The sequence below is a fragment of the Ilumatobacter coccineus YM16-304 genome (assembly GCF_000348785.1).
Taxonomy (GTDB): Bacteria; Actinomycetota; Acidimicrobiia; order Acidimicrobiales; family Ilumatobacteraceae; genus Ilumatobacter_A; species Ilumatobacter_A coccineus.
In genome coordinates this window covers 57,672-115,342 of sequence record NC_020520.1, presented here as the reverse complement: position 1 = coordinate 115,342, position 57,671 = coordinate 57,672, and the positions used below count along the sequence as shown (strand labels likewise).

The 57,671-nt window shown below is 67.4% G+C and carries 46 protein-coding genes (1 of these 46 only partly in view); 15 read left to right on the top strand and 31 right to left on the bottom strand.

Annotation, left to right across the window (positions count from 1 at the left end; all coding sequences use genetic code 11):
- Window positions 1-948: the 5' portion of an aromatic ring-hydroxylating oxygenase subunit alpha gene (locus YM304_RS00475; protein WP_015439659.1), read on the bottom strand. 3 nt of this gene lie to the left of the window's left edge; the window shows 948 of its 951 coding nt (coding positions 1-948); the start codon lies at window positions 946-948; its stop codon lies beyond the left edge, outside the window.
- Between the two features lie 117 nt (window positions 949-1,065).
- On the opposite strand from YM304_RS00475, the gene YM304_RS00470 reads away from it, so the two are divergent.
- Together YM304_RS00470 and YM304_RS00465 are read left to right on the top strand one after the other, a co-directional pair.
- On the top strand, window positions 1,066-1,914 hold the full coding sequence (locus YM304_RS00470; protein ID WP_015439658.1) for a crotonase/enoyl-CoA hydratase family protein: 849 nt from the start codon (window positions 1,066-1,068) through the stop codon (window positions 1,912-1,914).
- Between the two features lie 77 nt (window positions 1,915-1,991).
- A complete protein-coding gene (locus tag YM304_RS00465; protein WP_015439657.1) occupies window positions 1,992-3,686 on the top strand; it encodes an N-acyl-D-amino-acid deacylase family protein in 1,695 nt (564 codons plus the stop codon).
- 40 nt (window positions 3,687-3,726) lie between these two features.
- Here YM304_RS00465 and YM304_RS00460 read toward each other — a convergent pair whose 3' ends face one another.
- The 4 genes from YM304_RS00460 to YM304_RS00445 all read right to left on the bottom strand — a co-directional run bounded on the left by YM304_RS00460 (window position 3,727) and on the right by YM304_RS00445 (window position 7,495).
- Window positions 3,727-4,497 (bottom strand): ABC transporter permease, encoded by a 771-nt coding sequence (locus YM304_RS00460; RefSeq protein WP_015439656.1) that lies wholly within the window; start codon window positions 4,495-4,497, stop codon window positions 3,727-3,729.
- Window positions 4,494-5,210 (bottom strand): ABC transporter ATP-binding protein, encoded by a 717-nt coding sequence (locus YM304_RS00455; RefSeq protein ID WP_051071242.1) that lies wholly within the window; start codon window positions 5,208-5,210, stop codon window positions 4,494-4,496. The genes YM304_RS00460 and YM304_RS00455 overlap by 4 nt, the downstream gene beginning before the upstream one ends.
- An 83-nt stretch (window positions 5,211-5,293) precedes the next feature.
- Window positions 5,294-6,688, bottom strand: coding sequence for a sensor histidine kinase (locus YM304_RS00450; RefSeq protein ID WP_154723241.1), 1,395 nt, complete (start codon window positions 6,686-6,688; stop codon window positions 5,294-5,296).
- Between the two features lie 96 nt (window positions 6,689-6,784).
- Window positions 6,785-7,495, bottom strand: coding sequence for a response regulator transcription factor (locus YM304_RS00445; protein ID WP_015439653.1), 711 nt, complete (start codon window positions 7,493-7,495; stop codon window positions 6,785-6,787).
- Window positions 7,496-7,606: 111 nt separating this feature from the next.
- Between YM304_RS00445 and YM304_RS00440 the strand changes: the two genes are divergently transcribed.
- On the top strand, window positions 7,607-8,146 hold the full coding sequence (locus YM304_RS00440) for a copper resistance CopC family protein (protein ID WP_051071241.1): 540 nt from the start codon (window positions 7,607-7,609) through the stop codon (window positions 8,144-8,146).
- Window positions 8,147-8,154: 8 nt separating this feature from the next.
- Here YM304_RS00440 and YM304_RS00435 read toward each other — a convergent pair whose 3' ends face one another.
- The 6 genes from YM304_RS00435 to YM304_RS00410 all read right to left on the bottom strand — a co-directional run bounded on the left by YM304_RS00435 (window position 8,155) and on the right by YM304_RS00410 (window position 14,179).
- Window positions 8,155-8,727: a TetR/AcrR family transcriptional regulator gene (locus tag YM304_RS00435; protein ID WP_015439651.1), complete on the bottom strand. Its 573-nt coding sequence runs from the start codon at window positions 8,725-8,727 to the stop codon at window positions 8,155-8,157.
- Window positions 8,728-8,751: 24 nt separating this feature from the next.
- Window positions 8,752-10,131 (bottom strand): carotenoid oxygenase family protein, encoded by a 1,380-nt coding sequence (locus tag YM304_RS00430; RefSeq protein ID WP_015439650.1) that lies wholly within the window; start codon window positions 10,129-10,131, stop codon window positions 8,752-8,754.
- 346 nt (window positions 10,132-10,477) lie between these two features.
- Window positions 10,478-11,446, bottom strand: coding sequence for a carbon-nitrogen hydrolase family protein (locus YM304_RS00425; RefSeq protein WP_015439649.1), 969 nt, complete (start codon window positions 11,444-11,446; stop codon window positions 10,478-10,480).
- Between the two features lie 281 nt (window positions 11,447-11,727).
- Window positions 11,728-12,393, bottom strand: coding sequence for an alpha/beta fold hydrolase (locus YM304_RS00420; protein ID WP_015439648.1), 666 nt, complete (start codon window positions 12,391-12,393; stop codon window positions 11,728-11,730).
- 86 nt (window positions 12,394-12,479) lie between these two features.
- Window positions 12,480-13,037, bottom strand: coding sequence for a hypothetical protein (locus tag YM304_RS00415; RefSeq protein ID WP_015439647.1), 558 nt, complete (start codon window positions 13,035-13,037; stop codon window positions 12,480-12,482).
- A 131-nt stretch (window positions 13,038-13,168) separates the two neighbouring features.
- Window positions 13,169-14,179 carry an LLM class flavin-dependent oxidoreductase gene (locus YM304_RS00410; RefSeq protein WP_015439646.1) on the bottom strand — a complete coding sequence of 337 codons (1,011 nt, stop codon included), beginning with the start codon at window positions 14,177-14,179 and terminating at the stop codon, window positions 13,169-13,171.
- Between the two features lie 73 nt (window positions 14,180-14,252).
- Between YM304_RS00410 and YM304_RS00405 the strand changes: the two genes are divergently transcribed.
- Together YM304_RS00405 and YM304_RS00400 are read left to right on the top strand one after the other, a co-directional pair.
- Entirely contained in the window at window positions 14,253-15,005 is a 753-nt protein-coding gene (locus YM304_RS00405; protein ID WP_015439645.1) for an enoyl-CoA hydratase/isomerase family protein, read from the top strand.
- 148 nt (window positions 15,006-15,153) lie between these two features.
- Window positions 15,154-16,341: a Fic family protein gene (locus YM304_RS00400; RefSeq protein ID WP_015439644.1), complete on the top strand. Its 1,188-nt coding sequence runs from the start codon at window positions 15,154-15,156 to the stop codon at window positions 16,339-16,341.
- A gap of 309 nt (window positions 16,342-16,650) precedes the next feature.
- Here the strand turns inward: YM304_RS00400 and YM304_RS24455 are convergent, their stop codons facing one another.
- The 3 genes from YM304_RS24455 to YM304_RS00390 all read right to left on the bottom strand — a co-directional run bounded on the left by YM304_RS24455 (window position 16,651) and on the right by YM304_RS00390 (window position 18,597).
- Window positions 16,651-16,788, bottom strand: a complete 138-nt coding sequence (locus YM304_RS24455) for a hypothetical protein (protein WP_154723239.1) — start codon at window positions 16,786-16,788, stop codon at window positions 16,651-16,653.
- A gap of 246 nt (window positions 16,789-17,034) precedes the next feature.
- Window positions 17,035-17,292, bottom strand: coding sequence for a hypothetical protein (locus YM304_RS00395; RefSeq protein WP_015439643.1), 258 nt, complete (start codon window positions 17,290-17,292; stop codon window positions 17,035-17,037).
- A 93-nt stretch (window positions 17,293-17,385) separates the two neighbouring features.
- Window positions 17,386-18,597: a metal-dependent hydrolase family protein gene (locus tag YM304_RS00390; RefSeq protein WP_041298539.1), complete on the bottom strand. Its 1,212-nt coding sequence runs from the start codon at window positions 18,595-18,597 to the stop codon at window positions 17,386-17,388.
- A gap of 139 nt (window positions 18,598-18,736) precedes the next feature.
- Between YM304_RS00390 and YM304_RS00385 the strand changes: the two genes are divergently transcribed.
- From YM304_RS00385 to YM304_RS00375, 3 genes are read left to right on the top strand one after another with little or no spacing between them, the layout of a single operon-like run.
- On the top strand, window positions 18,737-19,633 hold the full coding sequence (locus YM304_RS00385; protein ID WP_015439641.1) for an MBL fold metallo-hydrolase: 897 nt from the start codon (window positions 18,737-18,739) through the stop codon (window positions 19,631-19,633).
- 27 nt (window positions 19,634-19,660) lie between these two features.
- On the top strand, window positions 19,661-20,134 hold the full coding sequence (locus YM304_RS00380; protein ID WP_015439640.1) for an SRPBCC family protein: 474 nt from the start codon (window positions 19,661-19,663) through the stop codon (window positions 20,132-20,134).
- The gene (locus YM304_RS00375) at window positions 20,131-20,688 is read left to right on the top strand and encodes a cysteine hydrolase family protein (RefSeq protein WP_015439639.1); all 558 of its coding nucleotides are present in this window, start codon (window positions 20,131-20,133) and stop codon (window positions 20,686-20,688) included. Before YM304_RS00380 ends, YM304_RS00375 begins: the two co-directional genes overlap by 4 nt.
- 30 nt (window positions 20,689-20,718) lie before the next feature.
- Here the strand turns inward: YM304_RS00375 and YM304_RS00370 are convergent, their stop codons facing one another.
- On the bottom strand, window positions 20,719-21,240 hold the full coding sequence (locus tag YM304_RS00370) for a nucleotidyltransferase domain-containing protein (RefSeq protein WP_041297855.1): 522 nt from the start codon (window positions 21,238-21,240) through the stop codon (window positions 20,719-20,721).
- 209 nt (window positions 21,241-21,449) lie between these two features.
- Between YM304_RS00370 and YM304_RS21600 the strand changes: the two genes are divergently transcribed.
- Window positions 21,450-22,781, top strand: coding sequence for an HNH endonuclease signature motif containing protein (locus YM304_RS21600; protein WP_015439637.1), 1,332 nt, complete (start codon window positions 21,450-21,452; stop codon window positions 22,779-22,781).
- Window positions 22,782-22,810: 29 nt separating this feature from the next.
- Here YM304_RS21600 and YM304_RS00360 read toward each other — a convergent pair whose 3' ends face one another.
- Window positions 22,811-23,839 carry an NAD(P)-dependent alcohol dehydrogenase gene (locus YM304_RS00360; RefSeq protein ID WP_015439636.1) on the bottom strand — a complete coding sequence of 343 codons (1,029 nt, stop codon included), beginning with the start codon at window positions 23,837-23,839 and terminating at the stop codon, window positions 22,811-22,813.
- A complete protein-coding gene (locus YM304_RS00355) occupies window positions 23,836-26,319 on the bottom strand; it encodes an MMPL family transporter (protein WP_015439635.1) in 2,484 nt (827 codons plus the stop codon). Before YM304_RS00355 ends, YM304_RS00360 begins: the two co-directional genes overlap by 4 nt.
- Window positions 26,320-26,520: 201 nt before the next feature.
- Between YM304_RS00355 and YM304_RS21595 the strand changes: the two genes are divergently transcribed.
- Window positions 26,521-27,081: a TetR/AcrR family transcriptional regulator gene (locus YM304_RS21595; RefSeq protein WP_015439634.1), complete on the top strand. Its 561-nt coding sequence runs from the start codon at window positions 26,521-26,523 to the stop codon at window positions 27,079-27,081.
- A gap of 297 nt (window positions 27,082-27,378) precedes the next feature.
- On the opposite strand, the gene YM304_RS00345 is transcribed toward YM304_RS21595, so the two are convergent.
- Complete coding sequence (locus tag YM304_RS00345; protein ID WP_015439633.1) at window positions 27,379-28,290, bottom strand: EamA family transporter; 912 nt, start codon at window positions 28,288-28,290, stop codon at window positions 27,379-27,381.
- 50 nt (window positions 28,291-28,340) lie between these two features.
- Between YM304_RS00345 and YM304_RS00340 the strand changes: the two genes are divergently transcribed.
- Entirely contained in the window at window positions 28,341-28,889 is a 549-nt protein-coding gene (locus YM304_RS00340; RefSeq protein WP_015439632.1) for a MarR family winged helix-turn-helix transcriptional regulator, read from the top strand.
- A 59-nt stretch (window positions 28,890-28,948) separates the two neighbouring features.
- Here the strand turns inward: YM304_RS00340 and YM304_RS00335 are convergent, their stop codons facing one another.
- Window positions 28,949-29,356, bottom strand: a complete 408-nt coding sequence (locus YM304_RS00335; RefSeq protein WP_015439631.1) for a VOC family protein — start codon at window positions 29,354-29,356, stop codon at window positions 28,949-28,951.
- A 350-nt stretch (window positions 29,357-29,706) separates the two neighbouring features.
- Between YM304_RS00335 and YM304_RS00330 the strand changes: the two genes are divergently transcribed.
- Entirely contained in the window at window positions 29,707-30,660 is a 954-nt protein-coding gene (locus YM304_RS00330; RefSeq protein ID WP_173401477.1) for a TauD/TfdA dioxygenase family protein, read from the top strand.
- Between the two features lie 219 nt (window positions 30,661-30,879).
- Here the strand turns inward: YM304_RS00330 and YM304_RS21590 are convergent, their stop codons facing one another.
- The 11 genes from YM304_RS21590 to YM304_RS00280 all read right to left on the bottom strand — a co-directional run bounded on the left by YM304_RS21590 (window position 30,880) and on the right by YM304_RS00280 (window position 50,024).
- Window positions 30,880-31,854, bottom strand: coding sequence for a YbjN domain-containing protein (locus YM304_RS21590; protein WP_015439629.1), 975 nt, complete (start codon window positions 31,852-31,854; stop codon window positions 30,880-30,882).
- A gap of 12 nt (window positions 31,855-31,866) precedes the next feature.
- Window positions 31,867-34,272, bottom strand: a complete 2,406-nt coding sequence (locus YM304_RS00320; RefSeq protein WP_041297854.1) for an eCIS core domain-containing protein — start codon at window positions 34,270-34,272, stop codon at window positions 31,867-31,869.
- A gap of 334 nt (window positions 34,273-34,606) precedes the next feature.
- Complete coding sequence (locus YM304_RS00315; RefSeq protein ID WP_015439627.1) at window positions 34,607-35,260, bottom strand: pyridoxamine 5'-phosphate oxidase family protein; 654 nt, start codon at window positions 35,258-35,260, stop codon at window positions 34,607-34,609.
- Between the two features lie 126 nt (window positions 35,261-35,386).
- Window positions 35,387-35,899 (bottom strand): hypothetical protein, encoded by a 513-nt coding sequence (locus YM304_RS00310; protein WP_015439626.1) that lies wholly within the window; start codon window positions 35,897-35,899, stop codon window positions 35,387-35,389.
- 100 nt (window positions 35,900-35,999) lie between these two features.
- A complete protein-coding gene (locus YM304_RS00305; RefSeq protein WP_015439625.1) occupies window positions 36,000-36,809 on the bottom strand; it encodes an SDR family NAD(P)-dependent oxidoreductase in 810 nt (269 codons plus the stop codon).
- 136 nt (window positions 36,810-36,945) lie between these two features.
- A complete protein-coding gene (locus YM304_RS00300; protein ID WP_015439624.1) occupies window positions 36,946-43,386 on the bottom strand; it encodes a beta strand repeat-containing protein in 6,441 nt (2,146 codons plus the stop codon).
- 171 nt (window positions 43,387-43,557) lie between these two features.
- Window positions 43,558-43,944 carry a TIGR03792 family protein gene (locus tag YM304_RS00295; protein ID WP_015439623.1) on the bottom strand — a complete coding sequence of 129 codons (387 nt, stop codon included), beginning with the start codon at window positions 43,942-43,944 and terminating at the stop codon, window positions 43,558-43,560.
- A 73-nt stretch (window positions 43,945-44,017) separates the two neighbouring features.
- Window positions 44,018-44,113, bottom strand: coding sequence for an NAD-glutamate dehydrogenase (locus tag YM304_RS25465; RefSeq protein ID WP_162142003.1), 96 nt, complete (start codon window positions 44,111-44,113; stop codon window positions 44,018-44,020).
- Between the two features lie 96 nt (window positions 44,114-44,209).
- On the bottom strand, window positions 44,210-49,051 hold the full coding sequence (locus YM304_RS00290) for an NAD-glutamate dehydrogenase (RefSeq protein WP_015439621.1): 4,842 nt from the start codon (window positions 49,049-49,051) through the stop codon (window positions 44,210-44,212).
- A gap of 114 nt (window positions 49,052-49,165) precedes the next feature.
- A complete protein-coding gene (locus tag YM304_RS00285) occupies window positions 49,166-49,351 on the bottom strand; it encodes a hypothetical protein (protein ID WP_015439620.1) in 186 nt (61 codons plus the stop codon).
- The gene (locus tag YM304_RS00280; RefSeq protein WP_015439619.1) at window positions 49,344-50,024 is read right to left on the bottom strand and encodes a nitroreductase family protein; all 681 of its coding nucleotides are present in this window, start codon (window positions 50,022-50,024) and stop codon (window positions 49,344-49,346) included. The genes YM304_RS00285 and YM304_RS00280 overlap by 8 nt, the downstream gene beginning before the upstream one ends.
- A gap of 57 nt (window positions 50,025-50,081) precedes the next feature.
- Here YM304_RS00280 and YM304_RS00275 point away from each other — a divergent pair, with 57 nt between their 5' ends.
- From YM304_RS00275 to YM304_RS21585, 3 genes are all read left to right on the top strand, one after another.
- Entirely contained in the window at window positions 50,082-50,534 is a 453-nt protein-coding gene (locus YM304_RS00275; RefSeq protein ID WP_015439618.1) for a hypothetical protein, read from the top strand.
- The gene (locus YM304_RS00270) at window positions 50,531-51,217 is read left to right on the top strand and encodes a hypothetical protein (RefSeq protein ID WP_015439617.1); all 687 of its coding nucleotides are present in this window, start codon (window positions 50,531-50,533) and stop codon (window positions 51,215-51,217) included. The genes YM304_RS00275 and YM304_RS00270 overlap by 4 nt, the downstream gene beginning before the upstream one ends.
- Window positions 51,218-51,400: 183 nt before the next feature.
- On the top strand, window positions 51,401-52,252 hold the full coding sequence (locus YM304_RS21585) for a hypothetical protein (protein WP_154723238.1): 852 nt from the start codon (window positions 51,401-51,403) through the stop codon (window positions 52,250-52,252).
- Window positions 52,253-52,418: 166 nt separating this feature from the next.
- On the opposite strand, the gene YM304_RS00260 is transcribed toward YM304_RS21585, so the two are convergent.
- The gene (locus YM304_RS00260; protein ID WP_015439615.1) at window positions 52,419-57,524 is read right to left on the bottom strand and encodes a beta strand repeat-containing protein; all 5,106 of its coding nucleotides are present in this window, start codon (window positions 57,522-57,524) and stop codon (window positions 52,419-52,421) included.
- Window positions 57,525-57,671: the final 147 nt, after the last annotated feature.

The following is a 57,671-nucleotide window of genomic DNA, read 5'->3' as shown; positions in this document are numbered from 1 at the left end:
GGCGTAGAACTGTGAGGCCCACCGGCGGAAGTCGGTGATCGGCTTCTCGTTCGGAGCGAGTGCCGGCGACTCGACGAAGCGCTTGTTCTCCCAGATCGGGACGTCTTGCTCGAACTGGCGCTCGACCTCTGCGGCGAACGGCTCGGAGATCGACGCCGACGTGTCGTCACCGCCGTGGAAGAAGTCCATCCGGATGATGCAGTGCTGGTCGTCGATCGGCGTCGTGGTCGACAGCAGGTTGATCTTGCCGAACAACTCGAAGCGCGTGACGCTCGTTCCCGGTCCGTACATCTCGACCTTCAGCTGTCCGTCGATGACGCCCTGCGCGGTCGTGTACTTCGTGATGTTGACGACCTTGCGGATCGGCCCGTCGCCGTCGACCGAACCGACCTCGCCCATCTCGGCCGAGCCGTGGATCGAGACGAAGTGGGCCATGTCGATCGAGTTCTCGGCCATCTCCTGCCACGCCGAACGCACGGTCCACTCGGCCGATCCGCAGTGCACCATCGCTTCGTCGATCAGGGTCGGGATCTCCCACGCCGGCGGCATCACCGGGTCGGGGTGATACCAGAACCGGACGTGGCCATCGCGTGCGTCGGTCGGATACATCCGCAGTTGGGCCTTGGCGTTCGTGCGCTCGGCGTACGGGATCGACGCATTGGCGCCCGAACCGTCGAACGTCCACTCGTGGAACGGGCACACGATGCACCCGTCGTCGACGCGGCCACCCACCCCGAGATGCGCGCCGAGGTGCGGGCAGAACGCGTCGGCCACTCGATACGCCCCGCCGTCGTGCCACGCGACGAGTTCACGACCGACGGCCTGAAACGCGTGGACGTCGTCGCCGTCACGAACCCCGGCGGGGAGGTCTCGCTCGCGGCCGATCGAGAACCAGCCGAACGGGATCGGCTTCGGAAACCGTCGAGCACCGATGGACGCGTCGATCATCGCTCGACCGTACCAATCACGCTCGTGGCGATCCGCGAGTGATCGCGCGACCGATGTCGCGTGCGTCTGCTCGCTCACTCATTGGGACGAACCCGCTTCGAGGCGTAGCGTCGTGGCATGTACGAGTGTTTTGACGTCGAGATCACCGACAAGGTCGGCCACATCAAGATGAATCGGCCCGAGAAGGCCAATTCGATGATCGCCGAGTTCTGGAACGAACTGCCGATGATCGTCGACGAGATGTCGGCGTCGGGTTCGGTACGCGCCGTGGTCTTGTCGAGCGAAGGCAAGCACTTCTGCTCGGGCATGGACCTGTCGGTGTTCACCGCGTCGGGATCCGACGTCGCACCATCGGGTGGCGACGGCAAGCACCCGAGCCGCCGCGGCGAACGCTTCCGTTCGACCGCGCTGAAGTTGCAGGACTCGTTCAACGCGCTCGAACGCTCGCGCATGCCGATCCTGTGCGCGATCCAGGGCGCCTGCGTCGGCGGCGGGATCGACATGGTGTCGGCCGCCGACCTCCGCTACGCCGACGCCACCGCGTTCTTCTCGATCGCCGAGATCAACATCGGCATGACCGCCGACGTCGGCACCCTGCAGCGCATGCCGCGCCTCGTGCCCGAAGGCATCGTGCGCGAACTCGCGTACACGGGCCGCAAGTGGAGCGTCGACGAAGCGCTCGCCGCCGGGTTCGTCAACAAGGTGTACGACGACCACGCCTCGATGATCGAGGGCGTGCACGAGATCGCCGCCGAGATCGCGTCGAAGAGCCCGATGGCGATCTGGGGCACCAAGAAGTCGATGCAGTACAGCCAGGAGCACACGATCGCCGACGGCCTCGAGTACATCGCCAACTGGAACGCGTCGATGTTCGACACCGACGACATGGCCGAGGCGTTCACCGCGAAGCTGGAGCAGCGGGCGGCGAACTTCCCCGACCTCTATCCCCAATCACGCGGCCTGTAGCGCACCGGGCCCGACCTGGACTCGGCTCGCACGACCGATCGACGCGACACTGGTGAGAACCACAGGGGGTTCACACCATGCATGATCTCGTCATCCGCAACGGTCGCGTCGTCGACGGCACCGGCGCACCGGAACGAACGGCCGACATCGCCATCGACGGCGACCGCATCACGATCGTCGGCGAGGTGACCGAGTCGGGCACCACCGAGATCGACGCAGCCGGCCAGTTGGTCACGCCCGGTTGGGTCGACGTGCACACGCACTACGACGGCCAGGTGTCGTGGGACGCCGAACTCGCGCCGTCGAGCCACCACGGCGTCACCACGGTCATCATGGGCAACTGCGGCGTCGGCTTCGCTCCGGTCAAGCCGGGCGCCGAGGGCTTCCTGATCGAGTTGATGGAAGGCGTCGAAGACATCCCGGGCACCGCGCTCCACGAAGGCATCGACTGGCGCTGGGAGACGTACGGCGAGTATCTCGACGCGCTCGAGGAGATGCCGCGCACGATCGACGTCGGCGGCCAACTCCCCCACGCCGCGGTGCGCGCCTATGTGCTCGGTGAGCGAGCTCACGAGTACGACGTCACCCCCGACGAGATCGCGCAGATGGCCCAGATCACTCGCGACGCACTCGAGGCTGGGGCGTTCGGGTTCTCCACGTCGCGCACCTTCCTGCACACGTCGAAGCACGGCCTCGTTCCGGGCACGCATTCCACCCCCGACGAGGTGATCGCCATCGCCGAAGCCGTCCGCGACTCCGGCCACGGCCTGTTCCAGTACGTGTCGGACGATCTCGGCACCGGCGGCGACGAGGACTGGCTCGACTCGCTCAAGGAGATGGGTTGCCCCACCACCTACACGCTGGCGCAGACGCCGCGACATCCCGAAGCGTTCCGCATCGCTCTCGGCGACGCCGCCGACGTGACCGCGGCGAAGGCGCCGCTCATCCCGCAGGTCGCCGTCCGCCCCACCGGCATGTTGTTCGGACTGCAGAGTTCGTTCCACCCGTTCATCGCCCACCCGAGCTACCGAGCGCACCGCGACGACTCGCTCGAAGCTCGCGTGGCCCTGCTCCGTGACCCCGAGTTCGTCGAGACGCTCCTCGCCGAAGAGCCGCTCACCCGCGACTCGTTCGTGCGGCACATGGCCACCGCGTGGCACCAGATGTACCGCCTCGGCGACCCGGTCGACTACGAGCCGACCGCCGAATCGAGCGCCGCCGGCATCGCCGAGCGAGAGGGTCGCCGTCCCGAGGAAGTCGTCATCGACTGGCTGCTGGAAGACGACGGCAAGAGCTTCATGTTCTCGCCGCTCGGCAACTACCACGGCCACGATCACGAGGCCATCCGCGAGATGCTCGAACACCCCAACACCATCCCCGGAGCCGGCGACGGCGGCGCCCACTGCGGCCTCATCTGCGACGCCAGCTTCCCCACCTACATGCTCACCCACTGGGCTCGCGATCGTCGCCGGGGACCGAAGATCAGCGTCGAGCGAGCGGTGCAGCTCCAGACCTCTGCCACCGCCGACGCGTACGGCATGACCGATCGCGGTCGCCTCGAAGCGGGCAAGCTCGCCGACGTCAACGTGATCGACATCGACAACCTGCACCTCCACCCTCCGCACATGGTCCACGACCTTCCCGCCGGTGGCCGCCGCCTGCTGCAGAATGTCGACGGCTACACCCACACGATCAAGTCGGGTCAGATCACGTTCACCGACGGCGTCGCGACCGGCGTGCGTCCCGGCGGCGTGCTGCGCTCCGGCCGCTGACCGCAACCGGACGGTTTGTCTCTGAGACAAACCGTCCGGGTCAGTCGCGTCGGATCAGTTGCTGCGCAGGTGTGAACAGCTTGCGCGAGATGCCGAGGCTCATCACGGCGGTCGTCGTGGCGACGCTGCCCAGCACCAGGTACATCACCGACACCTGCACGCGCACGGCGTCGGCCGGGTCGGTGCCGGCGAGGATCAACCCGACCATCGCGCCGGGCAGGGCGATGATGCCGACGGCCTTCGTCGACTCGATCTGTGGGATCAACGCCGTGCGCAACGACTCTCGGAGGACGGGTCGAAACGCGTCGTCGGCACCGAGACCCAGCGCGAGTCGTCCTTCGATCTCGTCACGACGGTCGACGGCAGCATCGAAGAGGCGGCGTGACACCAGGACGGTCGCCGACAGCGAGTTGCCGACGACGATGCCCGCCAGCGGCACGATCGTGCGACCCTCCAACTCGTACACCTGGAATCCGAACAACACGCCGAGCGTCACCAGTGCGGAGGCCGAGTACGCCGCGAGCGACAGCGGGAACACCGACGGGATGTCGCGGGCGCGCCGCCACGTCGTGTACGCCGCGAACAGGTGCATCGCGACGAGCCAGATCGCCGAGTAGATGAGCGGGTCGTCGTCACCGACGACGAGTTGCAGTGCGGCGCCGACGATCAGCAACTGCACGAGGGCTCGGAGTGACGCCCACAGCAAGCTCAGCTCGAGGCCGAGCCGGCGCCACATCGAGATCGCGAGGGCGACCAGGATGAGGATGCCCGACGCGGCGAGACCGACGAACCCGATGTCGGCGCGGTTCATTCGACCGACCCTCCGGCACCGACGAGTTGCCGGACGATCGGGTCGTCGTGCCGATCGAGCTCGTCGAGGTGTCCGAACGCGGCGATCTCCCCGTCGATCAGCACGACGACGTGATCGGCGATGCGGCGCAACTGTTCGGTGTCGTGCGTGATCCACACGATCGGCACGCCGCCGTCGGCGATCTCGCGACCGAGGTCTTCGATCGTGAGCCGCGACGCCCGGTCGAGCGACGCCGTCGGTTCGTCGGCGAGCAGCACCGACGGCGACGTGAGCAACGCCCGCGCGATCGACATCCGCTGCGCTTCGCCGCCGCTGAGGTTCGAGGCGGCCCGTTCGAGCAGCTCGACGTCGAGCCCGACGTGTTGCAGAGCGTGTTCGGCCCGCTCCGGGGTGAGATCGGAGTCGGCCACGAGGAAGTTGTCTCGGACGGTCCCGGGAAACACGGGCGCCTTCTGGAAGATCATCGCCACTCGACGGCGAAGCTCGGAGGGATCCCAGTCGCGCACGTTGCGCCCCTCCCAGAGGATGTCGCCCGACAGCGGGTCGTCGAGTCGGTTCAGCAGCCGCAGCATGGTCGACTTGCCCGAGCCCGATGGTCCGGCCACCGCGAGGATTCCATCGCAGGGCACCGACAGCGACACGCCGCGCAGGATCGGCGAGTCGACCGGTCCGGCCACGACGTCGCGGAGCTCGAACATGGCGGGCGACGTCACGAGCGAAACGTATCGCTCATCGCGGTCGATGTCGGATTCGGGTGTGCTGCAGCATGCATGCGCTGCCGGGTGCCGCGTCGACGTCACACATCGGCCGGAGTCGGCAGCGCTCTGAACGTGAACCCGATCGTCGCTCCACGCGGGTGGTTCCGGGCGAATGTTCTGCCGCCATGGGCCAACACGGTCTCGTGCACGATCGAGAGCCCGAGCCCGGAGCCCGGATAGTTGCGGACGTTGTCGGCACGGTGGAACCGTTCGAAGATGTGCGCGAGGTCGCCCGGCGGAATGCCTTGGCCGTGGTCGACGACGCTGATCCGATCACGTTCGACACGGACGACGATCGGCGCGTCGGGTTCGGAGAACTTCACCGCGTTGCCGATCAGGTTCGAGATCGCACGCTCCAGCGCCGCGCGGTTGCCGTCGACGAACACCGGGGCACGCCTCGGTTCGATGAACTGGATGTCCCGGCCGTGCCGGGCGATCTCGCGTTCGACGGTGCAACGGGCGACGTCGACGAAGTCGAGTCGAGTCTTCGACAGGACGTACTGCTCGGCCGACGCCAGCTCGGAGAGTTCGGTCGACAGGTTGGTCAGCTCGTCGATCTCGCTGCGGATCAGGTTTCGAGCCGTCTCCATGTCGGCGGGGTCGAGGCGTCCGGACGACAGCATGTCGATGTTCGCTCGGATGGTCGTGAGCGGCGTGCGCAACTCGTGACTCGCGTCGACGATGAGGCGTTGTTGTTGCTCACGCGCGCCGCGAAGGGCGCCGAGCATGCGCTCGATGCTCGCCGACAGCTGCCCGATCTCGCCGCTCGTGGCGATCGACAAGTCGGCTGACGGCTCGCCGGTCTCGGCGACCTCCTCGGCCGCTCGCGACAGCCGACGGAGCGGCCGCGAGATGAAGCCCGCGGCGACGAACCCGACCACTGCGGCGAGCAGCGTCACCACGGTGGACAACACGATCAAGCGACGGCGAACGCCCGCCAACGCCATGTTCAGCTCCGCCAGCGTCAGCGCGCTGACGCTCGACGTTCCATCGACGAACCGCTCGCTTCGCACGCGGTACCGGGCGCCGTCGAGGGTCACCGTCTCCCAGCGCACCTCGCCTCGGTCGAGCGACTCCGCGAGCAGCTCGGTGATCCGGTCGTCGGTGGCCACGACGACCCCGTCGTCGGCGTCGAGGAGTCCGAACATCGACTCGGTGTCGACGATGTCGTCGAGCGTGATCGGCGATCCCGGCGGCCCGGCCGGTGGCGGCGCGCCGACCGGAAGTGGCGGGAGGTGATCAGCCGGTTCGACCGGCGTTTCGCCATCGATGAGCGGCGGCGGCGGGGGCGGCGGCGGTCCGTCGACTCCGACGCCGAACGCCGGGGCGAACCGGTCAGCGCGCAGCTCGAGGGATGCGTCGATCGCGGCCAACGCCTCCGAACGGGAGAAGCGGTACGAGAGGAGTCCCGAGACGGCCGACGAAGTCGCCACCAACACAGCCAGCAAGATGGCGACGCGCGTTCGGAGTGTCACAGGAATGGTTCGTGTCGCAAGATGGTTCGTGTCGCCGCGGAGGACGTCGGCGGATCAGCCGGGATTCCGGATGATGAACCCGGTCCCGCGGACCGTTTCGATCAGGCGGGATTCGCCGTTGGCTTCGGTCTTCTGGCGAAGGTAGCTCACGTACACGTCGAGCGAGCGCGACGACGCCGACAGGTCGAACCCCCAGATCTCCTCGTACAACTCTTCGCGTGTACGGACCACGCCGAGGTTCGACATCAACGCGTGCAGGAGCGAGAACTCGGTCTTCGTCAACTCGATCTGGCGGTCGCCGCGCTGCGCTGCGCGGGTCATCAGATCGAGACTCAGATCGCCGGCTTCGATGCGCGTCGGCCCGACCAGCGGGACGCCTCGTCGGAGGAGTGCCCGCACGCGGGCGAGCAGTTCGCCGAGATCGAACGGCTTGACGAGGTAGTCGTCGGCGCCGGCGTCGAGACCCGCCACGCGGTCCTTCACCGAGCTCCGCGCCGTGAGCACCAGGATCGGTGTCGGGTCGAGCCGACGACGCAGCGACCGGCACATCTCGAGACCGTCGACCTCCGGCATCATCACGTCGACGATGGCCATGTCGATGTTGCCCGCCCCGGCACCGTTCATCTCGTGGAGACCTTCGGCGCCGTTGGAGGCGACACGAACTTCGTATCCCTCGTACGACAGCGCCATCCGAAGCGTCTCGCGAATGCCGTTGTCGTCATCGACGACAAGGACGCAACGAGACGATTTTTCGTCTGACGGCATGTCACCATTCTGCCCGAACTCGTGCCGACGTGTGACGGCCAGCTCGAAATCGGCCCGACGGCGCCCGGGTCGCGGTGCCGATCGACCCGATTGTGCTGGCAAGATGCTGTGGTGCGCCACCGCAATCTCGTGATCTCGCTGCTCGCGACGCTCTCGGCAGTGCTCGGTTTCGGTGCCGTGGCCCACGCTCATTCGGGCCTCGCCGCGGCGAGTCCCGGACCAGGGGTCACCGTCGGCGGCGAGATCACCGAGATCCAGATGTACTACGGCGATCTCATCACCACGTTCGACGCCACCGTCACCTCACCATCGGGTGTCGAGCTCGCGGTGAGCACCGAGATGCTGTCCGACATCCAGGGACTCATCACGCTCGACGAACCGCTGAGCGAAGAAGGCGAGTACGCGGTGCGGCACACGATCACGTCGTTCGACTCCGACATCGTCGAAGCTGCCTACCTCTTCACCTACGAGGCATCGGCGCCGAGCCCGCAGCTGATCTTCCTCCCCGAGGAGGAGTCCGGCACGCCCTGGATCGTCTGGGTCGCCGTCGGCATCGGCGTGCTCGTCATCGCCGTGCTCGCCTGGCGGCTGATCGGCTCGCTGCGGCGTCGCTCGGCCGCCGCTGCAGCCGCCACATCCGCTGCCGACTGACGCTCTCGTCAGTCGGGTCGCAGGCCCGCGAGCATCGCGTCGACCACGTCGGTCGCCACCGCGGCGCCAACCGGTGGAGCGATCAACGACACCGTGGCGATGCCGTGCACCGCGGCCCACATCACCAGGCCGAGGTGGGCCGGATCGCGGTCGACGAGGTCGCCGTCGGCGATGGCCGCTTCGAGATCGGCGAGGCCGAGGTCGTAGACGTCGCTCGCTGCGTTGAGTTCGTTGTCGGCCTCGATCGCCACCGCGGCCGGTCGATACAGGAACATCACCCGAAACACCTCGGGATGGGTCTGCGCGAACGTGACGTAGGCCGCGGCGCGCGAGCGCACGCGATCGATCGGTTTCGTTGCCGTCGGCACCGACGCGTCGCCGAGCTCGGCGTATCCCTGTTCGGCGACGAGTCGCAGCAACTCGTCCTTCGACGCGACGTGGTCGTACAACGCCGGCGCGGTCACCTCGAGGTCGGCGGCGAGCTTGCGCAGTGAGAGTTTCTCGTGGCCGGCGGCTTCGATGCCGAGCCGGGCGGCCGCGATGATCCGGTCGCGGGTCAGGCGGTCACGCGACGAGGGCATGGCCTCAGCATGCGGCCAACGGCCTCAGTCGGCAACCCAACTCCCGTGGAAGCCGGTCGGGATCCGGCGCGGCAGATGCACCTGGGCGACGGGGTCGGACTCGATCGACGACGCGTCGAGGATCGTGAGGTGCGACGTGTTGGTGGTCTCGTCGTGCACGAACGTGAGGAGGTAGCCGTCGTCTTCGTTGGTCGCGCCGTCGGCCGGAACGAAGACCGGCTCGCCGGGGAACTGGCCCTTCGGGAACACGTGCGAGGTGCGGCTGCCGCCGTCGGCCATGTCGTACTTGAAGATCTCGCCGGCGGTCTTGTCGTCGGTGGTCGACATCGTGTAGCCGTAGCGACCTTGGAGGCCGACTTTGCTGTCGGGCACCCGTGGGAACTCCGAGAAGCGGTCGTCGAGTTGGCGCTCACTGACGGCGCCGGTCACCATGTTGAACCGCCACTCCCACATGCGCGGCGCTTCGTCGTCGGAGATGGAGTCGGGGTCGCCGACTTCGGCGCCGTCGCGCCAGATCTCGTTGAGACGGCAACCGTGGACCACGACCTCGTCGCCGATGTCGTAGGCGTTGAGCGTGTGGAACACGTAGCAGGGCTCGACGTCGAACCACTTCACGTCGGCGTCGCCACCCGCCCGCGGCATCACACCGAAGCGAGCCGGGTAGTCGTCGCTCCACCGGATCGGCATGCCGCCGGTCATCGCCAACTCCATGTCGAAGATGGCCGGCAGGTCCATGAAGACCGAGTGGTTCCGCGAGATGACGAAGTCGTGCATCATCGTCGGTCCGTTGACGGTGATCTCGGTCGACTGGATCAGCTCACCCGCCGCGCTGACGCGGTGATAGGTGAGGTACGGCGGCAGCGAGCTGTAGCCGAAGAAGAGCATCTCGCCGGTCTCGCCACACGTCTTCGGGTGAGCGGTCATCTGCGTGGTGAGCTTGCCGTCGAACGTGCACGGGCCGACGGTGTCGAGCTCGCGGGTCAACTCGTACGGGAATGCGCCTTCTTCGAGCGCCAGGATCTTGCCGGCGTGGCCGATCACGTGTGTGTTCGCCGTGCTGATCTCGAAGTTGAACGAGATCGTCTCGGGGTCGATGTAGCCGAGTTCCATCCGGTCGACGCCCGGGTTGGCGTGGAGCGGAGTGCGGACGTAACGGTTGCGGTACCAGTTGGCCGTGCCGTTGCTGAGCTCGATGCCGTGGATCATGCCATCGCCGAGGAACCAGTGTTCGGAGGTACCGGTGAGCGGGTTGGCCCCGTTGCGCAGGTAGCGGCCGTTGAGCTCGGGCGGGATCGACCCCGTGACCTCGAGGCCGGTGAGCGTCACCTCGTCGGTGACCGGCGCCCGGTTCTCACGCAGATGCCACGGCAGGTCAGCGGTGGTCGGTTCGTCGATCGTGGTCATGGTGTCCCCTCGAAATTCTGTCGCACTCGGATTCCCCCGTGACCGCCCGTGCCGGCGGTCACATGTCCGATGCTAGCGCGTCCACTGAACAGTGTTCAGCACCCGACCATCTCTCGATGATGTCCCTCGCCGGTCGCGGCGAACGACCTGCGATCCGAACGATCCGCGATCCGAACGAGCGTCGAGCCACCCCCTGCGGTTTTGCCCCTCCAATCGTTCATCGATGACGGATCCCAGGGGCAAAGCCGGCCAGGTCTCGTTTTGCCCCGCCGATCCGTCATGTATGACGGATCGGCGGGGTAAAAGCCGGTGTCGATCGCGGGATCGGCGGGTGGTCGAGCCGGGGTCAGATGAACGTCGCGGGTTCGCGCCGGGTGCGATCGACGGTCAGTTGCAGCACGTCGGGTCGGCTGTAGTGCCCCACCGGGTCGAAGTTCTGGTGTTCGCCGCGGACGAGCGCGAGATCGAGGTCGGCGTAGATGATGCATTCCTCGTGTGGCTCTCCCGCGGCGAGCGTCTCGCCGTCCGGACTCACGATGATCGAGCCGCCGCTGGCCCACGTGTCGGCGATCTCCAGCATCTGGTCGAGGACGGGGAAGTCGGCGGGGACGTGCTGCTTGCCGAGCACGGCACCGGAACTGACGACGAAGACGCGGCCTTCACGCGCGACGAACCGGCTGATGTCGTGCGACGTGCCCGGCGACCCGGGCCAGGTGGCGATGTGCACTTCGGTGCCCTGCGCGTACATGGCGGTGCGGGCGAGCGGCATCCAGTTCTCCCAGCAGTTGAGGCCGCTCACCTTCACACCGTGGTTGCCGCCGGATGCGGGGTCGGACGCGATGTCGGCCTCGTGTACGACCAGGCCGTTGCCGTCGCCGTCGGCCCACATCAGGCGCTCGCCGTAGGTCGGCTTCAGTTTGCGATGCGCGCTGACGATGCCGCCGACCGGATCGATCGCGACGAGCGTGCAGTAGATCGAGTGGCCGCTCGACGAGCGTTCGGCGATGCCGAGGTAGACGAACATGCCCAGTTCGGCTGCCAGAGCGACCACGTCGTCGAGGTCACCGCGGGCGATGTCGACCGCGTTGTCGAGGTAGATCGCGTACGCCGCCTTCTGCGCCGGGTCGTCGAAGGTCGATGCGTCGCTGAAGTCGGCCCACGAGGGATATCCCGGCACGAACGTCTCGGGGAACGCCATCAACGTCGCCCCGTTCGCTGCGGCTTCCGACATCGCGTCGAGCACTTTGGCCAACGACGCCTCCCGGTTCATGAACACCGACGCGAGTTGGGCAGACGCAACCTTCACGACCTTCATCGCCGGAACCTACCCCGCCGGCTCTGGCCGCTTCACCCCGTTTCGCCCCTCAGATCCGTCATCCATGACCGATCCCAGGGGCGAAACCCGGCGCGCTCGCTCGTTTTGCCCCGGGAATCCGTCACCGATGACGGATCACCGGGGTGAAACCTGCTGGCCGTGGTTTTGCCCCGGCAAGACGTCACCGATGACGGATCTGAGGGGCAAAACCTCGCGTGGGGCGAAACCCGATGGGGTCGGGGACGCGGGGGGTCGGGGATGCGGGGGGGCTGGCTGGGGGGTCAGAGGGTGGCTTCGAAGTCGGCGATGATGTCGGCGACGTCTCGGGCGTGGGTGTCTTCGTGCATCGAGTGCGCGCCGCCGTCGAGCACGACGAGGCGAGCGTTGGGCATCTTGCGCTCGAGGTACTGGCCGGAGCCCTGATACTCGGGACGGTCGTCTCCACCGGCCAACACCAGGACCGGCGTGTCGATGTCGGCGACGCGATCCATCACGACCGAGTCCTCCTGGAGGTTCAGGTTGGCCACTTGCTCGGGCACGCCGAAGCGGTGCGCGTTCTTCCGCGACCGAGCGTTCCAGCCTTCGCGCTTCTCCGGATCGCGGAACCCTGGACCGGTGTTGAGCACGACCGCACCCCGAGCGACGCCGGGACGGGTGGCGATGTGCGCCAACGCGAGATAGCCGCCGAGCGAATGGCCGACGAGGATCGCCGGTGAGTCGAGCGTGGCCAGCACGTCGTCGATGTCGTCGAGCGCCTTGTCGCGGGTGTACTCCGAGGGGTCGTCGAGCACCGGCGAGTCGCCGTGACCGAGCAGGTCGATCGCGATCGTCTCGTACCGATCGGCGAGCAGGTCGGCGACGTTCTTCCACGACGAGGCACCGGTTCCCATGCCGTGGATGAACACGATCGGTTGCCCCGACCCTTGACGAACGGTGTTGAGTCGCATCGCCAGCGACCGTAGCCCCGCAACCCGCTCGTCGATGAGTTCGCCGCGTCGCGAACGATCGGGGGAGTCGGCTGGACGGGGTCCGCTCAGCGGTTGCGAAGACCGCGCACGATCGACGCCACCGCCGACCATGCCAGGTAGCAACCCACGACCACGGCGAGGCCGACACCGATGCCCAGGAGGTTCGCAACGGCATCGCGCGCTTCGACCACGCGAGTGTCGGCATACCGGCCCTGCGCGAGTTCGAGCGCGACGCTCGCGACCGCGAGGGTGATCGCAGCGAGCGCGAGACCGCGCCAACTCCAGATCGCCAGACCCACGAGCACGGTCACCACGATCCAGATCGACATGTGCACCAGGAAGTCGGTGGCCGGGAGTTCGCTGTCGGGCGGAAGATCGACCCGTTCGCTCGCGTCGATCCGTTCCCAGAGCCGACGCGCCCGGTCACCGAACATCGAGCTGAGCGCGCCCGGGGCTCGATCCGACAGCAACAGGGCCACCGTCGACAGGATCGCCCCGAAACCGAGCAGCCCGACGAAGAGTCGAGATGCCACCGGTGGACGCGCACGTGGGCCCCAGCCGGAAGGTGCCGCCTCGACGGGCGCCGTGTCGCCGTCGATGATCGGGAGCTCGAGCGTGTCCATGCGTGAACGGTACCGACGATCCGACAGGCAGCAGCCGCGCGCCAGGTCTTTCGCCGGGCGCGATGTGTCACGTGCGGCGGAGCTGAACGCCGGGCCGGTCGGACCGGTCAGGCGGTCAGGCGGTCAGGCGGTCAGGCGTCGGCGAACACGTCGGCCGACTGCCACGCGTTGGCGACGAGCTCGTAGCTCTTCATCCGGTCGTCGTGGCTGTGCGTCATCGTCGTGATCATCAGTTCTTGCACCTGGAACCGTTCGACGAGATCGTCGAGTTGGCCGCGCACCGACGTCGGGTCGCCGATCACCTGCGGGCCGCGCCACGACTTCAGCAGCTCCTGCTCCATCGGCGACCACTCGTAGTCGGCGACCTCCTCGGGAGTGACCAGCTGGATCGGACGACCCTGGCGAAGCCGGGTGAACGACAGCGCGCTCGGACCGACGAGGAACTCGGCATGCTCGGTGGTGTCGGCACACACCACGGGTACGCCGATCATCGCGTACGGCTGCTCGAGCCACTGCGACGGCCGGAAGGCATCGCGATACGCAGCGAGCGCAGCCGCCGTGTTCCCCGACGCGAAGTGATGCGCGAACGAGAACGGCACACCGAGATGGCCGGCGACCGCAGCGCTGTAGTCGCTCGACCCGAGCATCCACAGCGCCGGACGGTGCCCCTGCGCCGGGACGGCCGTGATGCGCGGGTGCGAACCGTCGAAGTACGAGAGCAACTCTCCGAGCTGCTTCGGGAAACCGTCCTCGGCCTGCGTCGGACCGCGACGCAACGCCGCCGCCGTGACCTGATCGGTACCCGGCGCACGGCCCAGACCGAGATCGACACGGCCAGGGTGCAGCGCTTCGAGCATGCCGAACTGCTCGGCGATCGTGAGCGACGCATGGTTGGGCAACATCACGCCACCGGCACCGACACGAATGGTCGACGTCGCCATCGCGAGATGCGCGATCAGCACCGCCGGCGACGACGATGCGATGCCCGGGAAGTTGTGATGCTCGGCGACCCAATGACGCGTGTAGCCGAGGCGTTCGGCATGCTGCGCGAGCTCCATCGAGTTGCGCAACGCCTCGCCCGCGTCGACCCCGGCGGGCACCGGCGCGAGATCCAAGACCGACAACGGCACACGATCACTCATGCACTCAGCGTACGAGCGTGACCCCCGGACTTCGATCTCACCAGAACGGGCTCCGACGGCTATGACTTCGCACATGGCTGACTTCTCCGAGATCGAACTCGACATCGACGGACCGGTCGCGACGATCGCGTTCGATCGTCCCGACGCACTCAACGCGATCACCCCCACGATGCTCGGCGAACTCAACGACGCCGCCGACCGCGTGGCGACCGACGTGGCAGTTCGCGCCGTCGTCGTCACCGGGCGCGGCCGAGCCTTCAGCGCCGGCGTCGACCTCAAAGCACTCGGCGAACGCCAGCTCAGCAACGGCAAGGTCGGCGACATCCTCGACGTGCCGGCCCGCGCGCTCACCGCGACCCTGTCGTCGATGCCCAAACCCGTCGTCGCCGCCGTCAACGGCTTCTGCTTCACCGGCGCACTCGAGATCGCGCTCGCCTGCGACATCATGCTCGTCGCCGACGAGGCCAAGATCGCCGACACCCACGCCAAGTTCGGCATCCGCCCCACGTGGGGAATGACGCAACGCCTGCCCGACGCCGTCGGCATCACCCGAGCACGCGAACTCTCCTACACCGCGCGCACGATCGGCGGCCGAGAAGCCGTCGAGATCGGCCTCGCCGCACGCTCCGCCCCACGCGACACCTTCGCCGACGCACTCGCCACGCTGCTCGACGAACTCCTCGCCAACAGCTCCGACGCCTTCGGCGCCTACAAAGACCTCTACCGCGAACGACTGCCGCTCGACGCCGGCCTCACCCGCGAGTACGGCACCGACTACCCGTTCGACGACAGCGACACCGCCGCACGCCTCGCCGACTTCCGCTGACGCCGGTGCCTTCATCACCCCCGTCACCCGCCGGCGCAGCCCGACGACGTCCCCACCGAGAATCTCCCGTGTCGGTCTCGTTTCGTCACCATGCGCGAGGCATCCGGTACGCCATACTCGGGGCCATGCGAGATGTGCGGAGAGGGCGATGAGCACGCTGTGGCCGCCGGTGACCTTCGAAAAACTCGTCTGGCTCATCGAAGAAGGCGGCGACCAACGCCGCTCCACCGCCCAACGCACCTACCAATCGGCGATCGTCCCGCCGATCGCCGACGAGATCATGATGATCCCGTCCGAGACCGCGCTGCTCTCCGAAGACGTCCGCACCGCCATCGCCGCGTTCGACGTGCGCGTCGGCGACACACTCGCGCCACTCGAAGCACTCCTCGTCCGCATCGAATCATCGGCCTCCTCGAAGATCGAGAACGTCGCCGCCCCCGTCCCCGACCTCCTCCTCGCCGAGACCGGCGACGAACGCGGACGCTCCGTCGCCGACGTCATCGGCAACGTCGACGCGACCATGGCCGCCATCGTGCTCTCCGAAGAGATCACCCCCGACACCATCCTCGACATTCACCGGGCACTGCTGTCGAGCACCCATCCGATCCTCGCCGGACGCTGGCGCACCGACCCCGTCTGGATCGGCAGCTTCTCCGGCGGTCCACCCGAAGCCACCTTCGTGCCGCCCGCCGCCAAACGCATCCCCGACGCGATGGACGACCTCTGCGAGTTCATCAACCGCACCGACATGCCCGTGTTCATCCAAGCGATGGTCATGCACGCCCAGTTCGAGAACATCCACCCGTTCCCCGACGGCAACGGCCGCGTCGGACGCGCCCTCATCCACGCGATGCTCCGACGCGACGGCCTCACCAAAGCCGCCACACTCCCCATCTCCGCCGGCATCGTCTCGCAGAAACACCGCTACATCCAGGCCCTCACCGAATACCGATTCGGCGACTTCGCACCCATCGTCGAACTCGGCGCCGACGCCACCTTCGCCGCACTCCAGAGCACCAGCTCACTCTTCGACGACGTCCTCGAAATGACCGACCGCTGGAACAAACTGCTCAGCGGCACACGACGCGACTCCGCCGTCCACCGCGTGACCAAAGCACTCCTCGCCCACCCCGTCGTCGAAGTCGGGCCGATGGCCGAATCGATCGACGCCAGCCCCAAAGCCACGCTCGACGCCGTCAAACAACTCCAACGCCTCAAAGTGCTCGACCCCATCGACGACTCACCCGACGGCCAACCCCGCTGGGTCGTCAACCAGATCATCACCGTCCTCAACGACTTCACCGGCCGCAGCATCAACCCCTTCGGCCGGCATTAGTACTCTTGTCGGACTCACCGCAGGCTCACTACCAACCACGCACGATCGCCCGACAGCCAGGCTTGATCGCTGGCGCTCACGGCGCCGGCGTCACGACACGTCTTCGTCGGGCTCACCGTCATGCTCTTGTCGGGCTCACCGCACACTCACTACCAACCACGCACGATCGCCCGACAGCCAGGCTTGATCGCTGGCGCTCACGGCGCCGGCCCGCCAGCATGCTCTTGTCGGGCTCACCGCACACTCACTGCCACACACGCACGATCGCCCGACAGCCAGGCTTGATCGCTGGCGCTCACGGCGCCGGCGTCACGACACGTCTTCGTCGGGCTCACCGGCGGTGTGCGTCGTGCTCCCGATCGGCGCCGAGGTCAACGAGATCCGCGCGTCGAGCGCCGGCGTCATCCAGGAGCGTCGCACGGTGTGCTCGGCCGCCTCCGGGAGCACCGTTCGGGCTCCAAGTCACCGACCGACGCGTGGCACCGAGCCGCGGGACGCACGGCGCAGAGCTCCGCTTGTTTCCCTTGGACCGGGACGAAAAGAAACATCCGCTTGTTTCCCTTGGACCGGGACGAAAAGAAACAAGCGGCCCGGCCACTTCGGTGCGATGAGCGGGGGCCGGGGGTTGGCGAGTCGACGGTGACCGGCACCGTTGACTGGACTACGGGAGTTCGGTTGTGCCGGTTGCGCGGGTCAGGCGCTGGCGTTGGCGATCGCGACGCGGGGGTCGCGGTTCTCGTCGCCGGGGTTGCTCAGCGACTCGTGGAACGAGGTGAGCGCCGTGAGGATCGCCTCGTCGCCGATCTCGGCATCCATGATGCGAGCGATCGACGAGCCCAAGTCACCGCGCTCGAGCGCGATCTGATGGGCCAACTGCTCCGTGTCGGACAGCTCTTCGAGCGGGGTGGTCCCATCGAACCACTTGGACACCGGTTGCTTCTTCGTCGCCATCAGGCGGCTCCTCTCATCACCCCCGCCGAACTCGGCGGGGGTTCCAGTCTCACACCGAACCGAACGAATCGACGAAACCCCAGCTCAAGAGGGTCACAGATCGACGAAAACGCCCGCCTGCGCCACCTTCGCGACCCGCGGATGTAGTTCCGCGACATCGAGATCGGTCCCCCCGAACATCACCGCGTCGGCGATCTTGCCGACCTCCAACGTGCCCAGATCACCCTCCAAGCCCATCAGTTCGGCAGCCACCCGCGTCGACGATTCGAACGTCGCCGCCGGCGACATCCCGAGGTCGGCCATCAGCGCCAACTCGCGAAGGTTCTGACCGTGCGGCGTCACGCCCGAATCGGTGCCCATCGCGATCTTCACCCCCGCATCGATCGCCTTGCGGATCGACTCCCGGTGCACGTCGACCACCGACCGCGCCTTGTCGAGCACCACCGGCGGAAGATCGACACCGCGGTCGGCCGCCTCGAGCACACCGAGCGGCGCGACGAGCGTCGGCACCAGGTACGTGCCCGCGTCGAGCATCATCTGGATCGCCTCGTCGTCGAGATAGATGCCGTGCTCGATCGACCGGATCCCGGCACGAATCGCGTTCTTGATCCCGACGGTCGCCTGCGCGTGCGCCATCACGAATCGATGCGCGGCGGTCGCCTCGGCGACGAGCACGTCGAGTTCGTCGGGCATGAAGTGCGGATGCTGCGGATCGTCACGGGGCGACAACACACCGCCCGACGTACACACCTTGATGACGTCGGCGCCCGCGCGGATCAACTCGCGGACCTTCCGACGCATCTCGTCGGGGCCGTCGACGATGTTGTGCGGCCGACCGGGATGCGGGTCCATCAGACCGGGCATGTGTGCGCCGCACACCTCCCAGTTGTCGCCGTGGCCACCGGTCTGCGAGAGGATCGTGATCGACAGGTGCATCCGCGGCCCGGCGATCAGCCCGTGCTCCTGCGCCTCCTTCACGCCGAGGTCGGTGCCGCCCGCCTCACGCACCGTCGTGATGCCGCAGGCGAGCGTCCGCTTCATGCGCTCGGCCGCTTGATAGAAGTTCATCGAGAACGGCGTGCCGAGGTGCTTGTTCGGGCTGAAATCGCCGTCGGCCATGAAGTGCACGTGGCAGTCGAAGAGCCCCGGCGTGATCAGATGGCCGGAGCAGTCGATCGACTCGTCACCGTCGAGACCGGCGCCGATCTCGACGATCCGTCCGTCCTCGATCGCGATGTCGGCCACCCCGGGCGCGGCACCGGTGCCGTCGAAGATCGTTCCATTGGCCCAGATCGTTCTCGTCATCATCAGAGAATTGCACAACGACCGGTCACACGACCACCGGCAGAGCCGAGCGTCACGTGCCGCGCCGAGCCGACCGTAACGACGGCGGGTACGTCGGAACTCAGAACGGTCGCCGTTGCGCCGCGGGATACCGTTGGCCATGACCGATCCGAAGCGTTGGACCATCGGCAACATCCGTCTCACTCCGATCGTCGAGGCCGAGACCACCGGCATTCCGGTCGAGTTCTTCTTTCCCACCGCCAACGGTGCCGACGTCGCACGTGCTGACTGGCTGACGCCAGGGAGTGCCGACGGGTCGACGATCGCGTTCCGCGTGCAGTCGTTCGTGCTCGAACGACTCGACGAGCACGGTCGACGCGATCCCGACGCCGGGCTCGTCGTCGTCGACCCATGCGTCGGCAACCACAAGCAGCGCAACCTCGCGTTCTGGAACATGCTCGACACGTCGTGGTTCGACGACTTCGAGGCGGCGGGGTTCGCTGCGGCCGACGTCACCATCGTGGTCCACACGCACCTCCACGAAGACCACATCGGCTGGGACACACACCTCGTCGACGGCGTGTGGCAGCCCACGTTCACCAACGCCCGGCACGTCTACGTCGGCGACGAACTCGACTTCGCCGAGCGTGACGATCGCCGCGTCGGCCACGATCCGTTCGCCGACTCGATCAAACCGGTGCTCGACGCCGGGTTGGGCTGGGAGGTCGACTCCACGGCCGAGATCGCTCCCGGAATCCGGCTCGTCCCGTCGCCCGGACACACACCCGGACACGTGTCGATGATCATCGACACCGGTGCCGAACCGCTCGCGATCACCGGCGATGCACTACACCATCAGTTCCAGTTCACGAACCCGTCGATCGCCGAGGTGGCCGACATCGACATCCCGCTGGCGCAGCGGAGCCGATCCGAGCTGTTCTCCGACTGGGCGTCGTCGGGTGCCGTCGTCGCCGGAACCCATTTCGCCATCGAACCGGTCGGCGTCGTGTCGGCACACGATGGCGCGTGGCGCTTCGACCCCGTGTCGGCCGACTGACACCGGACGCAGCACTACGCTCCGGCCATGCCCGACGTCTCCGTCTCCCGCACGATCGCCGCATCGCCCGAGCAGGTGTGGTCGCTCGTGTCCGACCCGACGCGGATGGGTGAATGGTCGCCCGAGAACGTGGGCGCCAAGTGGCTCGGCGACGCCAGCGGGCCCGCAGTCGGCGCCAGGTTCCGCGGGTCGAACAAGAACGGGTGGATGCGCTGGAAGACGGTGTGCACCATCACCGAGTGCGTCGAGAACGAAGCGTTCGCGTTCGACGTGAAATCGGGACCGATCGCGATCGCCACCTGGGCGTACCGGCTCACGCCCGACGGTGACGGCACGATCGTGACCGAGGAGTGGACGAGCAACGAGGCGAAGTGGATGGAGACCGTGGCCAACAAGGCGCTTCGGATCGATTCGCGAGCCGAGTTCAACCGGGAGGGCATGGAGACCACGCTCGCCGCGATGGCCACCGAGCTCGAAGCCGAGGGAGGGGCCACCTCATGAGCACGCTGACCGACCGAGACCGCACGGCCCTCGTGGTCATCGACATGCAGCAGGCCGTCGTCGCGAACGGTCACGAGGTCGAACGCGTCGTGGCGAACATCGACACGCTGATCGCCCGAGCTCGTTCGGGCGACACACCCGTCATCTGGGTGCAGCACGCCGACGACGAGATGCCGTCCGGCTCTGCGGGCTGGGAGTTCGTGCCCGAGCTCGCGCCGGCCAGTGGCGAGGCGATCATCGCGAAACGGTTCGGCGACTCGTTCGAGGAGACCGACCTCGAATCGACGTTGAGCGACCTCGGCGTCGGACGCCTGATCGTGACCGGCGCGCAGACCGACGCGTGCGTGCGGTCGACGCTGCACGGAGCGGTTGCGCGCGGCTACGACACCGTCCTCGTCGGCGATGCCCACACGACCGAAGACATGCGCGAGTGGGGTTCCCCGCTCAGCCCCGAACAGGCGATCGCGTACACCAACATGTACTGGAACTTCACCGCCGCGCCCGGCCGGACGTGCGCCACCGTCACCACCGACGAGGTCGACTTCGCGACCTGACCGCAGCCGACGCTCGGTCGCTGGTCGCTGCTAGCGCAACGCAGGGGGAAGCTCGAGACCGAACTTCGAGCAGAGTCGAGGCACGTCGTGCCGGTCGACCGGCCGAGGGTCGTAACCGGTGTGCCATTGCACCGACCACTCGGGGGCTTCGCAGCGGACGGCGGCAACTCCGATCGTGCCCGTACCCGACAGCGCGTCGGCCGGGAACGTCTCACCGGACTCGACCCCGCCGTAGTGCAACTCGCCGGTTGCGAGCGTCTCGTAGAGGTGGAGATCGACACGGACGTGCGCTCCGTCGTGCAGCACGAAGTTCCACGGGCGTTCATCGCCCACCGGAAACAACCGGTCCACACCACGCTCGGCGAACACCGCGACGGCTCGATGAAGCGAACTCGCTGGAATCCACAGATCGAGATCGCTGTGCTCTCGTGTCTGTTCACCCAGGAGCGCGTCGACCGCCCAACCACCGCCGACGCACGCGTCGACACGTTTCGCGCTCAGCGCCGCGAGCAGGAGGACGGCGTCACCGGCATCCATCACGTGAGTGGGCATGGCCGCCAACAGTACGCACTCGGCGTGCGACGACCCTCTTGCGTTCCGAGAGCAGATCGCGGCCATCACCAGGCTGGACGCACCCGACGAGTTCTGTCCGTCCACCCGCGACAGGCTCCGGCGCCCGCAACTCTGTGACACCCCTTCTCTATGGTGATTGGTACCGACTCCCCCGGTCTTGTTCACCACACAGATCGGAGCGATTGCACATGAATCACGACCGAGCCGACGCAGCCTGGGCTGTCGCCGTCGGCGCCGATGCCGACTCGCTGGAGCGTGCCGGCCTCGACGAGGTACTCGTCGCCATACGCCTGGCGCGTTCTCGACTCGACGCCGTCGAGCTGCGCGTGTCTCGACGGCTGCGATACCTCGCCGAGCAGGGCCGATCAGAGCATGCCGAGCGCGCCATCGCCGACACGACCGGACGCTCACACCGCGACGCTCGCGACGTGACCGCCCGAGACGAGTTGTGCGATGACCACCCCGAACTCGCGGACGCACTCGATGCCGGCCAACTCACCGCGGCGCATCTCGACGCGATCCATGCCGCGGCCCGCAACCTGCCCGAGGCAGTCCGGTCCGAGTACCTCGCTCACACCGACGAGCTCATGGAGCGCGCCGCTCACGTGTCGCTCGACGCCTTCCAGCGGGAATGTCGCGCGCTGGCAAAGCACTGCCTGGCGCAGTCACGGCGCGATGCCGATGTCGACGAGTTGGAGCAGCAGCGTGCCGCGTCCAAGGTTCGCCGTTGGGTCGACCGCTCGACCGGGATGCATCACACGTTGCTCGAACTCGACCCGGTGCGCGACGCGAAGCTCGATGCGGCCATCAACCGCGAGCTCGCTCGCCTGCGGGCCACCGATCGCACGGCGCACGCGCCATGGCAGCAGGTCATGGTCGACGCCACACTCAACGTCCTCACCGGTGACGTGACCGAGCAGGTCGCGCCGTCCGGCGATGGTGCGGTCGCTCATCGTCGGGTGGTCGATCGAGTTCCCGAGATCACACTCGTCGTCGAGCTGCTCCATCTGGTCGACCTCGCCGAGAGTTCCGGGTTGTGCGAGACCGACAACGGGGTGCCGATTCCGGCCTCGACGGTTCGCCGACTCTGTTGTGACGCCGAGATCATCCCCGTCGTGATGGACGGCCCGTCGACCGTGCTCGACGAAGGCCGGTCGAAGCGCACCGCGACACGCGATCAGCGGCGAGCGCTTCGTGCGGTACACCGCACCTGCGCCCATCCCGGATGCACCGTGGGGTTCGACGCGTGTCGGATCCATCACGTTGCGCACTGGCTCGAACACCACGGTCCGACCGATTTCCGCAACCTGCTCCCGCTGTGCGAGCGCCATCACCACCTGGTCCACGAGGGCAACTGGACGCTCACGCTCGACGAGCATCGAATCGCCACGTGGACTCGGCCCGACGGCGTGATCCACCACCGCGGTTCCACGGTCGATCGGCGAACCGAGTCGATCGGAGCACCCGATGAGCGGAGGCGGCGCGAGTCCCGCGCCGACGAGCAACTCGCCATGATCTGATCCGACGCCGCCGAGCGGCGCGCCACATGTCAACCCGACGCGTTCGGGTCGCCCATCGTCACGACGATCTTGCCTCGAGCGTGCCCGTCACCCTGCTGGCGGATCGCTGCGGCCCCATCGTCGAGCGTGTAGCGATCGCTGATGACCGAGCGCAACACACCCGCTTCGTACAACTCGCGCAAGGCGAGGAGGTCGGCGCGCGTCTCGGCGGCGGTGAAGGTGATGAACTTCTGACCGACGAATCGCCATCGCAGCATGCCGGCGAGCAGACGCGGCATGGGTTGGATCCAGCCGCCCTTCGGTCCGCCGACCATCAGGTAGCGACCGTTCGGCTGCATGATCGAACGCAGTGCACCGAGGCGGCGATCACCTGGGTTGTCGAAGATCACGTCGTAGCGCGTGTTCGACTCGCGGGCGAGCGCGACCACATCGTCGCGGAGACGGTCGACCACGTGATCGGCTCCGAGTGCCCGGGCCTGCTCGACGTTGTGCGTACTGCACACCGCGGTGACGGTGGCGCCCAAGTGCTTCGCGACCTGTACCGCGAACGAACCGACACCTCCCGAGGCACCGATGATCAGCACGTGCTCGCCGGAGCGCACCCGGGCCTTGTCGCGAAGCCCCTGCAGCGCCGTCACGGCCGCCACGCCGAGGCACGCTGCTTCGTCTGCGCCGACGGGCGTGTCGCCGGAGCCTGCGAGCACCGGGCGCTCGATGATGCGCTCGGCGGGCACGGCGACGTACTCGGCGAGCGCGCCGCCGTCGGTCTGCCCGAACACCTCGTCTCCGATCGCGAGATCGGTCACGCCTGCACCCACTGCCACCACGACTCCGGCGACGTCGGTGCCCGGAATCGGACGCGGCGGTCGCCGCAGGCCCACCACCAGTCGCATGATTCGGGGTATTCCCGTCATCATGTGCCAGTCGGCCATGTTGATCGACACGGCCTCGGTACGGAGCACGACCTCACCTTCGGCCGCGTCGCGACTCGGTTCGGACACGTCACGAATCTCGAGCAGATCGGCGTCGCCGTAGCGGTCGTGCATCAGCGCTTTCACGACGACAACACCTCCGGGCCGGCACTCAGGGACCCGCCCGCGCTGACAGCGGCGGCGCCGCGCTCCCTCTCGCCGCGCTCCCCCTCGCTGTTCCGAGCGATCATCGCGGGCTTCCCCGTCGCAGGGTTCTCCGTGCCGGTGTTCTCCAGCTCGATGTTCTCCAGCTCCGCGCTCACCATCGCGGTGTTCTGCGTGGCGGGCTTCTCCGTCGCGGTGTTCTCCGTCGCGGTGTTCACCGTCGCGGTGTTCTCCGTCGCGGTGTGCTCCATTTTGGGTTCGGGCAGGCGGGCCTCGCCTTCGATGTCGATGGTCGGCAGGAGTCGATCGAGCCAGCCGGGCAGCCACCAGTTGGCGTCGCCCATCAGCTTCATCGTCGCCGGAACGAGCACCAGGCGCACGATCGTCGCATCGACGAAGATCGCCGTGGCGAGGCCGAGGCCCATCATCTTGATGATCGGGTCGTCGCCGAACACGAAGCCGAGAAACACCGAGATCATGATGAGCGCAGCCGACGTGATCACTCGCGCCGTACTGGCGATGCCGTGGATGACCGATCGGTCGTTGTCGCCGGTGAGCAGGTACTCCTCCCGAACCCGCGACAGGAGGAACACCTCGTAGTCCATCGAGAGGCCGAAGAGGATGGCGAACATGAACATCGGGATGAACGCCACGATCGGCACCGTCGATTCGAGCCCGATGATGTCTTTGCCCCACCCCCACTGGAACACCATCACCAGCACGCCGTACGCCGCACCGATGCTCAACAGGTTGAGCACGGCGGCCTTGAGCGGCACCAGGATCGATCGGAAGACCAGGGTCAGCAGGAGGAACGAAAGCCCCACCACCGCGACGATGAAGAGGAGGAGTCGGTCGGTGACGCGACCACCGATGTCACCGAAGCTCGCCGTCTGTCCGCCGACGTGTGCGGTTGCGGGACTCTCGCTGACCACGGGAGCGATCACATCGGCTCGCAACCGCTGGATGGTGTCGAACGTGACGTCGTCCTGAGGCGGCGTCGTCGGGAAGGCGAGCATGGTGGCGACCCCGGCCTCGAGGTCGATGTCGGCGGGAGTGACGCTGACGACTCCCTCGTCGGCCTCGATGGCACGGCGAAGCGGTTCGACCACCTCGGCGTCGGCCGAGATGTCGACGGCGATCACGAGCGGCCCGTTGAGACCCGCGCCGAAGCCCTCGGCGACGAGATCGAACGCGCGCCGTTCGGTCCGCGACTCCGGAAGTGCGCCCTCACCGGGGAAGCCGAGCTGCAGACTCAGGACCGGAGCGGTGAGTGCGAGCAGGAGCGCCGTGACGCCGATCGAGTAGCTCCAGGCATGCGCGGTGACGTGCCGCCCCCAGCGTTCCCACCGTGCGCCGATGGCAGGCGCCCCGGCCGTACCGAGACCATCGCGACCGCGCCGCTTCCGATGGACACCGAGGCGATTGATCCAGTGCCCCGACACGCCGAGGAACGCCGGCAGGAGCGTGATGGACGTGAGCACCATGATCAGCACGGTGATCGAGGTGGCCACACCCGCGGCCGTCATGAACGGCACCCCGGCCACGCCCAACCCGAGGATCGCGATCACGACGGTGCCGCCGGCGAAGATCACGGCCTGACCTGCGGTCGCGACCGCGCGGCCGGCCGATTCCGGCACGGTCATGCCGAGCGCGAGGAACTCCCGGTGCCGGGTGACGAGGAACAGGGCGTAGTCGATGCCGACGCCGAGGCCGACCATCGCGGCGATCTCGGGCGCCCAGCTCGGGATCTCGATGAGGTAGGTGACGAGCCCCATCGACGTGACGCCGAGCGCCAGGCCGAAGAGTGCCATGCCGATCGGCAGGCCCATGGCGATCACCGACCCGAAGGCGAGCAGCAGGATGAAGACGGCCGCGATGATGCCGACCATCTCGCCGCCACCGCCCGATTCCTCGAAGGTGAAGAAGAGGTCGCCGTTCAACTCGACCTGGAGCGACGAGGTGGCCCGCGCCGTGTCGCCCAACTCCTTGAGCCGGTCGAGGTCGGCCGAGCTCACCTCCTCCAAGACGGGGTACTGGACGCGGATCACCGCGACGGAACCGTCGGGCGACACCGCTCCGGCTGCGACCGCAGCGTCGGTGTCCTGTTGCAGCAGCCCGGCCGGATCGTTGGTGCCGAGCACGTTCGGCAGCGCCTCCACTTGGGCCTGCACAGCGGCAAGGTCGGCGACCGGCCGGGTCGCATCATCGAAGAACGTGGCGTCGGCGTCGAGTGGCGTCACGACCACCTGGGCGGTGAGACCCGCGGCCTCGGACTGCGTCTGCGTGAGCAGGTCGAGTGCGGCGGTCGAGTCGAGGCCCGGGGCTTCGAACGAGTCCTCGAGCTCGCGGCCGAAGCCGACCGACGCGCCGATCATCACCACCGAGACGAGGAGCCAGGCCCCGATCACCTTCCACGGATTCCCGGCGGCCCAACGGCCCACTCGGTACAACCACTTCGACATTACTTGCTCCTTCTGCTCCCATGCACGGCGACGTGTGCCGTGCGTATTCGTCGATCATCTGCCGGTCGTCTGTCTGTCGGTCGTCTGTCTGTCGGTCGTCCACCGATTCGTGGTCGACTGTTTCGATACGCTACCGTAGCGTATCGAAACGAACACAGCACGTCGAGAAATTTCGCGACGGACTTCTAGGGTGAGGATCCAATGGGACGGCCACGCAGCCAGGTAGCACGAGCCAAGGCGATCGCCACGGCCACCGAGGTCGTGCTCGATCTCGGCATCCGAGGTTTCAGCATCGATGAGGTCGCCCGGCGTTCTGGCGTGGCGAAGACCACGATCTACCGGCACTTTCCCGACCGCGACGAGTTGTTGATCCGGGCCGTCGACGCCACCGTCGTCTACCCGGAGGCACCCGACACCGGGTCGCTGCGAGGCGACCTCGTCGAGTTCCTCCGCCTCGCCCTGCCGAACTTCGCCGACCCGCGAGCGAACGCGGCGCACCAGGAACTGTTCGCCGCGATGGCCCGCAACCCGGCGCTACGCGCGGTGAGTCAGCGCGTGGCAGGCGACCGGAGCAGCCCGCTCGTCGCGCTTCGCCGACGATGGATCGACCGCGGCGAGATTCGGCCCGACATCACCGTGCTCGACATGTTCGAGATCGTCGACGGACCCTTCATCGTTCGTTCGCTGATCGCTCCAGCCGCACTCGTCGACGTCGACTACGACCGACTCGTCGACCGAATCCTGCTCCAGCTCACCCCCTGAGCCCGGCGTCTCCCGCTAGCTCCCGCCGTCTCTCGCGGGACCCCACCACGACACAGCACCGAGTTCCAGAACCGCTGCCCCCTCGACAGAGAACGAAGGGGCCGAGGACCACGGGACACGGGACACGGGACACGGCCAGGAACGCAGACGACCGGCTCCGGCGGCGGCAGCCATCACGACCACAAGATCCAGCGCTGCCGGAAGGTTCGAGCCGCGCACCTGTCCCGACCCGACAGCTCGCGACATCTCGCGGCATGTCGCTCAGGGTCCCGGTCAGCGTCGCGGCCAGGGTTGCGGTCAGGTGCGAGAGGCGCCGACCGGACGCAACACGCCGGTGGCCGACACCGGGGTCGCGCCCGGGGTGGGTGTGGATCGTCCACCGAACTGAGGCGCGATCACGGCTGCCACCACGAGCAGTGCACCGGCGATCTGGATCAGGGTCAGGCTCTGGTCGAGCACGACCCAGCCGGCGAACGTCGCCATCACGGGGCTGAGCAGCGTGAGGAAACCGACGATCGAGACCGGCAGGCGCTGCACCCCGCTGAACCAGTTGGCGTACGCCAAGCCGGTGCCGAAGATCGCCAGCCACACGAACCCACCGACGTTGGTGACGGAGATCGAGGTGGGCATGCCTTCGGTGACGAGGGTGATCGGCAACAACAGCAACCCGCCCGCGGTGAGCTGCCAACCGGTGAAGGTGATCAGGTCGACCGGACGCTCCCAGTACTTGGTGAGGACGACACCCGTGGCCATGCAGAGCGTGCCCGAGAGCGCCGCCACGACGCCGACGGCGTCGAGTCCGGCATCGGGTCCGAGCACCAGCAGCGCCACGCCGAGCACGCCGGCCACACCCGAGAGGCCTGTGCGCAGGGTGAACTTCTCACCGAGGACCAGTGCGGCGAGCCCGGCTCCGACGAGGGGTCCGATCGCTCCCGCCGTCGCCGCGACCCCGCCGGGCAGGCGGAACGCTGCCACGAAGAGCAGCGCGAAGAAGGCACCGATGTTGAGCGTGCCGAGCACCGCCGAGCGCCACCACCAGATGCCGCTCGGGAGCCGCCGCGACCACGCGATGAACACGAGGCCGACGGGAAGTGCACGAACGAGGGCGGCGAGCATCGGCCGGCCGTCGGGAAGGAGTTCGGACGCAACGATGTAGGTGGTTCCCCAGACCAGCGGGGTGAGTGCGGTTCGCCAGATATCTCTTGACATGAAGATATCTTGCGCTTGATTATCTCTCGATGTCAAGAGATAATTGCGACATGTCGAAACAACGCAAGGTCGAGAGCGATTCGAGCCCGGAACCCAGCTCCAGCCCCGAGCTCGACGTGGTCGACCGGATCGTCGCCCAGTGGCACCGTGAACGACCCGACATCGACGTGTCGGGCATGGAGATCATCGGCCGGCTCGGGCGGCTCGAACGAGTGATCCGACCGAAGCTCGACAAGGTGTTCGCGGAGCACGTCCTCGAATCGTGGGAGTTCGACGTCCTCGCCACGCTGCTTCGAAACGGGGCGCCGCATCAGCTCACGCCCGGACAATTGCTCGACTCGATGATGATCACGTCCGGGGCCATGACGAACCGGCTCGACCGACTGGAGGCGCGAGGGCTCGTGAAGCGCTCCAAGAGCGAACACGACGGTCGACAGGTCGTGGTGACCTTGACCAAGAAGGGGCTGCGGAAGGTCGACGACGCACTCGCCGACCACGCCGCGAACGAGCTCGAGATCCTCAGCTCGCTCGACGCCGACGATCAGGCTGCGCTGGTCACGCTGCTGCGCAAATTGTCATTGGACCTCGCCGCCTCGTGAGCCGACGTCCGTCGACCGGTCCGGCTTCCACCAGCTGACCGGCGAGTTCGGCCGAGCGCTCAGCTGTTCTCGACGAACTCGACCCAGTTGCCGTCGGGGTCCTCCACCATGAGAATGCGAACGCCCTCGCGGATCTGCGACACCGGTACGGCGATCGGCACCCCGGCGTCGTCACACGCTGCCGCCATCTCGTCGAGGTTCGAGATGACCAGCGTGAGATAGCGGTAGCCGAGCGCCCCCGGGATGCCGCCTCCAGGCGCCGCGGGCGGCGTGTCGTTGAGGTTGACGAGCTTCAGCAGCGAGTCGCCGCACTGGATGCGGTGCATGGTGCCACCGCTGCCCAACGGCATCGGGATGTCGCCGACGTGTTCCAAGCCGAGGAGCTCGCAGTAGAACCGGAGCGATCGCTCGCTGTCGGTGATCACGATTCCGAGGTCGACACCCTGCTTGGCCAGCTGCACGCTCATGGCCGGACGTTACGTCACGCGCGTCATCACGTCACGGTCGCTGCCACGCCACCGTCTCCATGTCACTGGCGTGATCACGTCACGGACGACGCCACGTCACTGGCGTGATCACGTCAGACGTCACCGCGTCACGGTCGTCGCCGATCCGTCATGCCATTCCCTCCTCCCACGCCCGCACAGCGCTCGCACGTCGAGCTTGCCCGAGCTCGTCCGGCAGGCTCGTCCGTCGGCGTCGGTCGAGCGCGGGTCGCGGGAACTGCAAGACTCGTCAGCGGTCGGTGTCGGTCATCACTCGATCGACCCGTGCACTGATCGCCGTCGCCAGCCACCGAACGCAGGGAGCCACCGCCATGACGATCACCGACATGCCGACCCAGATTCCGACCGACTCGTCCGACGCCGATCGCATCGAGGTCGTGCCGCAGTCCCGCACCATCGGGGCCGAACTCCACGGGATCGACCTCTCGCGCCCGCTGAGTGACGCCGCGATCGCGCTCGTTCGCCGAGCACTCCTCGATTGGAAGGTGCTGTTCTTCCGAGATCAAGACATCACCACCGAACAGCACCTCGAGTTCGCCCGTCGATTCGGTCCACTCGAGATCCATCCGTTCGCTCCGGAGAAGCCGGGATTCCCCGAGGTGCTGGCGATCACCCACGACGAGGAGTCACCGGGCCACGAGAATCTCTGGCACTCCGACGTGACGTGGCGGCTCGAACCGTCACTCGGCTCCGTGCTTCGAATGATCGACGGACCCGAACTCGGTGGCGACACCGTGTTCTCCGACATGTACGCGGCCTACGACGGCCTACCGCAACGGATCAAGGAGCGCGTCGACGGACTCGTCGCTCGCCACGACTTCACCAACTTCCGACGGCGCATGATCCGCAACGGTGCGACGCCCGAGCAGGTCGCAGAGTTCGACGCGACGTATCCGAACCCCGAACATCCGGTCGTGCGCACGCATCCCGAGACCGGTCGCAAGGGCATCTACGTCAACGCCGCCTTCACCCAGGAGATCGCGGGTCTCGACCCCGACGAGAGCGCCGAACTCCTCGACGTGCTCTACCGCCAGGCGGCGTATCCGGAGTATCAGGTCCGGTTCCGGTGGGCGCCGAACTCGATCGCCTTCTGGGACAACCGGTCGTGCCAGCACTACGCGGTGTCCGACTACTGGCCCGACGTCCGCAAGGTCGAACGCGTCACGATCATCGGTGACGCCCCGTACTTCGATCCCGCACAGGCGCCGACCGACCTGCCCGAGCGCCCGTTCCGCGGGGTGCTCAAACGCTGGACCGACAGCTGACACCCTGGATGCGCGAACACTCCTGGAGATCACGACCTCAGGCTGAACTCGTCCGCGTGACGTCCCCGGTATGACGTCCCCGGTGTGACGTCGTCGACGTGACGGCCCCGACGTGACGTCCCCGGCCCGAGGTACTCCGCGTGACTTCCCTGGCGTGGTCTTCCGGTGTGACGTCCTCGGTGTGTCGTCCTCGGCGGAACGTCAGTCGATCCCGCGGCGTCAGGTGACCGGCGGGTGCATCCGGACGGCGTCGGTGGGCGACACGCCCGAGAGCACGGCGTCGAGACCGGCGAGCGCGGCGTCGAGCGCCAGCGAGTTCGGTTCGATCAACCCGCGGATGAGGTCGTCGGACAGCGGCGCATCACCCAGCGACAACGAGGTGCGGCACCGGAATCCGCCGGTGTCGAGGTCGAGTTCGAACGCACCGGAGAACATCTTCGAGTTCAACCGGGTGATGAACTCGGCGACCTGGGGGCGGTGCTCGACGTCGATGTCGACCGGACGGATCGAATAGGCGACCACCTGTCGCGTGTCTTCGCGCGTGTGCAGCCAGAGCGACCACGACCCGTTCTCACCACCGATGTTCGCCGACACCATGTTGGCCCCGGCGTGACGCTCGAAGGCGATGTCGGACTCGTCGAGGTAGTTGCGGATCTGGCCGAGCAGGGGCGGCCAGGGTTCGGTCGCCGGGTCGATCGGTTGTTGGATCACTTCCTCGACGGGGACTCCGGCAGCGTCGTCGCTGGCGAGTTGGTCGGCGTCGGCCCACCTCGTCGAGAAGCCCTGACGGAGCTCGCCCGAGTCGGCCAGGTCGTCGGGCAGCGGCACCTGCTCGGTCACGTTCGTCGCGAACCAGCTCTCGGTGATCAGTGCAGGGGCTTCGTCGCCGAGCTCGGCGAGTTCGGCGACCCCGTCGACAGGGTCGAGACCGGCGACGCGCCGGATCACGTCGGGCACGAGCGCATCGACGAGGCGGAGTTCGATCTCGACGTCACCGGATCCGGTCAGACTGCCCGGCTTGCGTGCGTCGGCCACGAGATTGAACAGCTCGAGTTCGTCGATCGTCGACCACGTGTCTCGACTCACGCGCACACGGATCACGTAGCGCGACAGACTCGGGGTCGCGTCGATCACGTCGACGGGAAACGGGGCGCCGATGGGCAGTCGGAGCGGCAGGTGCTGGGGGGCGAACATGATGCGTCGTGCCTACTGGCCGAGGTACCAGGTCGTGATGGCGCCCGCCTTGGAGCTGACCTCGATGAAGGTCTGAGTGCGAGCGAGTTCGACCTTGAGTACGTCGGGAAGCGACAGTTCGTTGGTCTTCTCCGTGCCGATCGCGATGCTCCAGTCGGAGCCCTGCATCGTGAACGCAACCGTGAGGTTGGTTCCGGGAGCGAAGTCGGCCTTCGGCTGGAAGAGCTTGGGCGACATCTTGGCGAGCCCGGTGAGCAACGCCTGCGAGCCGGCGGCGTCGGCGTCTCCCTGCTTGGCGGCCGCCTCTTCCGACTTGCGCACGATCTTCTCGGCGAGCGCCCAGATCTTGGCGGCGAGGTCGAGCTGTGCCGGCATCGGTCCGGCACCGGTTGCGGTGATCTCGATGTCGTCCCACTCGGTGGTCTTCGGAGCTGCCGACGCGCCACCCCCGGTGGTGCGACCGGAGCGTGACACGCCCAGTTCGAGTGAGAAGCCGAACACCGAGAGCTTGCCACCAACGTTCCAACCGATGACCTCCGAGCCGACGCGCTTCTGCCGTTCGCCGGCGTTGAAGATCGAGTCGCTTCGTACGTTCTGTGCGCCGGCGCCACCCTTGCGTTCCATGAGCGACTGCTTGTCGACTCGGCGTCCGCTGAACGCGCCGCCCGACAGCTCGCCGGCAACGGCGTCTTCATCGCCGACGCTCGCGCCGACGGCACCTTGCACACCGCTCGTGACGTAGGACTCGTCGGACGCTTCGTCGTCGCCGCCGAACACCTGCTTCTCGAGTTGACGCGACCACGCTTCGGAACGGGCCATGCCGGCGGTTCCGGAGGTGCCGCCCCACAGCAGACTGATCAGTTCGGTCGGCGCCGAACCCTCGCGACCGCGGCGGTACAGCGCGTAGCTCATCAGTGCGGCGGCTTCGCCACCCGACTTGCCCTTCGCTTCGATGAAGCCGCCGAGACTGGCCGACAGTTCGGCCTTGCCGGCGATCGATCCCTTGACGCCGACGCTGATGTCGCCGCGCAGCATGACGAGTCCGTCAGTGCCCTTCTCCGCCGAGCCGCCGACCGTGATGGTGACGTACACACCTGGCTGGATCGGGATGGAGCCCTCGATCGTGAGCGACGCCGACGAACCGGGAGCGGCGACGACCATCTCGGCGAGCTCACCGATCTTGGAGAAGAGGCTCGTTGCGTCGTTCTGGTCCGGGTACCGCTTGACCGCCTTCTTGTACGCCTTGTTCGTCTCGTCGATCGTGGCGCCCGCGAGCGCTTCGTCGCTGAGCGACGTCGACATGAGGGCGATCTCGGTGTCGCAGAGTTGGATGAAGGCTTGGAGCCCGCGCATCCGTTCGGCCTTCGGGTTGGAGGCGATGGCTTCCGGGCCGGGCGCTTCGCCGCCCGATTGCGCCGCGGCGTAGGTGTCTTTCGCCTGGCCGAGCGATGCGAGCGTGAAGTTGGTGGAGTCTTCGTAGATCTCGCCGCGGTTCTTGATCCAGCGTTGCGCGACGTCTTGCATCGCTCGGATCTTGCTGACCGCCTGCGCGGCCATCTCCGGGTTGGCCGAGGAGAAGCCCTTGGCGATGAATCGCTCGTAGTCGGCGAGCAGGGTGAGGATCACGTTCTGCGCGGTCGACGCATCGGAGAAGCCCATCGTCGAGCTGATCGCGGTGTTCGCCTTGAACGTCTTCGAGTCCCAGAGCTTCGCTTGCACGCGCTGCGCCGATCCGGTCTGCTGCACGACGTGCGTCAACTCGTGTGCGATGAGGTGCTGGCCTTCCGACGAACCCGGGTCGTATGCGCCCGGAGCGAAGTGGACGTCGTTGCCATGGGTGAAGGCGTGAGCGCCGATCTCGGGGGCGAGCGAGCTGTTCTGGTGGACCGACACGTTGCTGAAGTCGGCGCCCATCGCCGATTCGAAGCGCCCGCGGGTGTCGTCGTCGAGAGCACGACCGCCACCCGATGCCCGCTGGATTCGCGACTCGACCGATGACTCCAACACGCCGCCGTCGGCGCCTGCCGCCGCGGACGTGTTGCCTGAGCGCATGACCCGTGAGATGGGCGTCGGCGACGCTCCCGATCGACCACCGAGTGCCGGCGCCGATCGAGCGACGCCCGACGAAGCGACGCGTGACACGCTCGTGCGCGCGACGCCATCCGCCTGCTCGACGGTGTCGGGGCCGACCGGTGCGGTGTCTCCTCGCGAGAAGGTCCGCATCACGTCGTCGGCGACCTGGTCGGCCTCGCGTTCGTACGGATCGTCGACCGGGCCGACCGCCAACTTGGCTTGCACGATGGCCTCGGGAAGCGTCGGAACCGGTCGAGGTTCCAATCGTTCGCGAGCTCCCTCGCCGAAGCGCGTCAACGCCTCGTTCTTCTGGACCTGCTCGACTTTTGCCACTTCGGCACCCATGACGACCCTCCCGTCTCGGCGTGACCACCCTAGACCATGTGGTCTCACCGTGGGAGGGGAGCCACGATTTCACGCGATCTTGACGATGCGGCCGAGGCCGCGGCGATCGACGGAAACCGGTGCGCTGCACGCCGTAGCGCACCGCTACGGCCTGCCCGTGCGACTCCGTGGTCGGCCCCCGGCGTCACGGCGAGAGGTCGGCGACCGCGGCGGCGAGGTGCGGTCGGAACTCATGAGGGAACGCAGAGCGATCAACGATCAGGTCACAGCGCTCAGCTCGAGGCATCCGGTCGCGCCTGGCGTCGCCGCATCGGCGACAACGATCGTGGGTCCGCTACGACTCGCCGGCCATGAGCGCCGCACCGTATTCGTCGGCGGTGACCGTGCCGCCGGCGTCGACGGTGCGCTGCTGCTCCGACTCGCCGAGCAACGGCTGCATCAGGTCGATGCGCTTCCAGGTCGGGTGCGGCTGCTCACCGTCGGCATCGGGCACGTACTTCGACGTCTCCATGCGGGTGTGCTTGTGGATGTAGCGGGCACAGTTGACGAACGCCTGGTCGACCGTCGCCCGAACGACGGCGATCGCGCCGGGATAGGTGTCGAGCAGTTCGTCGTCGACGTGGAGCGTCGCGGTCGCCTGCACGCGGACTCGCTGCGGCGTCTCGAAGTCGATGAACAGCATCCCGATCTTGGCCGTGTCGTCGATGTTGCCGAGCGAGAGGAACATCCCGTTGCCGTCGTAGGCCGGGAACGCGAGGGTCGTCTCGTCGAGGACGCGAACCGTGCCGACGTCGCCGCCCTTGTACGACACCGTCGGTTCACCGGCGTCGTTCACCGTCGACAGGAAGAAGAAGTCTCGCGACTCGATGAACTCGATGTGTCGTTCGTCGAGTTGTTCGGTGACGATGGCCATCTCCAACCCGTCGGCGAGCGGCCGCGTCTCGAATCGGTCTTGCAGGGCGCGTTGGCTGTCGGTGTAGAAGCTCACGAAGTCACATCTCCCCGGTCGATCCGTCCGACGCAGCGCCGGCTCGGCCCCAGTCTCCCAGACCCGCTTGTTTCCCTCGGACCTGGTCCAGGAGAAACAAGCGGGCTCGGATGACGAGCGTGTGGGTCAGCCTTCGGCTTCGGCGGCGGCCATTGCTTCGACGGTGAAGCTGTGGAACTTCGCCGTGTCGAACCCGACGACCAAGCGAGCCTCGGTCTCGATGATCACGCGGTGCGGTGAGTCGAGGAACTTCGCGAAGCTTTGGACGTACGGATCGTCGGGCATCTTGTCGAGGCGCGAGAGGCGTCGGTAGAACCAGCTCTTCAACTCGTCGAAGTCGTCGTCGTCGTTGGTGTGGATGATGGAGTCACCCTTGAACGAGGCGGTCTTGCCACCGGCGTTGATGACCACACCCGACTGCGGCCGGGCCTTCAGTGCCGGGACACGCTTGCGGCGCTCCGCACAGGTGGTCCAGATCTTGCCGTCTTGGTAGACGAACGCGACGACGACCCCGACCGGGTACCCCTCCTTCGTGGTCCAGTTGAAGATGCACTCGCCGCCGTTCTCGAGCATCTGCTCGACCTCGGCTTCGCTCAAGCGCATCGTGGTCAGGTCTTCGTAGTCAACTTCCTCAGCCATGCCGACGATCTTTGCCGCGCGCCCTCGCCGGCAGCGTGTTGGAGCGCTCGGTGGGAGTGGACGTGTCAGTCCACCTCGGGATCGCGGTCCGATCAACGTCTCAGTCGGGGCGTGGCAGGACCGGTGGACCGCCGTTGACGCGGCCTTCGGCGAGCGTGAGCGCCATGTCGGCGTAGCGCGGGTGCGGCAGCATCCAGAACCGGTCGGCTTCGATGCCCTCGGCGACGAACGTGGCGACCTCTGCGGGCGTCAACGCTTCGTCGTAGCCGGCGCCGAACGTCTCCTTCTCGACGCTGTCGGGGTCGACCCCCGGCTTGTTGCGGTGGCTCGTGTTGATGTTGGTGCTCACCACGCCGGGGCACAGCACCGACATCGACACGTTGGTGTTCTGCAACTCGTGCCACATCGACTGCGACATGCCGACGACCGCGTGTTTCGCCGCGGTGTACGACGCGATCGTCGCGAACCCGAGCAGTCCGGCGGTCGATGCGGTGTTGACGACGTGGCCGGGCTGGCCCGACTCCTTCATCCGCGGGACGAACGAGAGCGCGCCGTGGACCACGCCCCACATGTCGACGTCGATGACCCACTTCCAGTCGTCGAGGGATTCGAACGCATCGCCGAAGTGCACGACGCCGGCGTTGTTGCACAGCACGTTGACGTGGCCCTTCCACTCGAATGCCGTGTCGGCGAGCGCGTCGACCGCTTCGGAAGAGCGCACGTCGCAGATCACGCCGAGGGCGTCGATGCCGGCTGCACCGAGTTCGGCCACCGCCGCGTCGAGTGCTCCCTGCTCGATGTCGGCAGCGACGACGGCCATGCCGCGCCGACCGAACTCGTGGCACAGCGCGAGGCCGATCCCGCTCGCTCCACCCGTGACCACTGCTACCTGACCAGCTTCGATCTGCATGGCGATCGACCGTAGCTGTCGGCCAGACGCTGCAACGTGGCGAGGTTCGACGTGCGAGGTTCAGGCCGCGGTGGTCGCCTGCGTCGGCACCGCCACCGACACCGCCGCCGGGACGCTCACCTCGCTCCGGTGAACGCTACGGCAGCACGCACGCTGCCGAGTTGAAATTGATCGTGCCGGAGACCGTGATGTTGTTGACCCCGAGGCCGTTGGCATCGTCGAGTTCGGTCGCGATGGCGGCGGGCGTCGGCGCCGCCTGGACGACGTTGAACGTTCCGGCCGTTTGCCGAACGCGCACGACTCTCGTGTTTGCGTTGAACGGGGTATCGCCCCAAATCGTGCCCGAGAAGGTGTTGCCCGAGATGTTGGCGCAAGTGGTACCCGCTGCGACGCTCGCCGTGTTCGCCACCTGGATGGCGCGGTCGAAGTCGATCTCTCGCATCGTATTGCCGGTGATCGTCGCGTTGGTGGTGCCGCCGACGACGCTGTCGACGACGTAGATCCCTTCGAACAGGGCGACTTCCTGAATGGTGTTGTCGTCGACGAGGAGCGTCGCGGCGCTGGCACCTTCGTTTCGGAAACTGATGCCGCTGCCGAACTCGGATCCACTTCCCGTCGTGCCGAGGACACCGATCACGTTGTCGGTCACGGTGGCGCTCAACTCACCGGCATCGGCGGTGAGGTTTCCGTTCGTGAAGAAGTTCAGCGCGCTCGCCCGGATCGTGTGGATCGTGTTGCCGACACCATCGGCATCGGCACCGTCGCGGATGTCGATGTCGAGCATCGGACCCGCACCGGTACCGATGATGTCGAGCGTTCCGGAGATCGCGACGTTCATGCCCGTGAACGAACTGTCTTCGACGGTCAGCGTGCCGGTGTGGCCACGCCCGACGTTCAGTTGGAGCCCCGTTCCCTGCAGACCCCCGTTCGCACCCGACGCGATGCCGTTGCCGAACGTCGACGTCGACACCGACACGGCGGTCGTACCGGTGCCGCTCACCGAGAGTCGGAGGCCGCCGGCACCGACACCGTTCACGGTTTCGTCGAAGGTGCTGCCGTTGACGGTCAGCGTGAGGTTGCCTCCGGCCGCGGTGCCGCCGGCACCCGTGTTGTCGATGGCGAAGAGATCGCCGCCACTGTCGCGACTGCGAAGGTTGTCGAGGGAGACCGTGCCGGTCAGCCCTTGGAACTGGATGTTGTCTTCACCGCCCGCGTTGCCGAAGTTCTCGACGATCGTGTCGGAGATGACGAGGCCCGACACGCTCTTGCCGCTGATGCCCACCTGACTGACGTTGCCGTTCTCGTCGGCAGTCTCGGAGCCGATGATGCGGACGTTGGTGAGCGAGACATCGCTGACCGACTGGAGTTTCACACCTGCCGTGTAGGCGGCGATGTCGCCGCCGAACACCGACGAACCCGTCCCGCTGGTCGTTGCGACGTTCGTCAGGTCGAGGTTGTTCAGGTCGATCTGAGTCGCTGAGGTGATCTGGATTCCGTGCTGCAGAATGTTCTGGAACGTTCCGCCCGAACCGGCGGTCGTGCCGGTTCCCGTGATCGTCAGCCCGCCGGTGGTTCCCGTGTTCGTCAACTGGATACCGGTGGTTGCCGACTCGACGCTCACACTTCGGAACGTCACGTCACTCGCGCCGATCGCGGTGTTCGCGATGTTGATCGCCGTGCCGAACACCGCGGTGATCGTGTTGCCGGGGCCCTGGACGGTGACGGTGCCGCCGCCCGATGCCGTGAACGCCGTAGCGAGCGCGGTCTCGATGTCGAGCCCGCCGCGGGTGAAGTCGATGGTGTGCCCGGTGTTGTTGGTGAGGGTCACCGCCGGGTCGGTACCCGTGTCGAGGACCTTCGATGTTCCGGACAACGTGGTCGTACCCGCGCTGTTGCCCGAGATGTTGACACCGGTGCCCGTGTCATTGATCATTCCGCTGAAGGTGACCTGGCCCCCTGTTCGGCCGGTCACTTCGATCGCTCGTTGAGCGTTGTTGGTGATGCTCGCACCGATCGCGACGGTGCCGTTTCCACCGTCGATGTCGACGGCATTGCCACTCGACGTGGTGGATGTGCCAAACGCTCCGCCCACCGTGGTGAACGATCCGGAGTTGTTGATCAGCGCGACGTCCTCGGCGCCGCTGCCATTGGCGACCGGGCTCATGAAGACGATGGTGGCGGAGGAGTTCTGGACGCGGATGCCGGCGCCCGTGCTCGACGCGATGGTCGGGCTCCCGCCGGCGTACTGACCACCGGAACTCACGATGCCGTTGAGGTCGATCGCTGCGTACCCACCGGGCGACGCTGCCGACGATTGCGTGCCGAAATCGACGTCGTCGAGGTCACCGCTCGTGGTGACGCGGATGATGCCACCTGTGCCGGTGACATCGACGTTCGACACGTCGACGACGCCGACCGCCCCGCCCGACAGCGCGTGTCCACCAGGCGTGTTGCCGACGTCGAGTCCGCGAATCGTGTTGTCGGTCGCGAGGTTGATCGCATTGCCCGTCGACGGCGAGAGCACCGGCGCCGCGCCAGACGGAATCGCCAGGTCGCCGCTGCTCAGACCCGATGCTTCGCCGACCAGGATCTGCTCGGTTCCGAGATCGAATCCGTCGTCGGCGAGCGTGCCGGAGTGCACGAACACGGTGTCGCCGGTTCCGGTCGTGGCCGCGTTGAAGGCCCCGACCGTTTCGAAGGGACTCGACGAACGACCGTTGTTCGCGCCGCCGGTGATCGTGTTGTCGACGAACCAGATGGTGTCGCCGAGCGTGATCGTCACCGTCGCCGTGTCGGTGAGCGCTCCATCGCTCAGCGTGTAGTCGAACGAGTCGGTCGCGGCCGATTCGCCGACTTCGGAGACGTAGGTGAAGGTGCCATCGGAGTGCATGGTCACGGTGCCGCCACCGGTCGTGGTCGCGGAGGCCGAGCTGCCGCTCGGCACCGGCGTCGCGCCGACCGCGGTCACGGTCAACGTCGTCGCTGCATCGGGATCGCTGTCGTCGACGCCCTTCGTCAAGACGCCGTCGGCACCGTCGACGTCGGTGCCCGCTGTGCTCGTGCCGGCGTCGAGGAGCACGTTGACCGGCACGGAGTAGGCGTCGTCGACGGCGATGGGTGCGGTGTTGAAGCTGTTGGTGAACGTACAGGTGACCGACTCGCCCGGATCGAGGTTGATCGTGGCGGTCTGACCAGAGCTCGTGGAGGGGGTCGCCGACGCGCCGTCGGTGCAGGAGATGCCGGTGAAGTTGGCGGGAGACGGGTCACCCTGTGTCACGGTGAAGGTGCCGGGCAGCTGCTGCGTGAAGACCGCGGTGTTCGAGAGCGTGCCGTCGGCGTCGTCGTCGAGCGAGAACGCGCCGAGTGTGCCGGTGAACGTGATGTCTTGCGGGTCGTCGGGCACCGTGTCGGCGATGATGGTGATGGTGCCGCGCTCGGTGTTGCTGAACGTGCAGGCGACGGTTTCACCGGGGTCGAGGTTGATCGTCGCGATGCGCGTCGCCACCACACCGGTCGAGTCGGTTCCCGACCCGTCGGAGTCGCTGCACGTCAACAGGGTGAGGTCAGCACCCGGTGCCGGATCGGTTTCGGTGACCGTGTAGGTGCCCGGAACGACGTTGGTGAGCGTTTCGGTCTGGCCGTCGTCGAGCGTGAACGAGCCACTGCCCGGAACGTCGTCGGTGAACGCGAAACCGGTTCCACCGGCCGGGTCGCTGACCTTGCTGATCTGGATCGTGCCGCGCTTGGTGTTCGTGAACGTGCAGGTGACGTCTTCACCAGCTCCGACGACGAACGTGGCGACGCCGGTCGTCGTGATGCCGGTCGAGTCGCCGTCATCGCAGGTGAGGCTCGTCAGGTCCCAGCCGGCCAGCGCCGTCTGGGTGCTCGTGTACGTCCCCGGGATGAGGTTCGCCACCACGATCGAGGCGTTGTCGGCGATGGAGCCGGATGCGTCACCCGTGAACGCGAAGGACTGTGGATCGCCGTCGGGCAGCGTCTGCTGCACGACGGTGATCGAGCCGCGATCGGTGTTCGTGAAGTCGCACGACACGCTCTCACCGGGGTCGAGGTTGATCGTGGCGGTGCGTGTTGCGAGCACCGTCGTCGAGTCGACGCCGCTCGCGTCGGAGTCGTTGCACGTCAACCCGGTGAGGTCGAGCGCCGGGGTGGGGTCGTCTTCGACGACCGTGTAGGTGCCGGGTGCGACGTCGGTGAAGGTCTCGCTCTGGCCGTCGTCGAGGGTGAAGGTGTTCGGCGCGGCGATGTCGTCGGTGAACGTGAACCCGGTGGCGCCCGACGGGTCGCTCGCTGCGTTGATCGTGATCGACCCGCGCTTCGTGTTGATGAACGTGCACGTCACGGTCTCGCCCGCCTGTAGCTCGAACGTGGCGGTCGCCGTGCCGAGGTCCGCGCTCGAATCGCCGTCGTCACACCCGATGCCGGTCAGGTCCCAACCGGCGACCGCTGCGGCAGTCGTCGTGTAGGTGCCGGGCAGCACGCCGACGACCTCGATGGTGTCGCCGTCGCCGATCGTGCCGGCGACGTCGCCGCTGAAGTCGAACGTCTCCGCGTCACCGTCGGGCAGCGTCTGCGTAGCGACGACGATCGTGCCGCGTTCGGTGTTCGTGTAGGTGCACGTCACCGTCTCGTTCGGATCGAGGACGATCGTGGCCGTGCGCGTACCGGCGTCGGCCGAGCTCGCGGTGCCGGTGGCATCGGAGTCGATGCAGGTCAACCCGGTGAGGTCGAACGCCGGCGTCGGATCGTCTTCGGCAACCGTGTACGTGCCGACCGGGACGCGTGTGAATGTCTGCGTCTCGCCGTCGGCGAGGGTGAACGCGTTCGGCGCCTCGATGTCGTCGGTGAAGCCGAAGCCAGCGCCACCGGCGGGGGCGGTCGACGTGACGATCTCGATCACGCCGACTTCGACGACGGTCGAGGTGACCGATGCGGTGTTCAGCGCCTCGCCGGGATCGGCGGTCGCCGACGACACCTCGGCGTCGAACGTGATCGAACCCGAGACACCGAGGTCGACCGACACCTCGAGGGTGAACTGGGCGGTTGCTCCCGGATCGATGTCGCCGAGCGAGCACGTCGTCGACCCGGCAGGATCCTCGTCACACCCACTCGTCGCCACGAAGGTGACGCCGACCGGCAGTGTCGATTCGACCTCGACGTCGACCGCGGTGAGCGGGCCGTTGTTCTCGACGTCGATCGTGTACGTGAGGTTCTCGCCTGCGGCCGCCGGCTCGGCGTCGGCAGACGCTGAGATGGCGAGATCGGCAGTCGCCACGACGAAGCCGGTGACGTCGACGACGAGGTCGGTCGCGGCCGAGTTGTAGAGGCACACATCGCCGTTCGCGTCGAGGCTGGCGATGATCTCGTTGCCGCCGTTGACACCGGCGACGTGGTTGAGCGAGGCGGCGAGCGGTCGCGGCGAAACACATGGGTGGACCGTGATGAACCCGGTGCTCTCCGGTCGCACGGCGGTGACGTTGAGAATCGCGGCGAGCGCGTCAGCCGGAACCTCGGCCCGTTCCGCGACCGCGAGCGTGTACTCCGAATCGGCAGCGCGACGGCCGACGCCCTCGTGCAGGCCGTCGGAGGTCACCAGTCCGGCACGCGTTTCGAGCAGGCGCGTCGGCGGGACCGTCATCAGACTCGTACCGGCCGGCACGTAGCCGACGACGTCGATGACGACATCGATCGCCGTGTCGGTGTAGAAGCAGATGTCGCCCGAGTCGTCGAGCGCGGTCACGATCTCGTTGGCCCGGTCGACATCGGCGACGTAGTTGAGCGACGAAGCGAGCGGATTCGGGGGGAGGCACGGATGCACCGTGACGTAGCCGGTCTCCGACGGCTTCACGGCGATGACGTCGACGATCACGGCGTCGGCGTCGGCGGGTACACCACCACGACCGGCGACGGTCAGCGTGGTCGTGCTCTCGGCCACCGTTCGACCATCGGCAGCGAACTGTCCGTCGACGGTGGTTCCGTCGGAGCGGGTGTCGAGCAGGCGGGCCGGATCGAGCGGGACGATCCCGGACGATGCGGGAACCGAGCCCACCACATCGACGGCCAGGTGCGTGCCGGCCGAGGTGTAGATGCACACGCTGCCCGACGTGGAGAGCTTGGCGACCACTTCGTTGCCGAGCGACACACCGGTGGTGTAGTTCAGCGACGAGGTCACCGGACGCGGGGACGCACACGGGTGCACCGTGAGGAAGCCCTTGCCCTGGGGGGCGATCGCCGTGACATTGATGACGGCGCCGGATGCGTCGGCCGGGACACCGCCGCGCCCGGCGATGTCGACCTCGTAGTCCTGTCCCGGGGCGAGGCGGCCGTCGGCCTCGAACAGCCCGTCGACCGTGTCACCGGCGAGTCGCGTGTCGACCAAGCGGGCGGGTTCGAGCGGCACCAACGCCGTCTCCAATGCAGCCGAGGTGGCGTTCGCTGCACTCGTCGCGCTCGTCGGTGACGCCTCAGCGGGGCCGACCGTGGCAATGGCACCGGCGGCGGCGAGTGCGAACGCCAGCGCGACGCGCCCAAGGTTCGACCTGGAGTTGATTCGAGACATGGGTTCCTCCCGTGACGTCACAGCACGACACGTCACAGACGGTCGGAGAGCGCAACATAGCCCAGGCGATCGCCGCGCCACTGCTTCATCGATCGTCGACAGGGAGATTGACGAAATCTTGCATAACGGCAGGTCAGCTGCCATTTCTGGTCGATCTTCCGGCCTCGCGAGTCAGTCGGTGCGTTCGAAACGGCTCCAGCGGTGGATGCCGTAGTTCGAGTCCTCGTGATACGCCCGCACCAGGGTGACGGGATGCGTGAACCGTTCGTCGAACCGTGCCTGCAACGCTTCCTGCAATGTCGTCTCCCCGACCTGCTGCCACGAATCGAGCGACTCCCATACGAACGTCAGCGTGATGCGGCCCGGGTGTGCGTCGTCGAGCCACACCTCCTTCGACAGGAACGGGATGTGGTCGGCGCCGTCGATGAAGGCTTCGCCCAGCGTCCACACCTCGTGGTCGACGGTCAGGAACTCGGCGACGTGTTCGGGAGCCACGTCGAACACGAGCACCTCGACCGGCAGTCGCTCGTCCGACGTGTACCTGAAGCCATCACTCACCCTCCGCACCGTACCCAGCCCCCCGCACCAACCTGGTTACATCGCTCCGGGAGCAACGTAACCAGGTCGAGGGTCAGCGGGCGGCGACGGTGAGGTTGCGGAGCTGGCGGAGCGCCACCGACAACGTGGTCAGATCGAAGCTCTCAGCCCGACGAATCTCCTGGTGCATCGCACCAACATGGTTACATCGCTCCGGGAGCAACGTCATCAACTTCGGGTCAACATGGTTACATCGCTCCGGGAGCAACGTAACCAGGTCGGGGGGTCAGCGGGCGGCGACGGTGAGGTTGCGGAGTTGGCGGAGCGCGACCGACAACGTGGTCAGATCGAAGCTCTCGGCTCGACGAATCTCCTGGTGCATCGCGATCGTGCGACCCACCGCACGTTCGTGCGCAGCAATCCACTCCTCAGGCGAACCTTCGGCCGAACGCATCACACTGCGCGTCAGCTCGGCGATGACGTTCATCAGGTCGTCGCGCATCGACGAGCGAGCCTGCGTCTGCCAGCGATCGGACCGCGGCAGCGCACCGATGCCCTCCCACATCCAGCCGATGTCGAAGGCTTCGAACACTGCGCCGTAGGTGCGGGCCGCGTCGGCGACCGCGCATCCTTCGCCGTCAGCGAGATGCACCATGTCGAAGCCGGTGTGCATCCACGGCCAGCGCGCTGCTCGCGCCGCCAACGACTCGGGAACCCCTGCCGCGATCCGTTCGTCACGCAGTTCGCCGATCGCCACCGCCACGCGGCCACCCATTGCCGACTCCAGCGTGGCGAGCAGTTCGTCGATGCCCGGCGTGAACGTGTCGATCGCCGCCTCGATGTCCATCGGCGGTGGAAGGTGACGCAGCAGCCAGGTGGCGCCGCGCTCGGCCATGCGCCGCGCTTCGAGGAACAGGTCGATCTGCGTGTCGAGCGACACCGAGCTGCCGAGGGCGTCGATCTCGCGCCAGCGCTCACCGAACCCGAAGATGTTGCGCGCCGCCAAGAACGCCCGCGCGACGTCGGACACCGAGGCGCCCGAGTCCTCGGTCATCCGATGGTCGAACGAGATACCGCTGAGGTTGACCATGTTGTTGACCAGACCGGTGGCCACGATCTCTCGACGCAGCCGATGCTTGCGCAACGCGTCCGGGAACCGCTCGCGCAGCGCGGTCGGGAAGTAGGCGAGCAGGTCGGCTTCGAGCACCGGTGAGTCGGGCAGGTCCGATTCGAGGATCTCGGCGATGTCGAGGTTCTTGGTGTAGGCGATCATCACCGCGAACTCGGGCGCACGCAGGCCGCTTCCCGCCGCCTGCCGTTCGGCGATCTGCTTGTCGGTCGGCAAGAACTCCAACGACCGGTCGATGACCCCTTCGGCTTCGAGCGTCTCGAGGTATCGGGCGTGCACGTTGACCATCGGCAGCGCCTGTCGTCGAGCGATCATCAGCGCGAGCGTCTGGTCGCGGTTGTCGTCGAGGACGAGTTCGGCGACCTCGTCGGTCATCTCGACGAGCAGGTCGTTGCGCTGCTTCATCGTCAACTCGCCGTCACGGACGAGTTGGTCGAGCACGATCTTGATGTTGACCTCGTGGTCGCTGCAGTCGACGCCGGCGGAGTTGTCGATCGCGTCGGCATAGATCAGGCCGTTGCCGATGGCGTATTCGACGCGGGCGAGTTGCGTGAGCCCGAGGTTGCCGCCTTCGCCGACGATCCGGCAGCGAAGCTCGGTGGCGTCGATCCTGACCGAGTCGTTCGAGCGATCACCGACGTCTTCGTGCGACTCGGTGCTCGCTTTGACGTACGTGCCGATCCCGCCGTTCCACAGCAGGTCGACCGGCGCTCGGAGGATCTCGGAGATCAACTCGTCGGGGCGCAGCGACTCGATGCTCGGGTCGATCGCGAGCGCGGTGCGTACTTCGTCGGTGAATGCAATCGCCTTCGCCGAGCGCGGGTGGACGCCACCGCCGGCCGAGATCAACGTCTCGTCGTAGTCGTCCCAGCTCGACCGCGGCAGTTCGAAGAGTCGCTTGCGTTCGGCGAACGATGTCGCCGGGTCGGGGTTCGGGTCGAGGAACACGTGGCGGTGATCGAACGCCGCGAGCAGCCGGAGGTGTTGCGACAGCAGCATCCCGTTGCCGAACACGTCGCCCGACATGTCACCGATGCCCACCACGGTGAGTTCGTCGACGGCGATGTCCTTGCCGATGACTCGGGCGTGGCGACGCACGCTCTCCCACGCGCCGCGCGCAGTGATCCCCATCGCCTTGTGGTCGTAGCCGACGCTGCCACCGGACGCGAACGCGTCGCCGAGCCAGAAGCCGGCCTCGATCGCCAACTCGTTCGCGATGTCGCTGAACGACGCCGTGCCCTTGTCGGCGGCCACGACCAGATACGGATCGTCGTCGTCGTAGATCACACAGTCGGGCGGGTGCACCACCTTGTTGTCGACGAGGTTGTCGGTGACGTCGAGCAGCGAACGGATGAAGCGGCGATAGCGGTCGATGCCTTCGGCGCGCACGGCATCACGGTCGGCGCTCGACGCCTCGCTCTGCTTGATGACGAACCCACCCTTTGCGCCGACCGGCACGATCACGGCGTTCTTGACCATCTGTGCTTTGACCAGACCGAGCACTTCGGTTCGGAAGTCTTCGGGTCGGTCGCTCCATCGCAGGCCACCGCGGGCGACGCGACCGCCGCGGAGGTGCACGCCCTCGACCTTCGGCGAACACACGAAGATCTCGAACATCGGTCGCGGTTCGGGAAGGAACGGGACCTTGAGCGGGTTGAGCTTGACCGCGATCTCGTCGGCGAACGCGCCGTCGTCGCGCGGGCGGAACGCGTTGGTGCGCAGCGTGGCGTCGATCAGGGTCAAGATCGCACGGCAGATGCGATCGTCGTCGAGCGACGGGATCTCGTCGAGCATCGCCAACGCTTCGGAACGCATCTCGTCGGCGCGATCGAGGCGGACGATGGCCCCGTCGTCGATCGACGGATCGAAACGAACGTCGAACATGCGGGCCAGGAGCGCGGTGAGCGCCGGATGGCGCACCAGCGCCTGCTCGACGTACGAGCGGCTGAAGGGAAAGCCGGCCTGATGGAGATAGCGCGCGTAGGTGCGCACGACCGCGACCTGCCGACGGGTGAGGCCAGCCGCCACGATCAGCCGGTTGAGTCCGTCGGCTTCGATCGAGCCGTCGACGAGCCCGGCGAACGCGGCTCTGACCTCGGCCTGCTGTTCGTCGTCGCGCCGCCGATCGAACGTCGAGGTCCCCTCGACCCGAACGCCGATGTCGTACAGGTGCACCGGCGCATCGGGGCACTCGAAGACGTAGGGGCGCTCGTCGATGGCGTGCAGCCCGAGATGATCGAGCAGAGGCACCAGTTCGGCGATGGTCGAGGCCGACCCGCGGCGGAACACCCGGAAACGCCAGTGGCCCACCGGTGCGTCGACCGCTCGGCCGAGCGACGTCGTGAGCGAGGCTGCCGAATCGGGCTCCACGTCGACGAGCGCGGCCACCGCGATCAGGTCGCCGGCGGAGTCTTCGGGTTCGACTCGAGCGCGATAGTCGGAGGGGATGGCACCCGACACCTGGGCGAACACCGTCCGGCCGACCGCGTCGCCGAGCCGGTTTCGGATCGCCGCTTCGGCGCGCTCGTCCCAGGTCGACGACACCGCGTCGACCGCGGCGGCGAGGCGTTCGAGGTCGACGGCGTCGTTGGCTCGGACCGTCATCGTGATCCGGGCCAGCGAGCTGGCGCCGAGCAGCGTGTGGAGGTCTCGCGACTCGCTGCCGTACTCGTCTTCGACGAGCGTGCGGATGCGGTCGTCGAGGCCCGATTCGAAGCGCGCTCTCGGGACGTAGACGAACACGGTCGTCCACGGTCCGACGGGTTCGGCGACGTCGAACACGCGCACGATGCGCCGTTCCTGCAGTCCGACGATGTCGATCACCAGACCGGCGAGCGCCCGCGAGTCGAGTTCGAACACGAGATCGCGCGGCAGCGTCTCGACGACGTGTTTGATGGCGCGACCGGTGTGGCTGACCTCCGACGCGCCAGCGAGCGCGAGGACGTCGTTGGCTCGGTCGGACACCTTCGGGATCGCGAAGACACTCTCTCGGTACGCACCGCTGCCGAGCAGACCGATGAACCGGTGCTCGACCGTTCCGCCGTCGGCCGGGGGACGCACGGCGATGCACGTCATCCGCGCTGCTCGATGGATCGTCGACACCTGTTCGGACCGAGCGATCACCGTCTCGTCGTCACCCGGCTTCGACGGTGGCGAGGCGATCGAGGCGTCGAGTCGGGCGTCGGGGCGATACTCGCCGAGTTCGGAGCCGGCTCGCAGCGTGAGCACGGGGGTGCCGTCGTCGGTGAGTGCTCGATCGTACGACGCAGCGCCGAGCAGGACGAAGTGTTGCTCACCGAGCCAGGCGAGCAGCGGGTCGCCGTTGGTGACCGAGAGCAGCCGGTCGCGCATGTCGTCGAAGTCGTCGACGACGCGGAGCACCTCGGAGATGGCAGCGGCCACATCGTGTTCGAGTTCGCTCTCGAGGCCGGGAGCGCATCGGTCGAGTTCGATCAGCGTCCACGCTTCGTACACCGACATGGCACCGTCGGACCTGGCACCGTCGGACCCGGCAGCGCTCGAACGAGCGGTGTCGTCGGTGGTGGACCCCGTGGCGGCGTCGGGCGATGTGGTGTCGCCGTCGTCGAAGCCGATCATCTCGTTGTTCGAGTCGCGCTCGATCGACAGCAACGGATGCACGAGGAGGTGAATGCCGAGGCCGTGGCGGTCGAGCACCATGCGCACGGTGTCGACGAGGAACGGGATGTCGTCGGTGACGAACATGAGCACCGAACGCTCGGTGCGCCAGCCGTCGCGTTCGGCCTGCGGCGACAACACTCGGACGAGGACCTCGCCCGGCGCGCGGACACGGCCGAGGGTGAGATGGGTGACCGCCGCCGCGTACGCCTCGTCGAGGCGACGATCGTCGGCGTCTTCGTCGGGAAGTTCGCGGTAGTAGCGGACGAGGAAGTCGGCCAGGACCTGATCGTCGGGCCGCCGCTTCTGCGCCATCTCGGCGAGGGCCGCGAGCGTCTCGGCCACCTCGGTGTGTGCGTTCACGTTTCCTCCAGCCGACCGGGCGTCGTTGCCGCGATCTCCCGTCGGCGACAGTAACGCGACGTGCTCACGCGCGGTCGACGAATCGGCAGGATGTGCGTGGTTCCACTGGAGGCATCAGTCGTCGAGGATGCTCATGGCGCGGAGGCGGGCGCGCGCCGCGGCGTCGCGGAAGCGGTCGGCGCCTGCGGCGTCGCCCATCACGTCGGCCATCTCGGCCAAGCCGTCGAGACGATCGGCGGCGTCGGTCAGGCCGAGCAGGTCGGCGGAGGCGTCGGGGCCACCACCCGACGGCTCACTCACCGGACGCTGGCGACTCGAACGTCGGGCCGTCGAACGAGTCGATGGTGGTGAACTCCGAGACCTCGGCGCGACGAAGCTTGGTGAGCTGTTTGACCGGGACGCCGAGCGGAACCATGGCGGCAACGGCGTGGTGCGACGGGATCCCGAGCACCTTCTGGACCTCCGGCTCCTGGCCGGCGAGGTAGGTGGTGAGCACCCCGCCGAGTCCTTCGTTGCGCGCCGAGAGCAGGATGTTCCAGACGAAGGGATAGATCGAGGCGCCGCTGATCACGCCCACTCGGTCGAGTTCCTTGTCGAACGAGGCGACGAGGCTGAGGTCGACCGTGATCACGAGGACGACGGGCGCGTCGACCATCTTGTCGAGACCGGGGAACGAGTGGCCGGCCGCGGCGGCCTCGGCCGGGTCGACCGAGCTGGGTGTGATCGAGTTCCACGGCGACTCACCGGCCATGGTCTGGGCCGCGTAGATCGAGGTCGTCGGTTCGATCAGCGGAATCAGGCGGCGCCGCGTCTCTTTGTCGTCGAGCACGATGACGTGCCAGCCCTGTCGGTTGCCACCGTTGGGTGCGAAGCGCGCGTTGTCGAGGATCCGGTGCACCGTCTCGTGCGACACCGGCTCGTCGGTCCAGTCCCGACAAGCGAACGTGGTGCGCATGACGTCGTAGAGATCCATGCCGCGACCGTAGCGACTCACCGGCCGACACCAGGCTCGGCGTCGTAGGCTCGATCCGTGCCAGAGACGCCGACGAGTACATCCGCGAGCGACCCGCTGAGCGACTCGGCCGACCCGTCGAGCACGCCTCGGCTCGCCGTCATCGTCGGCGGCGTGATGCTGTTCGTGCTCGGTGCGACGATCGGGCTGCTCGGCGGACTGGTGCTCGCCGACGACACGGCCGAGACCCCGTCGGCGAGCGATGCCATCGACTGCGACGAGGCGACCGACATCGTCGAGGCCGCCATCACGGAGATCGGTGTCCTCGAGACGTCACCGACCCAGGACGCAGGGTTCTTCGCGGCGCTCATCGTCGAGCAACGGAAGGTGACGTTCACCATGGACGCAGCGCCCGACTGCTTCACGCTCGCCGACCGGGCCGGGGCGAACGGACTGCTCGCCGGGATCCACGCACTCTTCGACGCGTCGACCTCGGATGTCTCCGCGCCGTCGACGGGAGGCGACGAATGACCGCCGACGCGCCGACGCCATCGCCCGCGAATCCGTCGCGCGCAGCTGCGGCGCCCTCGCCAGAGCGACGTCGCTGGCTCGGCATCGTCGCCGGTGGCGCACTGGTGGCGGGAGGGGCACTCGTGCTCGTCGACCCGGGCGGCGGCTCCGAACCGAGTCCGGTCAGCACACCCATCACCGGCCGGTCGATCACCACCGACGACGCGAGCTCCGAGCCGGACGCCAGCTCCGACCGCGACGCGCGCGACGACGCCGACGACCTGTTCTCCGAACTCGACAACGGTCGCGGCCTCCCCGATCCCGACGTCGGCCCGTTGCCCACGGCGAGCACCCCGCCGAAGACCGCCGTCGACTCCGGCCTCAACGACTCCGACTCCGACGCCCTCTCGGACTCGGGATCAGGATCCGCCTCCGGCTCCGCCGAACCGGCGGGCGACTCGACCAACGCCGAGGTGAACGGTGGCTCCGACGACGACGCAGGTGCTGCCTCCGAGACTCCGGACAGCGATGAGGCAGTCGTGTCGACCGAGCCCGAGCGTGCAACCACCACATCGTCGATCCCCGATGGCGAGCCACCGGTGCGCGGAAGCGATCAGGACGATCCGACCGGAACCGCCACGCTCCCCGACGAGCCGCTCGCCACCCTGCCCGGCGAGGGCGGCGACGACGACCGCGACGGCTGAGACGCCACACACGTCGGAGGCGATGCTGCTCCAATCCGACGTGCTCGGGGGCGACGTCGAAGCTCACTGTCAGTACGTCTGAGAGTCGCCGTCACGAATGTGGACCGAGCTTCGGTGAGAACCCCGAATCACACCAGCCAGTCGTGTACGTTCGAGTCGTTCAAACACGCGGGAGAATCGTTCATGAGTAAGCGGAAAACAGCAATCGTCACCGGATCGGTCGCCGCCACGGTCGGCCTGGGGCTGACCGGCGTCGGGGTCTTCGCCGACGAGGTGATCGCTGACGACACGGTGCTGAAAGGGTCGCTGTGCGTCGGCATCGACTGTCAGAACAACGAGAGCTTCGGGTACGACACGATCCGCCTGAAGGAGAACAACCTCCGAATTCGTTTCGTCGACACCTCGAACAGCGGATCCTTCCCGACCAACGACTGGCAGATCACGGTCAACGACTCGACCAACGGCGGTCTCAACAAGTTCTCGATCGACGATCTCGACGGTGGCAGCACCCCGTTCACGATCGAAGCGGGCGCCGGCACCGACTCGTTGCGAGTCGACGACGCGGGCCGCGTCGGTCTCGGCACGGCGAACCCCGCCACGCAAGCGCACGTCGTCGACGGCAACTCGCCGACGCTGCGCCTCGACCAGGACGGGTCACAGGGATTCCAGCCGCAGGCCTGGGATCTCGGAAGCAACGAGACCAACTTCTTCGTGCGCGACGCCACGACCGGCGGCACGCTGCCCTTCAAGATCCAGCCCGGAGCACCGACCGACGCACTCGTCGTCGAATCCTCCGGCACCGTGAGCCTCGGCGACGGCAGCCTCGTCCTGCGTGACGACGTCTCGGGCATCGACTGGAATCTCGAAGCGACCAGCACTGGCGGGTTCACGCTCAGCCGCGACGACGGCGGCACGGTCACCACCACGCTGACCATCCTCCCGTCGGGCGACGTGGAGATCACCGGCGACGTGAGCGTCGACGGCAGCATCTCGTGCACCGCCGGCAACACCATCAACGGCGACGCCTGCAGCTGACGAACCCGATCCCCCGGACCACGCCCGAGAACACCACTCCCGCGGCCAACACGCCCGCGACGCGGTAGCGGGCTGAGACTCGATCCGGCTTGTTTCCTTCGGACCGGGTCCAGGGGAAACAAGCCGACCGCTCGCCCGGCGTCGTCCGCCGACTCGATCGCTGATCTCAGCTGACGCGGAGGCGACGACTGCGGGAGGCGACGAACAGGCCGAGTCCGATGAGCAGGACGCCCAGCGCCGGACGGGTGAGACCCAGGCCTCCGCCGGTTGCGGGGAGTTCGACCGACACGACCGACACCACGAAGGTGGTGGTGGAGGTGTTGCCGGCGTCGTCGGTTGCCGTGCACGTGACCGTGGTGTCACCGATCGGGAACGCCGAACCGGAGGGCGGCACACACTCGACCGATGCCGCACCCGCCACATCGCTGCCGGCCGGCAGGTCGTACGTGACGACCACCGTGCCACCGGCACCAGCGGCTGTGGCCTGCACGTCGGGCACTTCGGCGATCGTCGGGGCCTCTTCGTCGGTGACCGTCACGTCGAAGCTCGCGACCGAGTCGTTGCCGAGCTCGTCGGACGCCGTGCACGTGACCGTGGTGGTGCCGACCGAGAAGAACGATCCCGACACCGGATCACACGTCACCGCAACGTCCAGAGCAGCGACACTCAGAGCAGCAACATCGAGAGCGGTGACATCCAGATCAGCAACATCCAGCGATGCGTCGAGCGTCGAGCCCGACGGTCCGTCGGTGGCGGTGACCACGAACGTGACGTCGGCACCGGCCTTGCCGGGATCGTTGGCGACGACGAGTGGGGAATCGGGCGTGACGATCGTCGGGCCGACGAAGTCGTAGCTCACCGACGAGTCGACCGAGACGGAGTCGACGTTCGTGCCCCCGGCCGCAGTGGCGGCCGCCCCGGCCGGGACCGATGCCGACACCGTTCCTTCTCCGGCGAGCCCCGTGACGGTGGCGACGTACGCCGCACCCGACCCGGAGACGGCGACCGAGGCCCCGCCCGCTCCGCTCACGACCACGTCGGACGCATCGAATCCGGTCACCGGTTCGGAGAACACGACGTCGAACGCCACACCGTCGGTCGCGGTCGGATCGCTCTGGCCAGCGGCCTGCTCGACGGTCACCGACGCCAACGAGGTGTCGTAGGTGATCTGGTTGTCGGTCGAGGTCGAGGCCGCCGACGGGTTACCGGTCGGGTCGGTCACGGCGGCCGAGACGATCGATGCCGTGACCGTGCCGTCGTTGGCAGTGCCCGACACCGAGACCGTGTAGGCCGAACCCGAACCGCTGACCACCGCGGTGGTGGCACCGGCGGTTCCGCCGATCACCACGTCGGTTCCCGTGAAGCCGGTGACCGGCTCGGAGAACACGACGTCGAACACGAACGGCTCGACGTTGACCGGGTCACGCTGCGACGCCGCCTGGTCGATGGTGACCGTCGGGCTGGTCGCGTCGTACGTGACGGTGTTGTCGCCCGAGGTGGATGCTGTGGACGGGTTGCCGAGCGAGTCGGCGACCGCTCCGGCTCGCACGGTGGGGATGATCGTTCCGTCACCGGTGGCGCCGCTCACCGTGACGGTGAAGTCGGTTCCCGGGCTCGTGCCGGCCACCGCAACGGTTGCCGCGCCCGCGGTGCCGCCGACCGTGACATCGGCATCGGTGAAGCCACTCACGGGTTCGGAGAACTCGACGTCGAAGACGAAACCGTCGACGTTCGTCGGATCGGCTTGCGCGGTGGCCTGCTCGATCGTGACCGTCGGGCCGGTCGCGTCGTACGTGACGCTGTTGTCGGTCGACGTCGAGGCGTCCGACGTGTTGCCGGCGTCGTCGGCGACGGCTCCAGCGCCGATCGACGCCACCACGGTGCCGTCGGACGTGGCGCCGCTCACCGTGACGGTGAAGTCGGTTCCGGGGCTCGTGCCGGCCACCGCAACGGTTGCCGCGCCGGCGGTGCCGCCAACCGTGACGTCGGTGCCGGTGAATCCACTCACGGGTTCGGAGAACTCGACGTCGAAGACGAAACTGTCGATGTTCGTCGGATCGGCTTGTGCGGTGGCCTGTTCGATCGTGACGGTGGGCGCGTCGCCGTCGAAATCGATGACGTTGTCGGTGGACGTCGACGGGCTGTTCGTCGCGTTGACCGGCGAGTCGGCCCGAACGCGTCCGCCGTCGATGTCGGCGATCACGGTTCCGGCGGTCGACATGCCACTCACCGCCACCGAGTACGTCGTTCCACTGCCGGAGACGACCGCCGTCGTCGGCAGGGCGGTGCCCGACAACTCGACGTCATCACCGCTGAAATCCGTGACCGAACCGGAGAACACGACGTCGAAGAAGACGGGCTCGACGTTGCTGAGGTCGGCCTGGCCCGACGCCTGGTCGATCGTGACGGTCACGTCGCCGGGGTCGGCGACCACGAAGTCGGCGGTCGCCACGTTGCCGGTCGTCGGGAAGCCACCGACCGAGGCATCGGGAGCCGACGTGACGATGGACGAACGGCCCGATGCCACCGCCGGCGGGATCTGCAGGGTGACCGAGAAGCTGCACGAAGCGCCACCGGCCAGGCTCGCTCCGCTGACCACGATCTCCGACGAGCCGCTGACGTTCGAACCGGCGCCACAGGGATTGACGAGCGGCAGCCCGCTGGCCACCATGCCGGCGAGTGCCTCATCGAGATCTGCGGTGAACTCGATCGACGACATCACGTCGCTCGCGTTCGGGTTCTCGATGGTGAACTCGAGCGTGGCGGTGTCCCCGGCGAGCACCGGATCGTCGGTCACCTCGGCGGAGAGCAGCACGGGAAGCGGCCGCTCGACGACCAGGACGTCGGACATCGGAGCGAGCGTGGCGGTCGTTCCGTCAACGGTCGCCGTCACCGAACTCGTCGTGTTGGTGTACGAGCCGGAGGCGACGGAAGCGGGAATGGCGACGTCGACGTCGAACGTGCACGACTCGCCGGCGAGGAGGTTGCCGCCGACGAAGATGAGGAAGTTGGTTCCGGTGATCTGGGAGCCGGCGCCGCACACATCGGGTTGAGGGGCCGTCGTCGCGGCGATCCCCGGAGCCATCAACCCGAGGTTGTCGGTGAAGAAGATGTCGGTCGCATCCGAGGATCCGAGGTTCTCGATGGTGAACCGCAGCGTGGCGGAACCGCCGGTGGTGACCGGGTCGTCGATGAAGGACTTGGTCGCGACGAGTTCGTACACCTCGAGCTCGTCGGTCGCCGGTGCGCCGGTGGTGATGACGCCGCCGACGTCGGCCATGACCGCGCTCGTCGTGCTGACGAACGCGCCACTCGATGCTCCGGCCGGAACCTGCGCGTCGACCGTGAACGTGCACGCCGTGCCTGGCGCCAGATTCGCGCCGGTCACCGTGAGCACCGACGTGCCGGTCACCTGCGAGCCGGTGCCGCAGACGTCGTTCAGTGGGAGTCCGGTGGCAGCGAGTCCGGCGAGCGCTGCATCGAGGTCGTCGGTGAACGAGATGGCGGTCACCGCGCCTTCCGCCGAGAGGTCTTCGTCGGGTGCCGCTCCGGTGCTGGCCAACGAGTACTCGATGGTGACGGAGTCGCCGGGCAGATGCGGGCCGGTGGAGAACGATTTGCGAAGGCTGGGTGCCGCGATCGTGTGCAGGTCGTCGGACGCTTCACGTGACGAGAGGACCGAGCCGGCGACGGTGGCCGTGAGCCGGGACGTCGAGCTCGGCCAGATGCCGCTCGGGGCGTCGTCGGACACGTCGATCAGCACGTCGAACGTGCACGATGCACCGGCGGCGAGGACACCGTTCAGGAGTTGGACGTGAGGAGTACCAGCGTTGACCGTCGAGTACATCAACGAGCCGCTGCCACACGGATCGCTCGGGATCAGCGGGGACATCGTGTCGGCGAACATGTCGAACGGATGGATGAACGCGATGTCGGTGGCCGCAGCGTCGGTGCGGTCGTTGGCGATCGTGTAGCGGAGCGTGACCTGGCTTCCGGCACCCACGGGTTCTTCGACGAAGTCGAACGTCAGACTCGGCGCCCGACCCACCGACAAGAGATCGCTGGCCGCCGAGAACGAACCGGCGTCGGAGGTGATGGCGCTCGTCGCGATGACGTGATCGCCGACAGCTCCGGCGGGGACCGCTACCTCGATGTCGAACTCGCAGCGCTCACCAGCGGCAACCGCCGCTCCCGACACGGTGACGACCGACGTGCCGCTCACCTGAGAACCAGGACCACACGGGTCGCTGATCGGCAGCCCGGTGGCGACGAGCCCCGAGAGTGCGGCGTCGAGATCGACGGTGAAGCCGACTGCACCGACGTCGGTCGAGCGTGACCGGTTCAGCACGCTGTATCGAACGGTCGCGGTCCCGCTCTCCTCGGCCGGATCGTCGAGGACGTCTTGGACGACGATCAGGTCGTCGCCCACCACCGTGAGCGGCGCCACCGCGAAACCCGACGATCCACCCGACGCCGAGTACTCCGACCCGATCACGTCGTGAACCCCGACGGCGTTCGCGACGACGTCGACCGACACCGAGCACGAACTGCCCGCAGTCACCAACGACGTGCCGGTCTCCACCGTCGACGTACCCGGTGCGGTGGTGACCACGCCGCAACTGGTCACCACCCGCTCCGGATCAGCGACGACGATGCCAGGCGGCAGGCGATCGAGAAACGGGAAGGCTGACGAGAAGGACGACGAGGCGCTGTTGTCGACCGTGAACGTCATCGTCGAGCGTTCACCGAACGCGACGGTGGACGGAGAGAAGCTGCGCCCCACGCCCGGTCGGTTCGTGGCGACGGTGAGGGTGCTCGTGGTGGGCCCGGCGTTGCCTTCGGTCGACGTCAGATCGCTGGTGGTGTTGGTGGCGGCTCCCGGCGTCGACGACGTGACGAAGACGCTGATGGTGCACCGCTGACCGCCACCGATGACGCCGTCGGTCAGCGAGATGGCGGCACCGCCGGCGGGAGCATCGACGATTCCGCCGCAGGTGTTCTCCACATCGGGGGACGAGGCGACCGTGACACCGGCGGGCAGGTTGTCGACGAAGCTCAGCGACCCGACCGGCGTCGATTGGAAGGAGTTGTCGATCGTGAACACCAGGCGGGTGGCCGAACCCACTCCGATGGTCGACGGGGAGTGATACTGCGCGAACGTCGGCGGCGCGGCGATCGACACCGACGGCGTGTCGGTCACGACGACGAGCAGCATCAGGCACAGGGCCGCGCCCAAGCGTTTCACACGTTCACCGATACCCACCACTGCCATGTCTTTCCCTCCACGCCGACTCGCCCCGGTCTACGGAGCGCACGTCACCGTACACAAAGGAGGTGCTCGCGGCGTGGAACCCCTCGCAGATCGGAAGTCACTTTCACGGAAGGGGCTCTACGAACCATTCGTGCTGGTCAGCCGCCC

Coding starts and splice junctions, on each gene's coding strand:
- YM304_RS00470 (WP_015439658.1), top strand. CDS start 1,066: ATGTACGAGTGTTTTGACGTCGAGATCACCGACAAGGTCGGCCACATC.
- YM304_RS00465 (WP_015439657.1), top strand. CDS start 1,992: ATGCATGATCTCGTCATCCGCAACGGTCGCGTCGTCGACGGCACCGGC.
- YM304_RS00460 (WP_015439656.1), bottom strand. CDS start 4,497: ATGAACCGCGCCGACATCGGGTTCGTCGGTCTCGCCGCGTCGGGCATC.
- YM304_RS00445 (WP_015439653.1), bottom strand. CDS start 7,495: ATGCCGTCAGACGAAAAATCGTCTCGTTGCGTCCTTGTCGTCGATGAC.
- YM304_RS00435 (WP_015439651.1), bottom strand. CDS start 8,727: ATGCCCTCGTCGCGTGACCGCCTGACCCGCGACCGGATCATCGCGGCC.
- YM304_RS00430 (WP_015439650.1), bottom strand. CDS start 10,131: ATGACCACGATCGACGAACCGACCACCGCTGACCTGCCGTGGCATCTG.
- YM304_RS00425 (WP_015439649.1), bottom strand. CDS start 11,446: ATGAAGGTCGTGAAGGTTGCGTCTGCCCAACTCGCGTCGGTGTTCATG.
- YM304_RS00420 (WP_015439648.1), bottom strand. CDS start 12,393: ATGCGACTCAACACCGTTCGTCAAGGGTCGGGGCAACCGATCGTGTTC.
- YM304_RS00415 (WP_015439647.1), bottom strand. CDS start 13,037: ATGGACACGCTCGAGCTCCCGATCATCGACGGCGACACGGCGCCCGTC.
- YM304_RS00410 (WP_015439646.1), bottom strand. CDS start 14,179: ATGAGTGATCGTGTGCCGTTGTCGGTCTTGGATCTCGCGCCGGTGCCC.
- YM304_RS00405 (WP_015439645.1), top strand. CDS start 14,253: ATGGCTGACTTCTCCGAGATCGAACTCGACATCGACGGACCGGTCGCG.
- YM304_RS00400 (WP_015439644.1), top strand. CDS start 15,154: ATGAGCACGCTGTGGCCGCCGGTGACCTTCGAAAAACTCGTCTGGCTC.
- YM304_RS00395 (WP_015439643.1), bottom strand. CDS start 17,292: ATGGCGACGAAGAAGCAACCGGTGTCCAAGTGGTTCGATGGGACCACC.
- YM304_RS00390 (WP_041298539.1), bottom strand. CDS start 18,597: ATGACGAGAACGATCTGGGCCAATGGAACGATCTTCGACGGCACCGGT.
- YM304_RS00385 (WP_015439641.1), top strand. CDS start 18,737: ATGACCGATCCGAAGCGTTGGACCATCGGCAACATCCGTCTCACTCCG.
- YM304_RS00380 (WP_015439640.1), top strand. CDS start 19,661: ATGCCCGACGTCTCCGTCTCCCGCACGATCGCCGCATCGCCCGAGCAG.
- YM304_RS00375 (WP_015439639.1), top strand. CDS start 20,131: ATGAGCACGCTGACCGACCGAGACCGCACGGCCCTCGTGGTCATCGAC.
- YM304_RS00370 (WP_041297855.1), bottom strand. CDS start 21,240: ATGCCCACTCACGTGATGGATGCCGGTGACGCCGTCCTCCTGCTCGCG.
- YM304_RS21600 (WP_015439637.1), top strand. CDS start 21,450: ATGAATCACGACCGAGCCGACGCAGCCTGGGCTGTCGCCGTCGGCGCC.
- YM304_RS00355 (WP_015439635.1), bottom strand. CDS start 26,319: ATGTCGAAGTGGTTGTACCGAGTGGGCCGTTGGGCCGCCGGGAATCCG.
- YM304_RS21595 (WP_015439634.1), top strand. CDS start 26,521: ATGGGACGGCCACGCAGCCAGGTAGCACGAGCCAAGGCGATCGCCACG.
- YM304_RS00345 (WP_015439633.1), bottom strand. CDS start 28,290: ATGTCAAGAGATATCTGGCGAACCGCACTCACCCCGCTGGTCTGGGGA.
- YM304_RS00340 (WP_015439632.1), top strand. CDS start 28,341: ATGTCGAAACAACGCAAGGTCGAGAGCGATTCGAGCCCGGAACCCAGC.
- YM304_RS00335 (WP_015439631.1), bottom strand. CDS start 29,356: ATGAGCGTGCAGCTGGCCAAGCAGGGTGTCGACCTCGGAATCGTGATC.
- YM304_RS00330 (WP_173401477.1), top strand. CDS start 29,707: ATGACGATCACCGACATGCCGACCCAGATTCCGACCGACTCGTCCGAC.
- YM304_RS21590 (WP_015439629.1), bottom strand. CDS start 31,854: ATGTTCGCCCCCCAGCACCTGCCGCTCCGACTGCCCATCGGCGCCCCG.
- YM304_RS00320 (WP_041297854.1), bottom strand. CDS start 34,272: ATGGGTGCCGAAGTGGCAAAAGTCGAGCAGGTCCAGAAGAACGAGGCG.
- YM304_RS00310 (WP_015439626.1), bottom strand. CDS start 35,899: ATGGCTGAGGAAGTTGACTACGAAGACCTGACCACGATGCGCTTGAGC.
- YM304_RS00305 (WP_015439625.1), bottom strand. CDS start 36,809: ATGCAGATCGAAGCTGGTCAGGTAGCAGTGGTCACGGGTGGAGCGAGC.
- YM304_RS00300 (WP_015439624.1), bottom strand. CDS start 43,386: ATGTCTCGAATCAACTCCAGGTCGAACCTTGGGCGCGTCGCGCTGGCG.
- YM304_RS25465 (WP_162142003.1), bottom strand. CDS start 44,113: ATGCACCAGGAGATTCGTCGGGCTGAGAGCTTCGATCTGACCACGTTG.
- YM304_RS00280 (WP_015439619.1), bottom strand. CDS start 50,024: ATGGATCTCTACGACGTCATGCGCACCACGTTCGCTTGTCGGGACTGG.
- YM304_RS00270 (WP_015439617.1), top strand. CDS start 50,531: ATGACCGCCGACGCGCCGACGCCATCGCCCGCGAATCCGTCGCGCGCA.
- YM304_RS21585 (WP_154723238.1), top strand. CDS start 51,401: ATGAGTAAGCGGAAAACAGCAATCGTCACCGGATCGGTCGCCGCCACG.
- YM304_RS00260 (WP_015439615.1), bottom strand. CDS start 57,524: ATGGCAGTGGTGGGTATCGGTGAACGTGTGAAACGCTTGGGCGCGGCC.